This is a genomic window from Bradyrhizobium sp. AUGA SZCCT0105 (genome assembly GCF_018129565.1).
Lineage (GTDB): Bacteria > Pseudomonadota > Alphaproteobacteria > Rhizobiales > Xanthobacteraceae > Bradyrhizobium.
Map to the genome: position 1 here is coordinate 461374 of NZ_JAFCMK010000001.1, position 56496 is coordinate 517869.

Genomic DNA, 56496 nt, shown 5'->3' on the forward strand with positions numbered 1-56496 from the left:
GGTCGAGCGGCCGATCGAGTGCAGCAGCATGACGCCGTCATCGCTCAGCAGCTCGGCGCAGCGCTTGAAGAAGGTTTCGTAAAAGGTGACCCCGACATGCTCGAACATGCCGACCGACACGATGCGGTCGAACGGGCCGGGGATGTCGCGGTAGTCCTGCAGCAGGAAGCGCGCCGAATGCGCCAGATTCTTCTCCGCCGCCCGGGCGTTGGCGATCTGCAGCTGCTCGGTCGACAGCGTGACGCCGGTGACGTCGGCGCCGCTCATCTCGGCGAGATAGAGCCCCAGGCCGCCCCAGCCGGAACCGATGTCGAGGACGCGGTCGCCGGGCTTGATCAGGAGTTTTGCGGCGAGGTGGCGTTTCTTGGCGAGCTGGGCGTCGTCCAGCGTCGAGTCCGGCGCCTCGAAATAGGCGCAGCTGTATTGCTTGTCAGCGTCGAGGAAGAGGGAATAGAGGCGGCCGTCGAGGTCGTAATGGCGGGCGACATTGCTCCGGGACCGGCCGCGCACATTGAGCTGCTGGGCGCGCCGCCCGAGGAACCGAACCCAGGCCTGCATCCTGGCAAAGTTCGGCAACATGGCCGCCTGGCCCATCAGGACAGCCAGCACGTCGGCGATGCTGCCTTGCTCCACCACGAAGGTGCCGTCCATGAAGGCTTCGCCGAGGTAAAGCTCGGGATCGACCAGAACGCGCACTTCTGCGGCCCTGGTCATGAATCGTGCGGCGACGGGAATGCCCGTGCCGTCACCACAGGTGAATTTGGCGCCGCTCGCGGTCGTGAACGTGATCGAACCGCGGCGGATGAAGCGCCCCAAGAAAAATCGCAACAATCGGTCCATCGAAGCACCAACGGAACGGCAAGCTGCACACTGACACCACCGGAGTGATCACTCCAATGTGTCCCCGGCCCAAACATAGGCAGGGAATTGGATCGCGCTATTGCGTTGTGGTCAAAGCCGATATTCCAAAATGTGACAATTGCGTGGATGCGGCACGCGCGCGCTTCCATTCGCGCGATAATCGGCTAAAAGGTGACCGCCGCGGCCGAACCATGAGGCGCAGGCGGCGATTTTTCCGGAATCTGGAGAGTTAAGGAATGTTGAGCCGAGCCCTCAGTCTGGCGACGGTGACGCTTCTGATTGGCTGCCTGTCAGCCGTATCAGCGCAAGCGCAAAACCTCGAGGCCGGCAAAAGCCCCTCCCAGATCTTCGCCAACACCTGTACGGCCTGCCACAAGAGCCCGCGGGGTCTCTTGAAGACCGTGCCGGCCGGCTCGCTGCCGGGTTTCCTGCGCCAGCACTACACGACGTCGAGCGACATGGCCGGCGTGCTGGCGTCCTATCTGATTTCGAACGGTGCCAACGATCCGCGCTACCAGGCCAAGGATCAGCCCAAGGGGGCCAAGGGCCGGGACGGCCGCCAGGAGGCAAACCAGTCTCCGGAGCAGCCGGCCGAGCGCCCGTCCCGCCGGCAGCATCAGGGTGCCGCGCCGCAGGAAGGGGCCAAGGAAGGCGTCAGGGAAGCCGCGAAGCCCGACGCCGACGGTTTGAATCCCGAAGCACGTCCCGCCCACCGCGGCCGGCGCATGGCGCGTCCGAGCGAGACGCCTGACGGTGCCAAGCCGGACGACGGCCAGACCCCGCAGGCCGCGGGCGAAGGCAAACCGGCGCGCCGGAAGCACGGCCGCCGCGGCAAGCCGGTCGAGGAGCCGAAGTCCGACGAGGCGCCCAAGAGCGAGGCGGCGGGCGACGAGCCCAAATCCCAGACCGCCGTCAAGCGCGAAGACAAGGGTGAGGCCGAGAAGCCGGCGAAGCCTGCCGGTCAGCCCGACACGGCCAAGGTCGATGCGCCCAAGGGCAATGCAGGCAGCGAGCCGGCTGCCGTGCGATCGGACCCGGTTCCGCAGGTCACGCCCGCGGCTCCCGCCGCTTCCCCGGCGCCCGAGCCGGCCGCTGCCGCATCGCCAGCACCGGTGCCCGCCGCGCCGCCGGTAACCGCGGCCGCGCCGCCTCCGCCGCCCCCGACGACGCCGGGTTCCGGTCCGCCGGAAGCGCCGACCTCGAAGTAATCGCCAACGCCGGGCCGTGAGGTCCGGCGTTATCATTTGACTGCCACTAGAGCAAAACTCCAGAGTAATGGTCTAGTCAGGAAGGGAGCAGGGGTGAGTACGGCACGCGAAGATCTGCTGGCGGCGGGACTGGCGGTGTTCGACCGCGACGGGTTCGAGGGCGCGACGGTGGCCGAGATCCGCTCCCGCGCCCGCGCGTCCAACGGCAGCTTCTTCCATTTCTTCACCTCGAAGAAGCAGCTCGCCGGAACCCTGTTCCTGGAGATCCTGCAGGCCTACCACGCCGCGATCATCACCGCGGTCAACGACACGCACGGCGCCGGCGAGGGCGTTGCGCGGCTGATCCGCGCTCATCTCGATTGGGTCGTGACCAACAGGCGCGAGGCGCGCTTCCTGTTCGAGATTTCGCGCAGCGAGTGGAGCGAGGAGGTGCGCGGCGCGCAGCGCTCCGAGAACTCGCGGCTCACCGATGGCATCGAGCGCTGGCGCGTGCCGCTGCTCGCGCGCGGCGAGTTGCTGCCGATGAGCGCGACACTTTTCTTCAGCCAGATCATCGGGCCGGCGCAGATCTTTTGCCGCGCCTATCTGTCGGGCCGCCATCAGAGCGACCCGCGCGAACAGGTCGAGACGCTGATCGCCTGCGCGATCCGCGCGGTGGTGGCGCCGGGTGCGCCGGAGCGAGCAGGAGGGACGTCATGAAGGAGACCGATCCGGACTTTGCGCCGATCGCGACGCGGATTCGCGACAATGTCGGCCGTCAGGGCTTCATGGGACTCGTCGGTGCTGAGGTGGCCGAGCTGTCGCGCGGCGCGTGCACGCTCGCGGTCGACCGCCGGCCGGAGCTGCTGCAGCAGCACGGCCTGTTTCACGGCGGGGTGACGGCGTTCCTGGTCGACAACGCCACCACGATTGCAGCGGCGACGTCGCGTGGCCAGCCGGTGCTGACGGCCGAGTACAAGCTGAACCTGCTGTCGCCGGCATCGGGCGATCGCCTGATCTGCCGCGCGCGCGTGATCAAGCCGGGACGCCAGGTCGCCGTCGTCGCCGCCGACGTGTTCTGCGTCATCGACGGTAAGGAGAAGCATACCGCGACGGCGCTCGCGTCGATCGCGATGCTCGACGATCAGGCGGCGGCACGAATCCAAAGCCCGGCCTGATGGGGCCGGGCTTCAGTTGGTGGAGGGATGAAGAGACGCTTACTTCTCTTCCGCAGCCGGAGCCGGCGCGGCCTCGTCGTCGTGCTGCGCTTCCGGATCGAAGAATTCGCCGGCGGCGGCGAGCGCTTCGGCGGCAGCGTCCTGGTCTTCCTGACGGGTCGAGATGTCCTCGCCGCGCTTGATCCGGTCGGCCTCTTCGGCGGAACGGGCGACCGTCACGGTGACGCTGGTCTCGACCTCGGGGTGGACGGCGATGGTCACCTTCTGCGCGCCGATCACCTTGATCGGCGAGTCGAGCCAGACCTGCGGACGGGCAACCGTGATGCCATCGGCGGCCAGCGCAACGACGATGTCGCGCACCGTGACCGAGCCGAACAGCTGGCCGGACTCGGAGGCCTGGCGGATGATGATGATGTCGCGGCCGTCGATCTTCTCGGCGACCACGGTGGCTTCGCCCTTGGCCTTGATGTTGTTGGCCTCGAGCTCGGCCTTCATGCCGTCATACTTGGCGCGGTTCGCATCGGTGGCGCGCAGCGCCTTGCCGCGCTTCAGCAAGAAGTTGCGGGCGAACCCGTCCTTGACGCGCACGACTTCGCCCATCTGACCAAGCTTGGCAACGCGTTCCAGCAGAATGACTTCCATTTTCGTTCTCCTTTAGAGGCTAAGTATCGGGTTGAGTGGTGGATTGAATGTCAGGCCGCAGGCAAAGGCGGCGGTCTGGTTTGCAGATAGCGCTGGCGCAGGCCGAACACGGCGTCGGCGATGCCGAGCGCGAAGATTGCGACGATCGGCCAGCCGAACATGACGACGACGGCGTAGATGCCGCCGAGCCAGAAGCCGCGATTGCCGAGTGACAGCGTCAGGGTGTGCAGCACGGCGAAGCCGACCAGCGCATAGGCGATCACGAGTGCCGTGGTGACGATCTGCGCCAGCAGCGCGAGCATGCCGCCGACGAAGCTGGCGGCGACCGCCACCAGCAACGCGACCAGCGTCATGGCGGGGAGCGCGGTGGTGCGGAAATCGGGCCACGGTCGGTTCAACCGCCCCGAGGTTTGCGTGATCTTGCCGGCGAGCCACAGGTTCAGTGTCAGCGTGACCATCGCGAGGATCGTTGCGGCGAGGGGCGCGAGGATCACCAGCGCGTCGACCAATCGTTCGATCTCACCACTGGGCAGCCCTTCGCCGGCGCTCAGCACCTTGAGCAGGCCGCGCCGCAAGGCACCGGTGACCGTATCGGCATCCGAGCCGAGCGTGAGCAGCGCGGCGGTCGTGGTGAGGATGGCGAAGGCTGCGATCCAGAGCAGGAGACGGCCGACGGGATACCATTCGAGCGCAGGCGGCTGCTGCGTGGCGCTGTCACCGGCTGCACCTGCGATCGGCCGTCCGAGCAGCGCGAGGTGGCCGAGCCACCAGCCGGGCAGGGCGACGATCATGGCAAACGCGATGCCGTAGGGAATTCCGAAGAGCGTGCCGAGAACGGAGGCGGCAGCGACGCCGCCGATGGCCGCGGCAAGCGGTCCCCAGGCGAGTGCCGACACCATCAGCGGAAGCGGCGCGAGAAAGTACAGCAGCAACGAGACCAGCGCGCCCGAACTGATCGAGGCGAACATCAGCGCCGACGCGGCGCCGGCGGCAAGTGCAACAATGAGGATCGCGATCATCAGCTGTCCCGCTCCTTTCGAGCGGTTAGAGGCACTCTGTCGAGAACCCCAACCATCGGCGACCGGACGACCCGGAAGCCTTATGAGAATGAGCGGCCGGCGGCGCGTGCCGCCGGCCGGAAACGGTTAGCGAATAACGTAGGGCAGCAGGCCGAGGAAGCGCGCGCGCTTGATGGCGCGGGCGAGCTCACGCTGCTTCTTGGCGGACACGGCCGTGATGCGGCTCGGCACGATCTTGCCGCGCTCGGAGACGTAACGCATCAGCAGCTTGGAATCCTTGTAGTCGATCTTCGGCGCATTCGCACCCGTGAACGGGCAGGACTTGCGACGACGGAAAAACGGACGGCGGGCACCAGCATCAGCCATGATTCATTACTCCTCGGTCGCAGCTTCTTCTTCGCGCGGACGGCGCGGGCCACGATCGCCGCGGAAGCCGCCGCCATCGCGATCACCACGGAAGCCGCCTTCGCGGTCGCCGCGGAATCCACCGCCACGGTCATCGCGCTCGCGGTCACGGTCGGCCTTACGCATCATCGCAGACGGGCCTTCCTCGTGCTCTTCGACGCGCACGGTGAGATAGCGGATGACGTCTTCGCTGATCCGCTCCTGGCGCTCGATCTCGGTGACGACAGCCGACGGTGCGTCGATGTTCATCAGCACGAAATGCGCCTTGCGGTTCTTGTTCATGCGGTAGGTGAGGGAGCGCACGCCCCAGCTCTCGGTCTTGGTGACCTTGCCGCCGCCCTGTTCGACGATACCCGTCATCTGGGCCGTCAGTTCATCCACCTGCTGGGTGCTCGCATCCTGACGTGCGAGAAAAACATGCTCATAAAGAGGCATGATTGTCCTTTCCTGTGTTGGCGCGGGTTCCGGCGACAAGCCCTTCGAGACCTTCGGAAAGGACTCGAGCTGCTCAGAAGGCGGGAGCACGGGACGACGGGCCGACTGGCCCTGTCACATCAAAATCAACGGGTGAAATTGCTGAGACCGTCCGTTCAGCTCCCGGCCGGAGCCCACGAATGGGGCGCTTATACGGATTTTGGCCGCGAAGGCAAGGGTCCGCGGAGGGGTCTTGGTCCCCGGATTTGCGACGGGTCGTAGCCCTCCGGGCCGTTCGGCGCAACTTCGCGCTGTTTCGGGTTGATTTCTTTGTTTGTATGTCATACAAATATTTCAGGGAGGATGATCGATGGGTTCGGAGACCGCCAGCGGCATGCCTGCGCCCGATCCGAAGCACGCGGTCCGCGCGACGCGGTCGGCGGGGCGCAAGATGCGCTCGCTGTTGCTCGATGCCGCCAGCCGCCTGTTCAAGGAGCGCGGGCTCTCGGGCACGTCGATCTCCGACATTGCCGCAGCGGCGGACGCCTTTCCGAGCCAGATCACCTATTACTTCCGCACCAAGGAGGCGCTGTTCGTCGAAGCCGCCAGCCGCGACATGCTTTACCTGGCGCGTGCGACCGAGCAGGCCGCCCTGAACGCTCATACGCCACGCGATTACAGCCACGCTTTGGCCGAGACCGTGACCGCGACCGACACGGTCGCCTTCTTCGCCGAAGCCCTGACGCTGACACGGCGCCGGCAGGACCTCGCGCCTTTAGTCGAGCGCACCATCGAGCGTCTGCACAGCGAAGGCGCGCGCGCCTATGCGGACCAGGTCGAACGACACGGCTGGCGCTCGCTGCGGGCGCCCGAGGAGAGTTCGCGGCGCTTCTGGGCGATTGCGATCGGCGTGATCGTCGAAGGTTTTGCGATGGGCCGCGGCGCCGAGGAGATGTGCCGCGAATTGCTGCGCGCGCTCGGCGAGCAAGCGACCACAACATCGCTGTCGGCCAATGATGGATCGCGGCTGCGCCTGGTCGGCGATCGCGATCATTCACCCTCGACGGACGGGGAGACCAGCTCATGACCGCACTACGCATGCGTGCCCGCGATTTCCTCACCGAGGACGAACTGGTGGCTGTGCGGGAGCGCACGACGTGGAAGGGCGCAGCGCTGATCGTGCATGCCTGGGCGCTGATCCTGGGCGCGATCGCGCTGGTTGCGTGGTGGCCCAATCCACTGACCTATCTGCTGGCGGTTGCGATCATCGGCTCGCGCCAGCTCGGGCTCGCCATCCTGATGCATGACGGTGCGCATGGCTGTCTCTCCGCGAACGAGAAGACCAATCTGACGCTGAGCCAATGGTTCTGCGCCTATCCGATCTTCGCCGAAACCCGCGGCTATCGCCGCTATCATCTGCAGCACCATGCCCGGACGCAGCAGGAGGATGATCCGGATCTGGTGCTGTCGGCGCCGTTTCCGATCACGAAGATGAGCTACCGTCGGAAATTCCTCCGCGATATCACCGGGCAGACCGGCTACCAGCAGCGCAAGGCGCAATTGCTCAATGCGGTCGGGCCGAAAGAGTGGCCGCTATCGCAGCGCGCCGCCAATTTCTGGCAGAAGCTCGGGCCGCAATGCGTCACCAACGCGCTGCTGTTCGCAGGACTCGCCGCCGCGGGCGTGTGGTGGGCCTATCCGCTGTTGTGGCTGGTGCCGCTGCTGACCTGGATGATGGTGATCACGCGGATCCGCAACATCGCCGAACATGCCGTCGTGCCCGATAGCGCCGATCCCTTGCGCAACACCCGCACCACGCGGGCCAATGTCCTCGAGCGGCTGTTCATCGCGCCGTACTACGTGAACTATCACCTCGAGCATCATCTGCTGTTCTACGTGCCCTGCTACAACCTGCCGCGCGTCCACCGCATCCTGAGCGGAAGCCGCTACGCCGACCGGATGGAAGTCCAGCCGGGCTATGCCGCGGTGCTGCGGCTGGCGACCGCCAAGCCCAATCGGGAAGACCGCCCGGGCCAACTGGTCAACAGCGCCCGCCGGGCGCGTGCCGGCGCCGAGGTTAACGCCGACCAGAATGCCGGTGGATTCTAGGCGGAGCCGGCCCCGGCATCCCCAGGGTTCCGCGCGCGCGGCTTGACATCGCGCCCCCCATCAGTGTCTTACGGCCCGGTCCGAGGCCGGTTGCAAGGCAGGGTCCGGACCCGCTGTGGCGCGTTTCGCGCGACGGGATACCGTTTTCCCCTGCGGCAAGTGCGCAGCGCTTGCGCGGGGATCACGCTCAACAAGGTAGGGAGCGCCGATGACGGCAGCATTCACGTTTCCCGGGCAGGGCTCGCAGGCCGTTGGCATGGGCAAGGCCCTGGCCGACGCCTTTCCGGTCGCCAAGGCCGTGTTCGACGAGGTCGATTCCGCGCTGGGCGAGAAGCTGACCGCGATCATCTGGGATGGTCCGGGCGAGACATTGCAGCTGACGGAAAATGCCCAGCCGGCGCTGATGGCGGTCTCGATCGCCACGTTGCGCGTGCTCGAGAGCGAGGCCGGCTTCTCGGTCGGCCGCAACGCGGCCTTCGTTGCCGGGCACTCGCTCGGCGAGTATTCGGCGCTTGCCGCCGCCGGCAGCCTGACCGTCAGCGACACCGCGCGGCTGCTGCGGACCCGCGGGCTCGCGATGCAGAAGGCGGTGCCGGTCGGCGCCGGTGCGATGGCCGCGCTGCTCGGCCTCGATTACGAGGCGGCGGTCGCGGTCGCCAATGAGGCGGCGCAGGGCCAGGTCTGCCAGGCGGCCAACGACAATGGCGGCGGCCAGGTGGTGGTCTCCGGCGACAAGGCAGCCGTCGATCGCGCGGTGGAGATTGCGAAAACCAAAGGGGCAAAACGCGCCATGCTGCTGCCGGTGTCGGCGCCGTTCCACTGCAAGCTGATGCAGCCGGCGGCCGATGCGATGGCAGAGGCGCTGTCCGGCGTCACCATCAAGGCGCCCGCGGCGCCGCTGGTCTCCAACGTGCTGGCTTCGGCGATCACTGATCCCGACGAGATCCGCCGGCGCCTGGTCGAGCAGGTCACGGGGACGGTTCGCTGGCGCGAGTCGGTTGCCTATATGGCAGGCCAGGGCGTGACGCGGTTCTTCGAGATCGGCGCCGGCAAGGTGCTGAGCGGCCTCGTCAAGCGCATCGCCGATGGCGCGGTCGGCGTGTCCGTCGGCGGCCCGAACGATATCGCTGCAGCCAAGGACGCGCTGGCAGCTTCGGCCTAATGCAGCCGGAAGGAGAATTCGATGTTTGATCTGACTGGCAAGACGGCGCTCGTGACGGGCGCAACCGGCGGCATCGGCGGCGCGATCGCGCAGGCGCTGCACGCGCAGGGCGCGACGGTCGCGATTTCGGGGACACGGCGCGAGGTGCTGGACGGCTTCGCGGCCAAGCTCGGCGAGCGCGTTCATGTGCTGCCGTGCAATCTCTCGAGCAAGGATGACGTCGAGGCGCTGGTGCCGGCGGCGGAAGCTGCGATGGGGCAGGTCGACATCCTGATTGCCAATGCCGGCATCACCCGCGACAACCTGTTCGTGCAGTTGCGCGACGAGGATTGGGACGACGTGATTGCGGTCAACCTGACCGCGACATTCCGCCTGGCGCGCGCGGCGACCAAATTGATGATGCGCAAGCGCTTCGGCCGCATCATCGCGATCACCTCGATCGTCGGCGTCACCGGGAATCCGGGGCAGGGCAACTACACCGCGTCGAAGGCCGGCATCATCGGCCTGATCAAGACGTTGGGCGCCGAATACGCCAAGCGCGGCGTGACCGCGAACTGCATCGCGCCTGGCTTCATCAAGACGCCAATGACGGATGCGCTCAACGACAAGCAGCGCGAAACCATCCTGGCGAAGGTTCCTGCGGCGCGGCTCGGAACGCCCGAGGATATCGCTGCGGCGGCGGTCTATCTGGCCTCGAACGAGGCCGCCTACGTCACCGGACAGACGATTCACGTCAACGGCGGCATGGCTATGATTTGAGCTGGTTGCTGGCTCTCGCAATGCGGCGAAAAGCCGTTTTCGGGAGCCGGTTCAGGCGTGTAGTCAAGGCTTGGGAAGTATGATAGCTGAACCCCCCATGGATGGGCAAAGAACGCCATTGCAGGATTTTGAAACCCTGTATATTGGCGTGGCGACGCCTGCCGTTCGCCGGGGCTTTAGTCGGCTACGACCGGGCCGAATCAAGACTATGCGCGACTGAGTAATCGAGACGACCACGATGGCTCGTATCGTCTTGGGGTCGGGTCCAATGGAACAACGAGGTTGAACGATGAGTGAGATTGGCGAGCGGGTTAAGAAGATTGTGGTCGAGCACCTTGGTGTCGAACCCGAGAAGGTGGTCGATAGCGCGAGCTTCATCGATGACCTCGGCGCCGACAGCCTCGACACGGTCGAGCTCGTGATGGCTTTCGAAGAAGAATTCGGTTGCGAGATTCCCGACGACGCTGCGGAGACGATTCTGACCGTGGGCGACGCGACCAAGTTTCTTGAGAAGAACGCGAAGAGCTGACGCCGATCGCGAAGTTGACGGGGCCGGACGGACCGTGTTCGAGCGGTCCCCCGGCTTCTTATTATTAGCCGCGCATTGCCGGCCGGAGACGTGGAAATGAGACGAGTTGTCGTCACGGGGCTGGGCATGCTTACACCGCTCGGCTGCGGCGTTGACGCAACTTGGACGCGCATCCTCGCCGGAGAGAGCGGCGGCAAGAAGATCGACACCTTCGAAGTGTCCGACCTGCCGAGCCAGGTCGCCTGCTACATTCCGCGCGGCGACGGCTCCAACGGCACCTTCAATCCCGATCAGTGGATGGAGCCGAAAGACCAGCGCAAGGTCGACGACTTCATCCTCTACGCGATGTGCGCGGCCAGGCAGGCGCTCGACGACGCCAACTGGCATCCGAAGTCCGATGAGGACCAGTTCGCCACCGGCACGATGATCGGCTCCGGCATCGGCGGCCTCACCGGCATTGCCGAGACCGCGGTGCTGCTCAAGGAACGTGGACCGCGCAGGGTCTCTCCCTTCTTCATTCCGGGCCGCCTGATCAATCTGGCGTCCGGCTACGTCTCGATCGAGCACGGCCTGAAGGGCCCCAATCATTCGGTCGTCACGGCGTGCTCGACCGGCGCGCACGCGGTCGGCGATGCAGCGCGGCTGATCGCGCTCGGCGACGCCGACGTGATGCTCGCAGGTGGCGCCGAATCGCCGATCTCCCGCATCGGCATCGCCGGCTTCTGCGCGGCGCGTGCGCTGTCCACCGGCTTCAACGACACACCGGAAAAGGCATCGCGGCCCTACGACAAGGATCGCGACGGCTTCGTGATGGGCGAGGGTGCCGGCGTCCTCGTGCTCGAGGAATACGAGCACGCCAAACAGCGTGGTGCGAAGATCTATGCCGAGGTCACCGGCTACGGCCTGTCGGGCGATGCCTTCCACATCACCTCGCCGCCGCCGGACGGCAATGGCGGCTTCCGCAGCATGAGCATGGCGCTGAAGCGCGCCGGCCTCGTCGCATCCGATCTCGACTACATCAATGCGCACGGCACCTCGACGCAGGTCGGCGATGAGATCGAGCTCGGCGCGGTCGAGCGTCTGCTCGGCAATGCGGCTTCGAAGGTTTCGATGTCGTCGACCAAGTCGGCGACCGGACATCTGCTCGGCGCGGCCGGTGCGATCGAGGCGATCTTCGCGGTGCTGGCGATTCGCGATAATGTGGTGCCACCGACCATCAATCTCGACAATCCGTCGGTGCAAACGGCGATCGATCTTGTGCCGCACACGTCGCGCAAGCGTGACGTGAATGTGGCGCTGTCCAATTCCTTCGGTTTCGGTGGCACAAACGCCTCCGTGATCGTGCAGCGCGTGACCAATTAGTAGGTCGTTAGAGCGTTTTCGAGCGAAGTGGGTACCGGTTCGCGTGAAGAAAACGCGTCAAAATAAGAATCTAAAGTCCCGTTCCGATGCGATCGGAACGGGACTTTAGAACTAGTCCACCGTTTTGCCGTATTCCGCGGTGACTCCTAATAGCGGGCGCATGCTATTGGCCGGGCAGGGGTTTGTCCGGCCACGATTCAACCGGCAGGATATTGGTTTGCATCGATGAGTGAGAGGCCGCCCATTTCACCAAGGAGTCCACGTGCCGCGCTGGAGCCCGAACAGGTTCCGCCGCCGCCCAAGCGCTCGGATCGTGCCCGCAATCCCTTCGTGATCGTCGGCAATGCCATCTTCACCATCCTGATCATCCTGATGATCGGCGCCGGCGCCACCTATTACTACGGCAAGCAGACGCTGGAATCGCCGGGGCCGCTGCAGGAAGACAAGATCGTCAATATCCCCGCGCGTGCCGGCAAGCGTGACATCGCCGACGTGCTGTCGCGCGAGGGCGTCATCAACGTCAATCCGTGGGTCTTCATCGGCAGCGTGTTTGCGCTGAAGGCGAGCTCCGACCTCAAGCCCGGCGAATATTCGTTCCAGAAGAACGCCAGCCTGCGCGACGTCATCGCCACCATCGTCGACGGCAAGGTGGTGCAGCACGCCATCACGATCCCGGAAGGTCTGACCTCGGAGCAGATCGTGACGCGGCTCACCGACAACGACATCTTCACCGGCTCGGTGCGCGAGATTCCGCGCGAGGGCACGCTGTTGCCCGAGACCTACAAATTCCCACGCGGCACCACGCGCGACCAGGTGATCCAGCGCCTGCAGCAGGCGCAGAAGCGCGTGCTCGCCGAGATCTGGGAACGCCGCAACACCGATTCGCCGCTGAAATCGCCGGACCAGCTGGTGACGCTGGCCTCGATCGTCGAGAAGGAAACCGGCCGCGCCGACGAGCGCAGCCGCGTCGCCGCCGTGTTCGTCAACCGCCTGCGGCAGAGGATGAAGCTGCAGTCCGACCCGACCATCATCTACGGGCTGGTGGGCGGCAAGGGAACGCTGGGGCGTCCGATCAAGCGCAGCGAGATCACGCAGCCGTCGCCCTACAACACCTATGTGATCGACGGCCTGCCGCCGGGACCGATCGCCAATCCCGGCCGCGCCTCGCTGGAGGCGACCGCCAATCCGGCGCGCACCCGTGACCTGTTCTTCGTTGCCGACGGAACCGGCGGCCACGCCTTTACCGAAACCTACGACCAGCACGCCAAGAACGTCGCCAAGCTGCGCGCATCGGAAAAGCAGATCCAGAACGACACCGTCGAGCCCGCGGATGATCCGGCGCCGGCCGCCGCGGCGCCGGGCGCGGCCGATACCAATCCCACGGCGGCCACGCCGCCGAAGCCCACCAATCAGAAGAAACCGCCGCGCAGCGGTCGCCAGGGCGCAGCCCAGCAGACCACTTCGCCGCCTGTTGTGCAGCGCTAAAGCGCGATGCGATCATCGCGCTTTAGCTTCTTGTTCGAGCATAGTCTTTCGGAAATCCGCTTCACAGTTTTCCGGACCATGCCGTAGCTCTGCATTTCCCGAAGGTGGACGTAATTCCACTTTCACGGAATCCGTTTTAAGGTTGCACCGGCTGCCCGCGAGTCTCGTCGTCTCCGGGTCAGTCCCATATCCTTCTGTTGGAGAGTTCACGCGATGGCGCTATCGAGCATGACTGGCTTTGCCCGAAGCCATGGCGCGAGCGGTCCCTATACGTTCGAGTGGGAGCTGAAGTCGGTCAACGCCAAGGGCTTTGATCTGCGCTTGCGGCTGCCGCCGGGCTGGGACGAGCTGGAAGCCCTCGCCAAGAAGCGGGCCGGCGAGTTGCTGTCGCGCGGCACGGTCTACGCCAATCTCAGCGTCAAGCGCACCGATGCGGCGCAGACCATCCGGATCAATGAGGACGTGCTGGCCGCGGTCGTGAAGGTCGCAGGTGAGCTCGCGCAGCGGATCGACGCGGTGGCGCCGAGCATCGACGGATTGCTCGGCATCAAGGGCGTCATCGAGGTGGTCGAGCCTGACAGCAATGAGGACGAGGACAAGGCGGCGCGCGAGGCGGCGGCGAAGGCGTTCGAGCAGGCGCTGGGCAGCCTCGTCGAGATGCGCCGCCGCGAGGGCGATGCGCTGGGCCAGATCCTGATGCAGCGCATGGACGAGATCGAGCGACTCGCCAAGCGCGCCGAGACGGCTCCCGGCCGCAAGCCCGAGGCGATCAAGGCGCGGCTTGCCGAGCAGATCGCGGCACTGCTGGAGACCTCCGATCGCTTCGATGCCGACCGGCTGAGCCAGGAGGCGATCCTGATCGCCACCAAGGCCGATATCCGCGAGGAGCTCGACCGCATCGCCTCGCACATCGCCCAGGCGCGCGAGATGATCGGCAAGGGCGGCCCGGTCGGGCGCCGGCTCGACTTCCTCGCCCAGGAGTTCAATCGTGAGGTCAACACCTGCTGCTCGAAGTCGAACGACGTCGAGCTGACCAATACCGGGCTCGAAATGAAGAACGTGGTCGAGCAATTCCGCGAACAGGTCCAGAATCTGGAGTGAACGATGACGGCGCAGGGTTTTGATGGCGTTGAGCGGCGCGGACTGATGTTCGTCCTGTCGTCGCCCTCGGGCGCCGGCAAGACGACGCTGTCGCGCATGCTGATCGACCGCATGCCGGGGTTGAAAATGTCGGTGTCGGCGACCACGCGGCCGAAGCGGCCGGGCGAGGTCGAGGGGCGCGACTACTTCTTTGTCGACAAGACGAAGTTCGAGGCGATGGCCAAGCAAGGCGAACTGCTGGAATGGGCCACCGTGTTCGACAACCGCTACGGCACGCCGCGCGCGCCAGTCGAGGCGGCGCTGGCGGCCGGCGAGGACGTGCTGTTCGACATCGATTGGCAGGGTACCCAGCAGTTGCGCGAGAAGGCGCGCGCCGACGTCGTCAGCGTCTTCATCCTGCCGCCGTCGGCGGCCGATCTCGAGAAGCGGCTGCACACCCGTGCGCAGGATTCCGAAGAGGTCATCCGCGGGCGGATGAACCGCGCCACCCATGAGCTGAGCCACTGGGCGGAATACGACTATATCGTCGTCAACCAGAACGTCGACGACGCCTTTGCCGAGGTGCAGTCGATCCTGAAAGCCGAGCGGCTCAAGCGAGAGCGCCGCACCGGCCTTACCGAGTTCGTGCGCGGCCTGCAGCGTCAGCTCGAGAAGTAGCTTGCCGATGCGATCCGGGGATCGCATCATGTCTCATCTGCTTTCTTGAGCGCTCTCTAAAGCGCGATGAGATCAGGTTGAATCGTCATCGCGCTTTAGCTCCTTGTTTGAGCATGATCTTTTCGGAAAACCGCTTCGCACTTTTCCGGATCATGCTTTAGTTCGCCGCGCTGCGCGCCAGCCGCTGCAGCATCGCGGCGATCTGCTTGTTGTCCTGCTCGGTTTGATCCGCCTCGCGCGGCGTCTCGCGGCGAGCAGCCGGCGTCTCGGCGCGGCGCGGAACCGGTGTCTCCGACCGGCGCGGCGCAGCCTCCGACAGACGCAGCGGACGGTCGCGGCCGACCACGGCCATCGGCGGCGCCGGCTCGGTGTGGAGTGAATCCCAGGGCGCACGCCATTCATCGCTGATCTCATAGGGCGGCGTACGGGTGCGGGTCAGCCCGAACACCAGCGCGCTGACCAGGCCGGCCAGCGCCAGCGCGCCGACCATCACGATCAGCAGCATCTGCGTCGAGGAGGACGACTTCTCGGCGGACGCCTCGGCCGTCACGGGGGCGGCTGATACTGGCGCGGCTGCCTGTTGTGGCATCGGATCGGCCTGCGCGACCACGGTCGGCTGGTCTGCTGCGTGCCGGGTTCCGTTGGTTCCGGCCATGCTCGATGCATCGAGCCATCTGGCATTCACCTCCGATGACTGGCCGTTCGCGCCGCTGGGCGCGGCGGACGCCGTCGGGGCGGTCGTTGCCGCGGTCCCGGCCTGACCGGCATCTGCGCTCGGTACCGGCGCGGCCGCCGCCTGCTGCGGCGAGGGCCACTCGGCGTGCGCATCGGCGACGGACTTGCGCATGGCCGGCTGCGGCGCCGGCTGGCTCCGTGGCGGCGTTGCATCGGCGGTCGCGGTGTCCGGCGCGGCGGCCGCTGGCTGCTGCTGCGTCGCCGCGGTCCTGGCGACGGTCTTGGTCTTGGCGTCACCGAGATACCAGCACTGCTTCTTGGTGCTGCGGTCGAGGTGATAGAACCAGTGGCTCCCCGCAGGCGCAGTTCCCTTCGGCGCGGACTGACAGCTATCCGCGGTCTTCGCATTCGCCGTAGTGGTGCTCGCCGTGCCGGCGGCGGTCTGGGCCATGGCTGTGAAGTTGGCAGCGGCCAACATGCTGACGGCAAGCGCCGCAGCGAATTTCGCTGAACGATTTGACATACGCGTCCCCGGTATTCTTTTTTACGCAAACGCTGGTGCAGCCAATCTCGGTAAAGAGTTGGGTCGCAATGCGCCGCAAATCCGGAACGGGTAGGGCTTAATTGAGGCTCGTGGCGGACCGCAATTGCGGCGTGCCGGTGGCAGCGCGCATGCTGGCTCGCTCAGGGAGTGGACTACCGCTTTGACGCAGTCCAGTGGCCCTTGCATCCGTCAGATCGCACGAATGAGCCGGAACCGCTGCGGCCCGAGAAACGGCCCGAACTGGTCCAGCTCAAGCCGCCGGCGGATCCGCTTCCCGTCGTGGATCCGTTGGGGCTGACTTGCCCGGAGCTCAGCTCTCCCGAAATGCTGCCGCCGGAGATCACCAGTCGTTCAGTGCTGGAGCCGCAGGGCGAGCCCTCTGCGACAACCACCCACGCACCATCGAAATTGCCGCTGCCGCCACCGCCCTCGCTGCCGGTCTTCCGCGTGGCGCGGCGCGGCGCCTCCGAGCTCTTGCGTCGCGCCGGCGTTGACGGCGCGACGGCGCGCGGCGCTGTGCGGCTGCCGGACAGCGACTTCTCGTCATTGCCGATGCTACCGCCGCTGCTACCGGACTGCGCGAGCGCGGCCGTTGAACCCGCGAGGCAGAGCAGGGCAGAGAACAGGATCGTTCGGGCGTTCGGTTGAAACATCGTTTGCATGGTCGGGCGTGTCCAAATTCTTGGTTTGCAAATTCAGGGTCCGAGCGTCGCTATTGTTTTGTGGCGGTCCAGGTCCCGCTGCAGCCGTCGGAGCGGCGGAACGTTCCCGAGCCACTGCGGCCGGACAGACGGCCCGAACCGATCGAGGTCACGCCGTTCGAGCGCAACACGGACCGCGCCGCGCCACTCGGGCTGACGGATCCGGTGAGGCCCTCGCCGATGATCCTGCCGCTCGTGACCACGACCGCGCCGGAGGCGGTGCCACCGCAGCCCACCGAGGTAACCACCCAGGCCCCGTCGGTGCTGCCACCGCCACCACCACCGCCGCTCCTGCGCGCGGTGTGGCGAGGCTCCTCCGATTCCGGCTTGCCGCGCCGGGCCGGCCGATCGGATTCGACGGAGCGCGGCGCGGCGCGCGAGCCGGACAGTGATTTCTCGTCATTGCCGATGCTGCCGCCGCTGCTGCCGGACTGCGCAAATGCAGCCGTCGAGCCGGATACGAAAAGGAGCAGGGCGGAAAACACGACGGGGCCTGGCGTTGAGCGAAATACGCTTTTCATTTTCAGCTCGATCCAATGTGACCAATTCAGTGCCCGGAGCCGTCGGCGCAGACGGCATCGATAATGCGACAGGATTTCCCGGCCTTGCCGCATTCGTCAAGCGCGGCGGTCTTGGCGCGATCGAGCGTGTCGCGCTGGATCAGCGACCAGGACTTGGCTGATATCGCGAACGCGCCGCAGCGCGAGCCGTAGAAGGAAAGCTCGAGGGTGCATTTGGCGCCGCCACATTTGGTGCGCGCGTCGTCGACCGCGGCACGCCGTGACGCATGCTTCCAGGAGATGCCCCATTTATCGATGTCCGGGCCGTAGACGATCGACCCCCAGGGTTGCAGGTCCTCCATCTTGCGCAGCCGCGTCAGGAGGCCCTCGGTCGCTTCGCCGGTCGGCGTCATCGCGACCTTCTCCTGGAATTTGCTGATCGCCGCACGCATGCCGTTCCTGCTGTCGAGCGGCTCGGGATCGAAATTGTGCTCATAGAGCCGATCGCTCAATTCGCGCAGCAGCGCAACGTCCTTGATCGGGATGCGATCGGGATCGGGCCGCAACGTGCCGGGCAGTTGCGGCTCGGGCTGCGGCGCGACCGCAACCTTTTGCTCGGCCACCGGGGGCACGAAATAGAACGTTCCGTCGATCGGCGACGACGAGACCCAGGGCTGTTGCGAGCCGCCGGTCTCGCGCTTCACCGCAAGTCCGACCTGGTTGAAGGTCTGGAAGATGTCGAGGCCGGCGAGCTTGATCGTGGCGGCCAGTGCCTTGGTGTAGGGGCTGTGGCCGCCGGTGCCGTCCTGCGCGACGTTGCCGGGTTGCGTGGCGTAGGAGATCAGGGTGCCCTCCGGGGCGCGCATTTGCGCCAGGCCGCCGTCTGCGACGCGCAACCCGCGTCCACCGAACGGGTTGTTCCGGCAGGCATCGAGGATCACCATGTTGAGCCGTGTGCCGGAGCCTTGCATCTGCCTCAGCACCAGATTGACGTCGAGCATCTGGAAATCGACGTCGGCCTCGCGGGTGGCGTTGGCGCTGACCGGGACCAGGTAATTCGCGCCGGAGACCTGGACGCCATGGCCCGCATAATAGAACAGCGCGACGTCGGCGCCCTGCACCTGCCGGCCGAAGCTCTGGACGGCGATGTCCATCGCCGGCTTGTCGAGATCGAGCTGGGCGCGGCCGCCGACCAGGGTGAAGCCGAGGCCTGCCAGCGTCTCGGCCATCAGGGCGGCATCGTTGCGGGGATTGTCGAGCCGCGTCACGTTCTGGTAGGCGGAATTTCCGATCACCAGCGCGACGCGCTTTTCGGTGGCGGCCTGCGCCGCGCCGACAAGTGCTTGCCACAGCAGCGCCAGCAGCGCCGCGGCCGCCAGGCTCCTGCCTTGCACTGCTCCGTGCATGCCCCGTACCCTCTCAGCCTCGCCGGAAGATTACCAGCGCGCCCGGCAGGACAAAAGCAGCAGTCGGCTCCGCAAGGCGCGACCAAATGGGCTCATAAGGGGGATGTCCCGCCGGCGGTTGCGCGGCCGGCGGGACGTCTTCGTTAGTTCTTCAGGACGATGCGTCCCACGACCTTGCCGGCGCGCAATTCATCAATCCATTTCTGGACGTCGGCCATCGGCTCTTCCTTCATCGGCGTCGGCTTGATCTTGCCGGCCCGGGCGAGCGCCATCAGCTCCTGGCCTTCGGCCAGCGTGCCCACCATGAAGCCTTCGATGGTCATGCGCTTGTAGACCCATTGCACCATCGGCAGCGTGAACTGGCCGCCCATCAGGCCGGACACCACGATCTTGCCGCCGCGTGCGACCGTCGACACCGCGAACGCCATCGACTTCTCGTTGCCGGCAAAGTCGACCACGCCGTCGAAGCCGCCGTCGCTCTCCTTGAGCATGCGCTTGACGACATCGGGCTCCGCGGGATCGTAGGCCGCCGCCGCGCCATTCTTCAGGGCGGTCTCGCGCGCCGCCGGGCTGAGATCGGCAACCGTGATCGGCTGCTTGAACATCGCCTGCGCGAACGACAGGCCCATCATGCCGACGCCGCCAAGCCCGATCAGCAGCAGGTTGCGCTGCCGCGGACGATCGACCAGGCGCTTCAGCGCGCCGTAAGCCGTGACGCCGGAGCACATCAGCGTGGCGGCCTGATTGACCGGCAGCGGATCGTAATCGAGCAGGTATTTCGCGTCGGGCACCAGCACGTGGGTGGCGAAGCCGCCGTCGATCGAGACACCGAGGAAGCGCTGCTTGGCGCAGAGATTCTCGTCGCCGGCGAGACAGTCACGGCACTGGCCGCACCCGATCCAGGGAAACACCGCCTTCTTCGTTCCGACCAGATCCTTCGGCGCATCGGGACCGACCTCGTCGACGACGCCCGCGATCTCGTGGCCGAGCGTGAAGGGCAGCGTCATGCCGCGGGTGGTGTCGAGCTTCTTGCCGCCGCCGAGATCGGCGTAGCCGTCCTGGATGTGGAGATCGGAATGGCAGAGGCCGCAGCGCTCGATGCGCACCAGCACTTCGCGTCCCTGCGGCTTGGGCGTGTCGACGATGGTTTCGCACAGCGGTGCATCGAACTTGACGAGGGATTGGCGAACCATACGCGCCATTACGTTTTCTCCTGATGTTCTATTTTGTGGACCGTATATCGGCCAATTCCCTGGCCATGGCAACAAAGCCCGTGACCGGAATGGTTTCGGCGCGCCGCGTCGTGTCAATATCGGCTGCGGCAGCAAGCCGCGCCGGATCGACCGACAGCGACTTCAGGCTCTGGCGCAGCATCTTGCGGCGCTGGCCGAAGGCGGCGGCGGCCACCTGCTCGAGCATGCGGCGGTCGCACGGCTCCGGCGCGGGGCGCGGTATCAATCGTACCACCGAGGAGGTGACCTTCGGCTGCGGCACGAAGGCTGCGGGCGAAATGTCGAACAGGATCTTGGTTTCGGCGCGCCAGTTGGCGAGCACCGCGAGCCTGCCATAGGCTTCCTCGTCCTCATGGGCGACGATGCGCTCGGCGACCTCGCGCTGGAACATCAACACCATGGTGTCGTACCAGGGCGGCCACGGCTCGATCGACAGCCAGTCGACCAGGAGCTGGGTTGCGATGTTGTAGGGCAGGTTGGCGACGATCTTGGCCTTGCCGCCATCGAGCAGGGGACGCGGATCGAAGTGCTGCGCGTCGCCATGCACGATCTCGATGCGGCCGGGATAGCGCTTGACGATGTAGTCGAGCGCATCGATCGCGCGCTCGTCGCGCTCGATGGCGATGACGCGCTTGGCGCCCATCGCAAGCAGCGCGCGCGTCAGTCCGCCGGGGCCGGGTCCGACCTCGATCACGGTGGCCTCTTCCAGCGGGCCCGCGGCACGGGCAATGCGCGCGGTGAGATTGAGATCGAGCAGAAAGTTCTGGCCGAGCGATTTGCGCGCCGACAGCGAATGCTCGCGAATGATGTCGCGCAGCGGTGGCAGATCGTCGATCGCGCTCACTTAGCTTGATGCCGCGGCCATGCGCGCGGCGAGCCGGAGCGCGGCGATCAGGCTCGAGGGATTGGCCTTGCCGGTGCCGGCGATATCGAACGCGGTGCCGTGATCGGGCGACGTCCGGATGAAGGGCAGGCCCAGCGTGACGTTGACGGCGTCTTCGAACGCGACGGTCTTGATCGGGATCAGCGCCTGATCGTGATACATGCAGAGCGCGCAGTCATAGGTCTTGCGCGCGGCTGCGTGGAACATGGTGTCGGCCGGCAGCGGGCCGCGGGCGGCTATGCCGTCGCGGCGCAGGATCTCGACCGCGGGCGCGACGATCTCGATGTCTTCCATGCCGAGCGTGCCGTCTTCGCCGGCATGCGGGTTGAGGCCGGCGACCGCAAGCCGCGGCGAGGCGAGGCCAAACCGCGCCTTCATGTCGGCGACCAGTATCCGCGCGGTCGACACGATCAGGTCGGTCGACAATTGCGCCAGCGCCTCACGGACCGACACATGGATCGTCACGGGGACGACGGCGAGCGCCGGCGACCACAGCATCATCACCGGCTGCGGCGCGGGCCCGCCGCGGGCGGCAAGTTCGGCGAGGAATTCGGTGTGGCCGGGATGGCGGAAGCCGGCGCGGTACAGCACGTTCTTGGCGATCGGATTGGTGACGACGGCGCTGGCCTTGCCCGAGGCGACATCGGCGACGGCCTGACGGATCGACGCCAGCGCGGCATCGGCGCTCGTTCCGTCGGGCTTGCCCGGTCGCGCCGTCGCCGCCTTGCCGGTCGCAACGACGGGCAGGGCCCGTGCAAATGCCGCGGAAGCCTCCTCGGCGCTGACCTCGGCAAACTCGACGGCAAGCCCGAGCGTCCTGGCGCGCTCGGCCAGGGCCGCGCGGTCACCGAGCAGATAGAACGGCGGAAGATCGAGTTCGCGACGACGCAGCCACGCGGCGAGCGTGATGTCGGGGCCGATGCCTGCGGGCTCGCCGGATGTCAGTGCGAGAGGTTGAGCCATGCGTCAACGATAGTCGATCATCGCCCGCCTGGATATTCGATCATCGCGGCTTTCCGGACTTCCTGCAGATAGGCCTTCGACTTCGCCTCGTACTTCTGCACGTACATCTTGTCCCGCATCTCACGCTTCTTCGGCGTGTCCACGGTAGTTGCCTTCCGGCCGCAGAGGGCGACCATTTCGACGCCCTGCTTGGTGAGTTCGGGAGGGGTGAGGTGGCCGACCGGGGTCTTGTCCAGGATGTCGCGCAGCGACTGCGGCAGGTCGGCCGACGTCTTGACGACGATCTCGCGGATCGCGGCGTTGCGCATCGACTTGAAAAAGGTGTTGGCTTCCTCGCAGGAGGTCACGCGCTCGCGCAGGGTGTCGGCCTCCTTGCGGCGGTTCTCGAACTCGGATTGCGGAGAGCCGCGCGGCACGATCAGAACGACCGGCTGCATCCGGTATTCGAACGCTTCGGCGTCGGGCGCGTCGCCGGTCTCCTTGACCGCAGTGGCGACGTCCTTTTCGCCGACCTGCAGGCTTTCCTTGAAGCGGCCGCGGACCAAGCTGGTCCAGACCATGTCGGCCCTGATGCGTTGCTTGAGCGTATCGGGGCGGATGCCCTTGCTCTCGAGGACCTTGGTCAGCTGGTCGTTGTTCAGCCGCATCCGTTGCGCCATGCCGCCATAGGATTGCTCGATATCGTTGGCGGTGGGATCGACGCCGAATTTCTTGGCTTCCTTGATCTTCAGCTTCTCGTCGATCAGGTCGTCGAGGATGGCCTTTCGATCGGGATTCTTGCCGCCGGTCAGGCCGTTCAGCTTGGCGCGCTGCTCGATGTCGAAATTGGTGATGGGTTCGCCATTGACCATCACGGCGATGGTCTGGGCATGCAGTCGCGCAGCGCCCCCAAACAGGAGGAAAAGAGCCAGCAGGGAACTCAACACCAGCGAATGGCAGCGCGTTGGGAGGCTAGCGGTCGTCATTGTGGTCATGTCAGCCGTTTAAACCAGTTCAAGCCGGGGCCACAGGCCCACGGGCAATACAAGCCCCCAATTCAAGCCCCTAATACAACCGCCTTGGCAGGCCCCTCGCTCGCTACTGCATGCCAGCCGAACTGCTGGTCGTGGAGGTCTGGGCGATGGTCCGCAGCCCGATCTGGAACATGAATGCGTGGCTGAGGACGGGCGGCTGCGAGCCGGCCTGATAGGTATAGGACGTGATGTAGTTGGCAGCCAGCACGAAGCAGTCGTCCACATAGCCCGCGCCGACGGCATACTGGTTGATCTTGTTCGCTTCAAGGTCCCAGCGCGCCGCACCCTGAACCACCCAGTTCGACGCAACCTTGACCGATCCGCTGGTGAGGATGCCCTCGCGGCGCGTCAGGTAGCCGAGTTCCGGCTGCGCTGCATAATCGCCGTAGGTCACGGCAACCGACCAGCGGTCGAAATTCGCGCTCGCCGTGGCCTCGAAGCGGTTGATGTTCCAGGTCGCTTCATCCATCCGCGAGCGGACGCTGAAGGTGTAGGTACGGTTGGGCGAATAGGCGAGGCTCGCGACATAGTCCGAGCGCGGGTTCTGCAGGCCGGAATCGATGCCGGTGTTGGTGACGTCGGCGACCGCGAACGAGTTCATCCCGAACATCTGGTAGGACTGTCCGAACATCCCCTTGATGCTGCCGCCGCGGTCGAACTGCGTGGTGGCCTGCACGCCGACATTGGCGCGGCTGCCGCCTTCGACGCGGTCGTAGCCGGAGAACTTGTCGACCGCGAACAGGTTGCTGGTGTCGAACACCAGGCTCTGCGCGTCCTCGTTCGGAAGCTTGCCGGCATTGGGTTCGTTGGGCCGGATGATGACCTGCGCAATCGGCTCGACGGTGGTCGTGCCCCACGGCTGCACGTTGATGAAGGGGTAGCGGTATTCGAGGCCGACGGTCGGCATGAAGCGGACCGTCTGGGTATCGCCGACCGGCAGGAAGTTGGAAACGCCCGGCTGATTCGAGATGTCGGCGTTGATCGCATCGGCGCGGACGCTGGCGAACGGCGTCCAGATCTGGCCGAGCGGGTCGGTGTAGGACTTGCGCCACTGCGCCTCGGCCGTCAGCCTTGTGTAGGTGCCTGGCATGCCGCGCAACAGGCACTGCGACGGCAACCGCGCCATCGGATCGGCGGAGGCGGTCGTGCACAGGCTGTTGGTGTTGGCGGTCGTCGTGATCGGATCGAACACCGCGGTTTCGCGGGTCAGGTTGACGAAGTTCATCTTGTAGCTGAACTCGCCGCCCAGGACGTTGTTGTTGATCACGTTGTTGTAGTCGATGACGGGCGCGACCACCGGGACCTGGTTCTGGTTGCCCGAGTAGCTGAGGTAGTAGATCGCGCGCGCGTCAAAGAAGCTGCGATTGCCGACACCGGTCAGATAGAGCTGCGAGATCGCTTCGGTCGGCAGCGACAGGAACGAACCGAACGGATCCTTGTACTGGGCGAGCCGGTAGTCGGACATGAAGAAGTAGTCGGACAGCACGACGCCGTCCCAGCCCCAGACCCATTTGTCGTTCAGCGCGAACTGGCCCTTGGTGTCGACGCCCCAGCGGAACTGGCGGTCACCAGGCTGGCCCTTGAAGGCGTCCTGATCGATCTGGTCGATGCCGTAAAGCCGGATCTGATAGGAGCCGTCCGCGAAGCGCTGGCGGAATTCGGTCTGCAGCAGCACACCCTGCTTCGAGGTGATGCGCGGACTGAAAGTCGCGTCCATGTCGGGCGCGATCGCCCAATAATACGGGATTTCGACGCCGTAGCCGAACGCCGTGTAGCTGGTGAAGCCCGGCATCAGGAAGCCGCTCTTGCGCTTCACGGTCGGATCGGGCGTCGAGAAGTAGGGCAGATACGCCATCGGAACGCCGAAGAATTCGAGCTGGGCGTTCTCGAAATACAGCATCTTCTCGGTCTGATTATGGATGATGCGCGCGCCCTTGACCTGCCAGAGCGGCGGCTTCTTCGGATCATCCTTACAGGGCGCGCAGGCGGTATAAACGCCGTTGTCGAACACCGTGTAATTGCCGCTGGACCGATCGGCGCGGGTCGCCGCCATGCGGGTCTGGTCTTCGGTGTCGACGCGCAGCGAATCGACGAACCCGTCGCGGTAGTCGTCGCTGAGATCCAGGATGTTGGCGTAGGTGATCTTGCCTTCCGCATCGGTCATGCGGATGTTGCCTTCGGCATGAAGACGCTTGGTCTTCTGGTCGTAGATGACCTTGTCGGCCTCGACGCTGGTGCCGTTGTAGAACATCTGGACGTTGCCGACGGCCGAGATGCGGCTGTTGTTGTAGTCGTAATCGACCTCGGTCGCCTGAACGAGCATCTGCCCGTCATTCTTGGCCGGCGGGCGGACCGGCTTCGGCGGACGTGGATTGTAGGTGAATGCCTGCGCTGCAGCCGGCGTCGACGCGACGACGTCGATCGCGCTGACCACGACGAACGCGGCAAGAAGAGCAGAAATCGAAACGCCAAACGCGGCCATGCGGCTCCGTTGACGGCGCAGGGCACTGCGCCGCCCGGATACAGGCGACCTCAACTGGCGGGCGGCGACGGTAGCCACTACCCGTCCTCCTGGTACAGCAAGGCTAAGAAACCGGTGAGGCTACCCACAACGACAGGCAACCACGCCGCAGCGATGGGATGCATCAACTCAGCCTTGCTCAAATCTTCAGTTACTTTCGACAGGACGTAGAGCAGAAAGCCTGCGCCCACGCCACTCAAAACCATCTTCTGCACGCCGCCCATCCGGAAGAAGCGGAGGCTCACAGAAGCCGCCAACATCACCATCGCAGCCAGCAAAAACGGCTGCGCGATAAGCTTGTGATACTGCAAGCGATAGCCAGCCGTCGCGAACCCTGAGCTCTCCGACGAACGGATGTAGTTCGGCAGTTGCCAAAAGGACACAGTTTCAGGGGTGGAGAAACTGTTGCGCACCTGCGCAGGGGTCAAGGTGGTGGTCAGGTAGAAGGTGTCCTGATCTACCGGAGCCTTGTCGAGGGTGTATCGGCGTACTCCCGTGAACGCCCAGCGGCCTTCTTCGAGCGTCGCTTCGCGGGCCTCGATTCGTTCCTTGAACTGCAGCGCCGTATCGAATCGGAACACGGTGAGGCCGGTCAGCCGGATGCCCTGCTGCTCGCTGCGGGCCGCATTGATGATCGCCTGACCTTCGTCGTTGATCTGGTTGAGCCAGAAACCGGACGCGTCCTGGATGCCGCCGCCCGGCGCCGAGCCGAACAGCTCGGCCTCCATCCGTTTGGAGAGCTCGCGCAGATTGGCCGACACCGGATTGTAGGCGGTGGTCGCGAAGATGCCGAGCACGATCGCACTGACCAGCGCCGGCGAGATGAATTGCCAGGCCGAAACGCCGGCGGCGCGTGCCACGACGAGCTCCAGCCGCCGCGACAGTGCGAGATAGCAGGTCATCGCGCCGATCAGCACGCAGAACGGCATCAGTTTCTCGAGCAACTGCGGCACACGGAACAGCGAGGTTTCGGCGACCGTGATTGCGGAGGCCCCGACGAGGCTCGACGTCTTGCGTACCATCTCGATGTAGTCGACCAGCACGAGCAGCACGAAGATGCCCGCAAACACGCCCACCGCCGCGACGACGAAGCGGCCGGCGAAATAACGCCCGAGCGTATTTGTGACCATGCTCATGCGGTGGCGGGCCTCCGGAAGAGGCGCGCAATGCGCTCGTTGTTCCTGTTGATGACTTCCATCAGTGCTGCCGGCGGTTCGACGACCACGCCGCCGACGATCATCCAGATCCCGACACCGATGCCGGCGAATAGCATCAGGTATTGCACCAGGGCCGCCAGCGGCGTCTTCACCGCCATGACGGAGCAGGCGAATCCGACCATGCGCAGGCCGAACACCGCGAAGACCGAGCCGCCGATCGAGAAATTGCGGCTTTGGCGCGTGGTGCGCGGCGCGCCGAGGAAGGCAAAGGTGAGGGCCGCGAACGCGAACGGATAGATCGGCGCCATGAAGCGATCATGCAGCTCGGCGAAGAACTGGCCCGACAGCTGCTGATAGGTCTGGTCGTTCTCGTCCGGCCACATCAGTTCCCAGAGGTAGCGCTCGCGAATTCCGAGCGTGACGTCGCGGCCCTGCGAGAATTTCGACATGTCGAACGCGTAGCGCTGAAACACCACCAGCGTCGGATCGCGCTTGCCGACTTCGAATCGCTCGAGATTGCCGTCCTCCAGCACGAGGTATGAGCCGCTCTCGTTCTTCAGCACGGTGCCGTGGTCGGCCACGATGGTGACGCGCTGCTGCGGATCGCGCCGATCGTCGACGAAAACGCCGCCGAGCACGCCGCCGGGCAAGCGCTCGCGGATCCGAATCGTCAGGTTCTGATCGAGCTGGGCGAAGCGACCGGGCTGCAGGATGTTGGTCAGAACGTCGGCGGTGATCTCGGCATCCCACTGCTTGATTCGGCGCATGCCGTCGGGGGCGAGATAGGCGCCGATGAAGGCGACCAGCGCCGCCACCACGCAGGTGGCGAAGAAGAACGGCCGGAACAGCCGGAACGGCGAGAAGCCCGCCGCATTCATGACGATGATCTCGGAATCGGTCGCCAGCTTGTTCAGCGTGTGCGAGATCGCGATCATCAGCGCGATCGGGGCGATGATCAGGACCAGGGCAGGAATCACGAGGCCGGTGATGCCGAGGAAGGTGACGATGGTCTGACCCTGGCTGGTCATCAGGTCGATGCCGCGCAACGCCTGGGTAATCCAGATCACGCCGGTAAGGCTGACCAGGACAAGCGCAAACGACGCCAGCGTCGTTTTGAAGATGTACTTGTCGATCGACCCCATCGCTACCGCACGGCCCCCTTGGCGCAACCAAACGCACGGCTTTCGACCAATCCCGTCAACCCGGGTTCCCCTATGGTCGAGCCGCGGACTCGTCCGGCTCACTCTCTGTTCACAATCTCACTACCATCCCTTTGATCCGTCAACAAAATGGCCGGGCCAAGGCACGCTTAATTTATGGTTAATTAATCGCTTTTGTGGCCTTCCGGCCACTCCGGCGCTTGGCAGCGGCGCAGCCGGCAGGTCATAGTGTGCCACAAGCCCGGTCCGGGTCGCTCCGGACCGCCATCGCAATGCTCACCCCCGCGTGCCGGAAGGGCCGCCTTAGGCCCGAGCAACACCCTGAGTTCTGGAGGATTTTCCTATGTCCGACGCCGTCAAGGTCGGCTTCGTCCCGTTCTCCGCGTCCGCCCGCGGCATTCTGGTCGCCTTTTGCGACGAGCAATTGAAGCTGGGAGCCGCCACCCGGAAGGCGCTGGGAGCTGCCGCCGAGACCGTCAAGCGGGCTGCGGCCGCCAACCAGTTCAAGGGCAAGAGCGGGGCGGCGCTGGACATCCTGGCGCCGGAGGGAATCAAGGTCGACCGGCTGATCGTGATCGGCACCGGCAAGGTCGCCGACCTCAAGGAGAAGGATCTGCTCAAATTCGGCGGCGTGGTGGCCGGCAAGCTCAACGCCGGCAGCGGTGCGATGACCGTCCTCGCGGAACTGCCCGATGCCGCGATGACCGCCGGTCAGGCGGCGACGATCGCCACCGGCATCCGCCTGCGCGCCTACAAGTTCGACCGCTACAAGACCAAGAAGAAGGACGGCGAGGACGGCGCCGTGCGCGCCGACGTCTCGATCGCGGTCGACGATGTTGCTTCTGCCAGGAAGGCGTTTGCGCCCGAATCGTCCATCGTCGACGGCGTGAACCTGGCGCGTGAGCTCGTCAACGAGCCGCCGAACGTGCTGTACCCGGAAGAGTTCGCGCGCCGCGCCAGCCAGCTGCGCAAGCTCGGCGTCACCGTCGAGGTCCTCGACGTCAAGGCGATGACCAAGCTCGGCATGGGCGCGCTGCTCGGCGTCGGGCAGGGCTCGGTGCGGCCCAGCCGCACCGTGATCATGCGCTGGAACGGCGGCAAGAAGAGCGAAGCGCCGGTCGCATTCGTCGGCAAGGGCGTCTGCTTCGACACCGGCGGTATCTCCATCAAGTCGGCCGGCGGCATGGAGGATATGAAGGGTGACATGGGCGGTGCAGCCTGCGTGGTCGGGCTGATGCACGCGCTCGCGGCGCGCAAGGCCCGCGTCAACGCGGTCGGCGCCATCGGCCTTGTCGAGAACATGCCCGACGGCAACGCGCAGCGTCCGGGCGACATCGTCACCTCGATGTCCGGCCAGACCATCGAAATCATCAACACCGACGCCGAGGGGCGCCTCGTGCTCGCCGACGTGCTCTGGTACGTCGCCAAGAAGTGCAAGCCGAAATTCATGGTCGATCTCGCAACGTTGACCGGCGCGATCATGGTCGCGCTCGGCACCGATCACGCCGGCCTGTTCTCCAACAATGACGAACTCGCCGAACGCCTCGCCAAGGTCGGCCTTCAGACCGGCGAGAAGGTGTGGCGCATGCCGCTCGGTCCCGAATACGACAAGCAGATCGACTCGCAATTCGCCGACATGAAGAACACCGGCGGGCGCAATGGCGGCTCGATCACGGCCGCGCAATTCCTGCAGCGTTTCGTCGACGGCACGCCCTGGGCGCATCTCGACATCGCCGGCACCGCGATGGGCGCGCCGAAGACCGAGATCAATCAGAGCTGGGGCTCCGGTTACGGCGTCCGGCTGCTCGAGCGGCTCGTCTCCGAATATTATGAAGCCAAGAAATAATAGAGTGTCGGCCGGCGCATGACCGAGGTTCTGTTCTACCATCTGCAGAACATGACGCTGGAAAGCGTGCTGCCGCCGCTGCTCGAGAAGTCGCTCGAGCGCGGCTGGCGGGTGGTCGTGCAATCGACGTCGCAGGAGCGCGCCGAGACGCTCGACGCGCTCCTGTGGACCTACAGCGACGATTCATTCCTGCCGCATGCGAACTCGCGCGTTGCCGACGCACAGGACCAGCCGATCATCCTGTCGATCGAGGAGGGCAATCCGAATCGGGCCAATGTCCGGTTCCTGGTCGACAACGCGGCGCTTCCGGCCGACTGCGACACCTACGAGCGCCTGGTCCTCGTGTTCAACGGCGACGACCCCGACGCGGTGGCTTCGGCGCGGGAGAGCTGGACCGCCTGCAAGGCGCGCGGCTTCGAGGTCACCTATTGGCAGACCGACGAGCGGGGACGCTGGCAGCGGCGCCAATAGCGATATCGATGAATTAATGATAATTCGACGTTTCCTCGGGCGGGTCACGGTCATGCCGCAAAGTGATGTTCGGACAAGCCCTTAGCTAGAGGGGTTAGGAGCCTTGTCGATCGTGCGTGATGGAACATTCAGTCGGAAGTCGCTGCTGGCGTTGCTGGTACTTGCGCCGGGCCTTGCCGGCTGCTCGGGCGCGTCCGACATCTTTTCGCGTGACGCGGATTGGTTCTCGCGCCCTGGACGGGTGTTCATCCGCAACATCTCGATTGAATCGCCGCCGCTGACGCCGGACAAACCGGTGACCAACGACGATCTCGTTAGTGCCGACGGAAGCTGTCCCGGCATGGCGCCGCCCGCGGGTGCCACTGACGCGAACGCGCAGGCTGGCGGTGCGCCGCAGCCGACCGGCGGCAGTGTCGCACTCGGCCACACCGAATGCGACGTCGTGCGCGGCATCGGCGCCCCCGACAGCGTCAACCTGTCCAGCGGGCCGGGCGGCGAGCGCGTTGCGGTCGTGACCTGGTCGCGCGGCGCGCGCGCCGGCATCTATACGTTCTCCTCAGGACGCCTGACGTCGGTCGAGCGCGGCCCGGATGCTGCGCCGGAGCCGAAGCCCGCGAAGCCGAAGAAGAAAAAGTCCTCGCACGGTTAGGGCATTTTCGCCGCAGCGACAGCTCGATGCCTGCACGCGCGGGCATGACACCGCAAAGAATGAGAGCCCAGGCTCCCTCCACACGTCGTCCCTGCGAAAGCAGGGACCTATAAACACAGATGGTTATTGTTGCGCGATCGTCGAACGACGAGTTCCCTTGACCACATCCGCCGCGGAGTATGGGTCCCTGCTTTCGCTGGGACGACACCGCATCTGTGGCTGCGCCCGGCGGATCAAATCTAGTTCGCGGCTTCGTCGAGTTCGGCGCTGGCTTCCAGCCATTCTTCCTCGGCGCGTTGCAGCGCGCTCTCCGCGCCGGCGCGCGCCTTGGTCAGCTGTGCGGCCTGCTTGGGATCGCGCGCGAAAATGTCGGGCAGCGCCAGCGCGGTATCGATCTTCGCGATGATGCCGTTGATGCGCTCGATCTCGCTCTCCGCCTGCGCGACCCGCTGCCTCGGTGAAGCGCGCTTCTCATTGCGGTTGCGTTCCGGCTTTGCCGGCTCCTTGACGCGCTCGCGCGCGGCCGTCCGTCCGTCATTGGCCGACAGGATCATGCGACGATACTCGTCGAGATCGCCGTCATATGAAGTCACGGTCTGGTTCGCCACGACCCACAGACGATCGGCGCAGGCCTCGATCAGATAACGATCGTGCGAGACCATCATGATGGCGCCGGGGAATTCGTTGATTGCCTCCGCCAGCGCCGCGCGACTGTCGATGTCGAGATGGTTGGTCGGCTCGTCGAGGATGATCATGTTGGGGGCGTAGAACGTCGCAAGCCCAAGCAGCAGCCGCGCCTTCTCGCCGCCCGACAGGCTCTTCACCAGCGTGTCGCCGGCCTTGCCGGAGAAGCCGATCGCGCCGACGCGGCCGCGCACCTTGCTCTCCGGCGCCTCGGGCATCAGCTTGCGGATGTGATCATAGGGCGAGCCGTCGAGGTTGAGCTCGTCGACCTGATGCTGGGCGAAATAGCCGACCGACAGCTTGTCCGCCCGCGTGATCCTGCCCGCGAACGGCGCGAGCTTGCCTGCCAGCAGCTTGACCAGCGTCGACTTGCCGTTGCCGTTGGCCCCGAGCAGCGCGATGCGGTCGTCGGTATCGATGCGCAGCGTCACGCGATTGAGCACGGGCTTGCCCGGCTCGTAGCCGACCGAGACGTCATCGACCGCGATGATCGGCGGCGACAGCAGCTTCTCCGGTGCCGGAAAGGAGATCTCGCGAACGTCCTGGGTCACCAGCGCGGTGATCGGCTTCATCCGCTCCAGCATCTTGACGCGCGACTGCGCCTGCCGCGCCTTGGAGGCCTTGGCCTTGAAGCGGTCGACGAAGTCCTGCAGGCGCTTGCGCTCATCGGCCTGCCGCTTGGCGTGCTTGGCGTCGAGCAATTCGCGCGCGGCGCGCTGTTCCTCGAACGAGGAATAGGTGCCCTTGTAGAGCGTGAGCTTGCCGCGATCGAGGTGCAGGATCTGATCGACCGAGGTGTCGAGGAGATCGCGGTCGTGGCTGATCACGATCACCGTGCGCGGATAGTTGGCGAGGTGGTTCTCGAGCCACAGCGTGCCCTCGAGATCGAGATAGTTGGTCGGCTCGTCCAGCAGCAGGAGATCGGGCGCGGAGAACAGCGTCGCCGCCAGCGCGACGCGCATGCGCCAGCCGCCGGAGAATTCCGCGCACGGCCGTGCCTGGTCTGATGTCGAGAAGCCGAGGCCGGAGAGGATCGCCGCAGCGCGGGCCGGGGCGGAGTGGGCGTCGATGTCGACCAGCCGGGTCTGGATCTCGGCAATCCGATGCGGGTCGTGCGCAGTCTCGGCCTCGCGCAGCAGCGCGTCGCGCTCGAGGTCGGCCTTCAGCACGACATTGATCAGGCTTTCGGGCCCGTCGGGCGCTTCCTGCGCGAGGCTGCCGATCCGCCAGCGCGGCGGAAGCGCGATGCTGCCGCTCTCGGTCGGGAGCTCGCCCCGGATGGCATGAAACAGCGTCGACTTGCCGACACCGTTGCGGCCGACAAATCCGACGCGTGCGCCGGGCACGATTTGCACAGAACTGTGATCAATCAACAGCCGCCCGGCGATCCGGACTGAAATGTCAGTGATGGAGAGCATGCAGCGTTGTCACCGGACCCGCTGCCAAACGCAACCCGTCTGTCTGTAAAATCTCTCCTGAATTGGGCCGCTGGAGAGCCCGTAGTATCTAATGGCGCCCGGTTTCCTGGCGTTGCATTTCGTCGAGGAGCTGCTGCAGGCGGGACGAAAGGGCGGGTTCTGGCCGCATGCTTTGCTGGAGCCGTTCACCCACGGCATCGCAGATGTAACGGCAGGTCTTGCGATCAATCCGATCGGGATCGTTGTCGGTCTGGGTCATCGTCATGGCTCTGACACTTCTCTTGGCGAGTTCCACCTCGCGTGTTTCGTCAATCCTTGCCAGGACAAGTCGCGACCCCCGACTTTGGTTTCCGTTCCGCCTTACTCTCGCCTTGAGGTAGCGAGGCGCATCATGCGGCCGGGTTCCCCGGCGGGCATAAAAAAGCCCCGGCGCAAGGCCGGGGCGAAAGCAAGTCAGGGGAGCAGTCGACAGAACAGAGGGATCAGTAGCAGCGGTTGACCAGGCGCCAGCGGGGACCCCACGGGGTCGGCACGACGCGGCGCACGTAGCAACCGCCACCGTAGCCGTATCCATAGCCGCCGTAGTAGGCCGGCCCTCCGACGATGACGCGCGGGCCGCCCCACCAACCGTGGTGCCATCCGCCGTGCCAGCCGCCATGCCAACCACCCCAGGCAGAGGCGGAGGTCGGGGCGAGCGCGGCGGCACCGAGCGAAATTGCGGCAACGGCAGCGAGCGATAATTTGCGTAACATGATCGTCTCCTCGAGGTATGGGCGCGCATGACGCGCCCGCGGTGACATCGTTTCCCGAGACGTCCTGTGAGGCTTGCGGATGGGGGGCCAGCAAGGCGTCCGATCGGTGCTGAGCCTAGGCGGCTGCAGCTGAACGGCAGCGACACGGCGCTGTCAGAATGGGTTCACCTAAGTGAAATCGCGGTAAGTTGGCCGCGCCTGTCTCTGTCCGGAGACCGCCCGGATGACGGCTTTTGTCGTGAAAATCCATCAAAACTAAAGGCTAACGCGTCACAGGGTCGCTTGCCGTTACCCCATCGCGCCGATATAAGCCCCGGCAACTCCCAGCCACCGTTTACAAGGACGAAATCATGGCGATTGAACGCACCTTTTCGATCATCAAGCCCGATGCCACCGAGCGCAACCTGACCGGCGCGGTCAACGCGGTGATCGAGAAGGCGGGCCTGCGGGTCGTGGCGCAGAAGCGCATCCAGATGACCCGCGGCCAGGCCGAAACCTTCTATGCCGTCCACAAGGCGCGCCCGTTCTTCGGCGAGCTGGTCGACTTCATGACCTCCGGCCCCGTGGTGGTCCAGGTGCTGGAAGGCGAGGGCGCCATCCTGAAGTATCGCGACGTGATGGGCGCGACCGATCCGTCGAAGGCCGCCGAAGGCACCATCCGCAAGCTCTATGCGAAGTCGATCGGCGAGAATTCGGTGCACGGTTCGGATGCGCCGGAGACGGCGGTGATCGAGATCGCGCAGTTCTTCGCCGGCAACGAGATCGTCGGCTAGCGCCGAACAACAGAAAGTGACGCGGTCTCCTGGGGAGGCCGTGTCGACATGAACTGGGAGCGGCGGACCACCGCCGCCAGGGGCGGCCGCAAGGCCGAATAGGACTCGCTGTGGACTGGCTGTGGCAGATCTTTGATCCGGCGTACATCGGCGCGTTCTTCACCGAGTTCAAGAACGAGATGGCGACCCCGACCTTCTGGGTCGCCGTCGGCAAGATCATCTGGATCAACGTCCTGCTGTCGGGCGACAACGCGCTCGTGATCGCGCTGGCCTGCCGCGGGCTCGCGCCGCGCCAGCGGCTGTGGGGCATGATTCTCGGCGCCGCCGCGGCGGTGCTGCTGCGCGTCATCTTCACCGGCATCGTCGCCAGCCTCATGGCGCTTCCCTATCTGAAGCTGGTCGGCGGACTGGCGCTGATCGTGATCGCCGCCAAGCTCCTGGTGCCGGAGCAGGAGGACGAGGACAGCGTGAATACGGCCTCGCATCTGTGGGCCGCGGTTCAGATCGTCGTCGTCGCCGACATCGTGATGAGCCTCGACAATGTGATCGCGGTCGCCGCTGCCGCCAATGGCAGCGTGCCGCTGCTGGTGCTCGGCCTTGCGATCAGCGTTCCCCTGATCGTTGCCGGTGCGGCGCTGATCATGGCGCTGCTCACCAAGCTGCCGGTCCTGGTCTGGGCCGGCGCCGCGCTGCTCGGCTGGATCGCGGGCGACGTCATCGCGACCGATCCGGCCGTGCATCCCAGGCTGGATGCGCTGTTCGCCGGACCGCTCGGTGCCAGGCTCGATTCCTGGCTGACCTCGGTCGGCATGTCGCCGCAATTCGCCCATGGCGGCAACGGCGGCGAGATCACGCTCGCAGTGCTCGGCATCGTCGTGGTGCTGGTCATCGGATCGATCTGGCGTCGTCACGCACTGCGCAAGGCCAAGCACGCCGCCAAGGCGGCGTGAGGTCCCATAGCATTTTCGAGCGAAGTGGACGCCGGTTCGCGTGAAGAAAACGCTTCAAAGCGAGAGAGCTGGACGTCGTCGGTTCTGACTGAAATCAGAACCGACGACGTCTAACGCCGGACGATCGAGCCGGCGCGCCCGAGCAGCCGCGCCAATTGCTTGAAGCGGCTGCCGACGCGATCGGCGACCAGATCCACCATCCGATGCTCGAACACCAGCATCAGCTTGCGGCCCTGGGTACGGAAATGCGTCGCCGGCAGCACGCCTGTGCGCGCCGCCGTGATCAGATGTGCGACACGGAACGCAGCGCCGAGCACACGCGCCCGCTCGTCCATCGCCGGCGTCACCAGCGCGCGGATCTGCGGCGGCGGTTCGTTCTCCTCGCTGAGGCCGGCGTAGCGATAGAACACCGACAGTGCGGCGAAGGCGCGGCCCTGATGCGTGATCGAGCCGAAATTGCCGTTCATGATCAGGCTGAGGGTTTCCTCGCCGCGATGATCGGGATGCACACGCCAGCCGATATCGGAGAGCAGGCACGCGACGTGACGCAGCCTGCGGTCTTCCTCGGTCTCGCGCAGCCTGACGACGCGCACCAGCCGGTCGGTCCAGGCGGTCAGCTCCTGGGCGTGTCGCGCCGAGCGCGACAGCAATTGGTTGAGGTTCTGCGCGGCGCAGACCAAGCCGTCCTTGGCGCGCTCGGCCTGCGGCAGCATCTCGTAGAGCAGGCCCTCGCGCACGCCGAAGGTCGAGAACACGATGGTCTTCGGCTGGGCGACGCGGATGATGTATTCGAGCACGAGCGCGGCATAGGCCAATAGCGGCCGCCGCGCATCTGCGACGGATTCGATATTGGCCAGCATGTTGGTGGCCGCCAGCCGCCGCAGCCGCTGCGCGAAGTCGAGGGCGTCCGCCGCCGGGATGGAATAGCCGTGCATCACCTTGAGCGGGTAGCCGCTCTGGATGATGTGGATGCGCGCCAGCGCGCGCCAGGTGCCGCCGACCGCGTAGAAGGTACGGCCGCGGCCGGTCTTGAGCTGAGCGACCCCGAGCAGCTCGTTCTTGACGATGCGTTCGGCTCGCTTGAGCGATTTGTTCGAGAGGTCCTGCAGCGCAAGGCTGCCGAGCGGCAGCGTCACGCCGCTGCGCACGCGGTTGCCCCTGACGTCGATCAGTTCGAGCGAGCCGCCGCCGAGATCGCCGACGATGCCGTTTGGATTGTGCACGCCCGATACGACGCCGAGCGCAGACAGCTTCGCTTCACGCGGTCCGGTCAGAATCTCGATCGTGGCGCCGCAGATGCGCTCGGCCTTGGCGATGAAGTCTGGACCGTTCTTGGCGTCGCGGCAGGCCGCGGTCGCGATCGCGTAGACGCGGCCGACCTGCTGGATCCGGCACAGCGCGCGAAAGCGGCGCAGTGCGGTGAGCGCCTTGTTGACGGCATCGGTTGCGAGCAGGCCGGTGCTCTGCACCTCGCGCCCGAGCCCGCACAGCGCCTTCTCGTTGAAGATGGTGATGAGGCTGCGCGCCATCGCCTCGTAAACCACGAGACGAACCGAGTTCGAGCCGATATCGATCACAGCGACGCTGGAAGCGCGCTTCCGCGGCCGCTTCACCGTAAGACCCCCTTAAGACGATGGCTGCTGACGCTCGTTGCGACGCGTGAGACGGCGCGGTGAAGATTCCTTGAGAGACTTACCACGGCCGGACAGACTCGGATTTGTCATGAAATAGTCATGTAGATTGAACGGCTCTTCGCCTTTCGCGGCCTTCATACGCGTTGAGGACCCATCCGGCAACAATTGCCAGCTCTGCTCGGTGTCCTTCAGGTTCGCCACCATGATCTGTTCGAGAACCTGCTGATGCACCGTGGGATTTTGCAGCGGACAGAGCACTTCGACGCGGCGGTCGAGGTTCCGCGGCATCATGTCGGCGGACGAGATATACACAGCAGCTTTTGCGCTCGGCAGGCCCTGGCCCATGCCGAAGCAATAGATTCGGCCGTGTTCCAGGAACCGGCCGATCACCGATTTGACGCGGATGTTCTCCGACAATCCGGGCAGTCCGGGCCGCAGGCAGCAGATGCCGCGCACCACGAGCTCGATCGAGACGCCGGCCTGCGAGGCCTCATACAGCGCGTCGATGATATCAGGGTCGACGAGCGCGTTCATCTTCATCCAGATCGCGCCGGGCCGGCCATGCTTGACGTGAGCGATCTCGCCGTGGATGTGCTCGATGATCCGCTTGCGCAATGTCAGCGGCGACACCGCCATCTTCTCGATGTCGCTCGGCTCGGCATAGCCGGTGATGTAGTTGAACACCCGCGCGACGTCGCGGCCGATGATCGGGTCCGACGTGAAGTAGGAGACGTCGGTGTAGATGCGGGCGGTGACCGGATGGTAGTTGCCGGTGCCGGTGTGCACATAGGTCGTGAGATTGCCGCCCTCGCGGCGCACCACCATCGACAGCTTGGCGTGGGTCTTCAGCTCGATGAAGCCGTAGACGACCTGCACGCCGGCGCGTTCGAGGTCGCGTGCCCAGCGGATATTGGCCTCCTCGTCGAAGCGCGCCTTCAATTCGATCAGCGCGGTCACCGACTTGCCGGCTTCGGCGGCATCCGCCAGCGCGCGCACGATCGGCGAGTTGTTCGAGGTGCGATAGAGCGTCTGCTTGATCGCGACCACGTCGGGATCGCGCGCCGCCTGCTGCAGGAACTGCACGACGACGTCGAAGGATTCGTAGGGGTGATGGACCACGAGATCCTTCTGGCGGATCGCGGCGAAGATATCGCCGCCATGGTCGCGCACGCGTTCGGGGTGGCGCGGCACGTAGGGCGGGAATTCGAGGTCGGGGCGATTGAGGCGCGTGAGCTGCGACAGTTCGTTCATCGCGAGCACGCCGTCGACCAGGATCACTTCATCGTCCGCGGCCGACAATGCGTGCTGCACGAAGACGCGCAGTTCTTCGGGCATCGTGGCCTCGATCTCGAGCCGGATCACCGATCCGCGCCGGCGGCGCTTGAGTGCGGTCTCGAACAGGCGGACGAGGTCTTCGGCCTCTTCCTCGATTTCGAGTTCGGAGTCCCTGATGATGCGGAATGCGCCCTGACCCTTGACGGTGTAGCCGGGGAACAGGCGGCCGATGAACAGGCCGGTGGCCTGCTCGAGCGTGATCAGGCGGGCCGGCGCGCCTTCCTTGGTCGAGGGAATGCGGATGAAACGGTCGATCTTGCCGGGCATGCGGATCAGCGCGTTCATCGCCTTGCCGTCGGCGATCCGCGACAATTGCAGCGCGACCGTGAAGCCAAGGTTCGGGATGAACGGGAACGGATGTGCCGGGTCGATCGCGAGCGGGGTCAGCAGCGGGAAGATGTTGTGGAGGAAGTGATCCTCGATCCAGGTGCGTTCCGATTTGGTGACGTCGCGCCCGTCGACCAGCTGGATGCCGACCTTGGACAGGAGCTCGCGCAGGTCGCTCCAGATCGCCTGCTGATCGGAGGCGAGCTGCGACACGGTCTTGTTGATCATCACGAGCTGCTCGGCCGGCAGCAGGCCGTCCGGGCTGCGCTCGGCAATGCCCTCGCGGACTTGGGCCTTGATGCCGGCGACGCGGACCATGAAGAACTCGTCGAGGTTATTCGCCGAAATCGACAGGAAGCGGACCCGCTCCAGCAGGGGATGGCCGAGATTGACCGCTTCCTCGAGCACCCGGCGGTTGAAGTGCAGCCAGGACAGCTCTCGGTTGATGAATCTCTCGGGGCTGGTCGCGACCGCGGGGACGGACGGAAGCTCCGCCTCTTTCTCTTTGATTTCAGGTGCTTGTGCCGAGTCCATCAAGTGCTGGTCCAATTCGGGGCAGGGGGCCGGAGCGGTCGAGGGCCGCACAGAACATGTGATATTGCGATGACGTTTCGATGACATTGATGTTCCGTTGGCCTGCAACGTCAAGCCGCGGGTCGGTCAGGCATCACGCAACAGCTCCGCCGCCAGCGCCCGGGTCACCGGCCGGCCCAACCGCAGCGCCTCGGTGTCGAGCAGCTCGACCGCCTGGCGGACCGCGGTATAGGACCGCTCGATCCGGTTGGTCAGGTAGCTGACGAGCGGTTCGTCCACGCTCATCTGGCGGTCGGCGCAGAACTTCACGATCAAGCCGCGGAACAGCTGGTCGTCGGGTGGCAGCAGCGTCACCGTCGGCACCGCGCGAAGCCGCGAGCGCAGATCGCGCAGCTCGATCTCGAACGCCGATGGCGGCACCCGCGCCGTGACCAGCACGAAGGCATCGTCCTGGCGGGCGAGATTCATCAGATGGAACATCGCGCGCTCGTCGAAATCCGACGGCCTCAGGTCCTCGACCACCAGTGCGCCGGTCGCAAGCGCCGTCGGCACCGTGTCGGCAGTCAGCGCATGCGCCGCGGTCGAGCGCGCGCCGGCGATCTCGGCCCAGATCGCGGCGAGGTGGCTCTTGCCGGAGCCTTCGGGCCCCACCAGCAGCATGATTCGGTTCGGCCAGTCGGGCCAGCCGTCGATCAGCGCCAGCGCCGCCTCATTGGCGGGCCCCTCGAGGAAATCGTCGCGGGTCAGTTTCTCCTCGTGCGGCAGGGCCAAGGCCAATTGACGAGGTTGAACGCTACCGGCCACGCAAGTCTCCAAACCACTTCATTTTAGCATGCGCCAACGCTTCGCGTTTGTCGCTGGAAAACCGGTTTCCACTTTTCGGGATCGTGCGCTACCGAGCCTCGATCGTGCTCATGTGCCGCACCCACTCCACGAGATAGAGGGACACCGAACCCAAAGTAAAGATCGTGACCAGGCCCATCAGGATCAGGTCGTAGGGGTGCGGCTGAAAGCCGAAGCCGAGCGAGGCCAGCACCAGAGCCGCGAACGCGACCTGTGCCACGGTGTTCAGCTTCGACACCATCAACGGCTTCATCTCGACCGGCTTGTCGAACAACCATGACACAATCACGGCGGAGACGATCATGATGTCGCGCGACACCACGAGAATCACGATCCAGCGCGGCACCGCGCCCCAGATTCCGAGCGCGACATAGATCGACACCAGCAGCGCCTTGTCGGCGAGCGGATCGAGCAGGGCGCCGAGCTCGCTCGCCATGTTGAAGCGCTTGGCGAGGAAACCGTCGACCGCATCCGAGACGCCGGCGATCACGAAGATCGCAAACGCGATCTCCATCTGGCTCGAGACGATGGCCCAGACGATCACCGGCACCAGGATGATGCGGCCGAGGGTGATGATATTCGGTATGCTCAACTTGAATCGCTTCCCGGCTAGAAGCCTGATTTTACTCGATATCCGGCTCTTTTGCGCGGCGGCCGGGTGTTATCTACATAGTATCGCGGCCGCATCGCCGCGAGCCATTGCGCGGGGGCGGAATTCCTCGTAACCAGCCCCTTATCATCTGGAATTGGGCATGACCGAGCGCAAAAACGGGCTCACTTACGCGGATTCGGGTGTCGATATCGACGCCGGCAATCGTCTGGTCGATCTGATCAAGCCGATGGTGCGGGCCACCGCACGGCCCGGCGCGGACGCCGAGATCGGCGGATTCGGCGGGCTGTTCGACCTCAAGGCCGCCGGCTTCAAGGATCCGGTCCTGGTGGCCGCGACCGATGGCGTCGGCACCAAGCTGAAGATCGCGATCGAGACTGGCATCCACAACGGCATCGGCATCGACCTGGTCGCGATGTCGGTCAACGACCTTGTCGTGCAGGGCGCGGAACCGCTGTTCTTCCTCGACTATTTCGCCTGCGGCAAGCTCCACCCGGAGGCCACCGCGCAGATCGTCGCGGGGATTGCCGAGGGCTGCCGCGAATCCGGCTGCGCGCTGATCGGCGGCGAGACCGCCGAGATGCCCGGCCTCTACAAGGACGGCGACTACGACCTCGGCGGCTTTGCGGTCGGCGCGGCCGAGCGCGGCACCCTGCTGCCGACGGGGGATATCGCGGCGGGCGACGCCGTGATCGGCCTGGCGTCCTCCGGCGTGCACTCCAACGGCTATTCGCTGGTGCGCAAGATCGTCGAGCAATCCGGCGTTGGCTATGATGCGCCGGCGCCGTTCGCACCGGTCATGACGCTCGGCGCGGCGCTGCTGACGCCGACCAGGCTCTATGTGAAGTCCTGCCTGCGCGCGATCCGCGAGACCGGCGCGGTGAAGGGGCTCGCCCACATCACCGGCGGCGGATTCACCGACAACATTCCGCGCGTACTGCCAAAGCATCTCGGCGTCGGCATCGATCTGGCGCGGCTGCCGGTGCTGCCGGTGTTCAAATGGCTGGCCGAGCAGGGCGGCATCGCCGAGCTTGAGCTGCTGCGCACCTTCAACTGCGGCATCGGCATGATCGCGATCGTCAAGGCCGATGCGGTCGATGCGGTGACCGAGGCCTTCACCGCCGGCGGCGAAACCGTGACGCTGCTGGGCGAAGTGATCGAGGCCAAGGACGAGCACCGCGTGGTCTATCACGGTCATCTCGATCTCTCGCGATGAAGCGCCGGGTTGCCATCCTGATTTCCGGCCGCGGCTCCAACATGGCCGCGCTGATCGAGGCTGCCAAGGCTGCGGATTTTCCGGCCGAGATCGTCGCCGTGATCTCCAACCGCGCCAACGCTCCCGGGCTCGAGAAGGCGGCCGCGAGCGGCATTCCGACCGTTGTCATCGAGAGCAAGCCGTTCGGCAAGGACCGCGCCGGCTTCGAGGCGGTGCTGCAACGGGCGCTCGACGACAAGCAGGTCGAGCTGATCTGCCTCGGCGGCTTCATGCGGCTGTTCACCGCCGAGTTTGTCCGGCGCTGGTACGGGCGGATGCTCAACATCCATCCCTCGCTGCTGCCCTGCTTTCCCGGTCTCGATCCGCACGGCCAGGCGTTGCGAGCCGGGGTCAAGCTGTCTGGCGCGACGGTGCATTTCGTGATCCCGGAGACCGACGCCGGGCCGATCGTGATGCAGGGTGCGGTCACCGTGGCTGACGACGACACGCCGGAGACGCTCGCTGCACGCGTGATCACCATCGAGCATCGCATCTATCCGGAGGCGCTTCGGCTTCTGGCGAGCGGTCGACTCAAGCTCGAAGGCGACGTCTGCAGGACGCAAGGCAGCGCGGCAACCGACAGCACGCTGATCGCGCCGGCGCCTTAGCGCGCGATTGCACGAGAGATCACCGAGAACAATCCCCCGGGTGATGCGGCCGGGGGAGGCGTCCGGATGAATTCCGCTAGCCGCGGCGTTCAGTGAACCTTGAGGTTCTCTGCCGACGCCTTGCCGCGGTTCTCCACCAGCTCGTACTCGACGGTCTGGTTCTCGTTCAATGTGCTGAGACCTGCGCGTTCGACCGCCGAGATGTGGACGAACACGTCCTTGTCGCCGACGGCCGGCTTGATGAACCCGTAACCTTTGGTCGGGTTGAACCATTTGACGGTACCCTTCGGCATCGTCTCTCTCCCAGTCTAGACATAAAAAAGACGCGGCCACGTTCTCCACGTGCCACGCCACAAGCGGGCTTTCCGCTGTCTGTTCAATTCCCGGGTCTCTATATCCAAGGTCTTCAAGTCCGAAGTTTCGCCTCTCGAAGCCTTGGCTATCAACGTCGTGAAACGCACAGTCGAACGGCCGCAATCCGATTGTGAAGGGATTGCAACACGAAATCTGCGCCTTAGCAAGCGCGCTCGTTTCGCGTGACGCAACCTCAGCCTGTGCCGGCCGAACTCCGGCGCGGCGCGTTCAGCCAGTGGCCGACGGCCGGACATACCGGAACTTCGTTTATTAGCCCCGATCCACCCGCACCACGCGGCCCTTGTCGATCGCGAGCGCTAGCTGGCCGTGCTTGAGCTTGAGCGCCGCCTCGCCGAACAATTCGCGCCGCCAGCCGTGCAGGGCGCCGACCTCGGCCTCATCGCTGGCCGCGATCTGCTCGAGGTCGTCGACGGTAGCGATCACCTTGCTGGCGACGCCGTGACGCTCCGAGGTCATGCGCAGCAGCACCTTCAACAGCTCGACGGTCGCCGCACCGTTGGAATTGTTTCTCGGTTTTTCCAGCTTGGGGAGCGTCGCCTGGTCGCGGGCCAGCCCGCGCTGCACCGCGGCGATGATGTCGGCACCCCATTTCGAACGCTCGAAACCCTTCGGCAGCGAACGCAGATTGCCGAGCTTCTCCAGCGACGTCGGTGCATGGGTGGCGATGTCGCCGACCGCGTCGTCCTTGAGCACGCGTGAGCGCGGCACGTCGCGGCTCTGCGCCTCCTGCTCGCGCCAGGCGGCAACCTCGATCAGCACAGCGAGCTCGCGCGGCTTGCGCACGCGGGTCTTGAGCCGCTCCCAGGCGCGTTCGGGATGGAAGTCGTAGGTTTTCGGCGAGGTCAGGATCTCCATCTCCTCGCTGACCCAGTCGCTGCGGTCGCGCTTCCTCAAGTCGGCGTCGAGCGCCGCGAACACTTCGCGCAGATGGGTGACGTCGGAGACGGCGTAATGCAGCTGCTCCTCGCTCAGCGGGCGGCGCGACCAGTCGGTGAAGCGGTGGGTCTTGTCGGGTCGGTGGCCGGTGACGCGATCGACGAGCTGGTCATAGGCGATGCTGTCGCCATAGCCGAGCACCATGGCCGCGACCTGGGTGTCGAAGATCGGATGCGGGATCGTGCCGGAGAGGTGCCAGACGATTTCGATGTCCTGCCGCGCGGCATGAAACACCTTCAGCACGGCCTCGTTCGACATCAGATCGAAGAACGGCTTGAGGTCGATGCCGGGCGCCAGCGCGTCGACCACGACGGCTTCATCCGCGCTGGCCATCTGCACGACGCAGAGCAGGGGATAGTAGGTCGTCTCCCGCAGAAACTCGGTGTCGACGGTGATGACCTTGTGTTTGGCGAGCCGGTCGCAGGCGGCGGCGAGGTCGGGGGTCGTGCTAATCAGATCCATGAACAGTCCATGACGGCTTGACACCACGCGTTCTGCCGAAAGGGCAGCTATGTCAAGGGTCTTGCAGGGATTTTGGCCCCTGCGCGGGGTGAGGGACAGGGCATTTTTGAATTGACTGGCTGCGATTCGCGGGCGTTTTCGGCCCGATTGCACCACGAATCCATCGTCGTCCTGGCCTAGTGCGCAATTGCGCACTAGGCCAGGACGACGATGTTGATGTTTGCGCGATGCAACGCGCCGTCATTGGCGACCCCATCGGTGTCATCGCCCGGCTTGACCGGGCGATCCAGTATTCCAGAGGCAGGGACGCTTGAACCGAGAGGCCGCGGCGTACTGGATCGCCCGGTCAAGCCGGGCGATGACAGTTGTAGTGGGGACGCAGCTTCGCATTCTCGCGACATGCGTTGCCCGAGCTTTGCTCTTCGTTTCGCCCTCTCTTGAGCAGAGGGCGCAGGGAAAGCCGGGTGCCGATCGCACCCATGGGCCCCGAGCAAAAGATATAAGGGGGTAGGACCACAGGTGTAACCGGAGCATTCCGGCTTTCCCTGCGCGATGGGTTACGGCTCATTTCGCGCTCTCCCCGGCGAGACTGGGCTTGCTTGTCACCGCCTTCACAAGACGCGTCAGCGCTTTGTGAAAAGACACCTGCCGCTAGGGCGTCAGGACCACACGATGCGGCTCACCCGACAAGCGTCAAGCATGCGGGTGCGGCACTTGGACGGTGATGTCACGCGGGAGTATAAGGATGTCTATGATCTTCGCCTGTCGATCCGGATTTGCCGTCGGCTAACGCATTCCAGCCCGACACGAATCAAGACTCCGACCGGTGCAGCTATCGCGATCTCAGAAGCAGCCGAGTGAGGATCGTCCCGATGGAGCTCCACCACGCGCACCAGATCGAGGAAACGATCGAACGCGATGTTCGGCTCGACCTGTTCAGAGGGCTCGGGTTGTGGATGATATTTCTGGATCACATCCCCAATGATGGAGCCATCGGCTGGATTACGCTGCGCAACTACGGCTTCAGCGACGCTGCGGAGTTCTTCGTTTTCATCTCGGGTTACCTTGCCGGTTTCATCTACGGCCCGATCATCGCTTCAGGTTTCTTGCTGTCCGCAGCGAAGCGGCTGTGGACGCGGGCCGCGCATATCTATGTGGCGCATATCATGCTGTTCCTGATCTTCACGGCCCAGGTCGCGAGAACCTCCCGACGGCTCGACAATCCGATGTATGAAAACGAATTCAACGTTTTCAATTTTCTGCAGCATCCGGATATCCTGATCGGGCAGGCACTCACCCTGCGATACAAGCCCGTGGATCTCGACGTGCTGCCGCTGTTCATTGTCTTGCTGCTCGCGTCCCCACTGGTCATTTGGGCCTTGGTGCGTCGTCCCAATCTCACCTTATTGGCTTCGATCGTTCTCTACGTGCTGGCGAGATGGTTCGATTGGAACATCGCCTCCTATCCACCGGGCACAACGTGGTACTTCAATCCATTTTGTTGGCAGTTGCTCTTTGTCTTCGGCCAGTGGTGTGGGGTGGGCGCATTGTCTCAGATCGCCAGAATCATCCAGTCGCGGATCGTCGCAGCGGTAGCGATTGCCTGGCTGATCTTTGCGTTCCTGATCGTGATGACGTGGCATTTTCATGCGCTGGAGATGTTCATACCGGGATGGATGATAAAGTTCATCTATCCGATCGACAAAACGGATCTGGATATGTTGCGCTTGACCCACTTCCTCGCGCTTGCGGTCGTTGTCCATGGCCTGATTCCGCGGGACTGGCCGCCGCTGAAATCCCGATCATTGCGTCCGCTGACCTTGTGCGGCGAGCATTCGCTTCCGATCTTTTGCCTCGGGGTCTTGCTTTCGTTCTCCGCCCATTGGGTCTTGACCCAATACAGCGGCGCGGTCATCGCACAGCTCGTGGTGAGCGCGGCCGGAATCTCGATCATGATCGCCGCGGCGTGGCTGTTGCACCGCGCCGACGACATCCCGAATTTGTTCGTCGATGTGACAAATGCAGAGCTTCGACGGAAGATTGGGCGACCGAACTAGATTGATGTTCCTGGACGAGGCGTTCCCGCGCCTGTGGGGGCTTGCGCCGCCGGGCACATCAGTGATTGGCAATCCGCCCGGCTTCGACCGGTGCGGCGATGTGGCCCGGATCGATCCGCCCTTCGCCCGCGCTACTCCGCGACGGCCATCCGTGGCGTGAGGCCAGCATCGTGAGCCTGTCCCTGACGAGATAATGCGCGGGGCTTTCGAGGAAGCGCCAGACGAACCATGCCAGCGCCACCATGCTTGCCACCACGAGCGCGGTCGATAGCGCGTCTGGCACTGGCGTCATCAGGAGCAGGATCACGTAGCCGAGCTGCAGATGCAGCAAATAGAGCGGATAGGTGATGCCGCCCACGGCCCTGACCAGGCTGTCCGGCAGCGGCACCGACTTGATCCGCGTGGCGGCGAACACGATGCTGAGTGACACGATGCAGATCACGGTGACGACGCGCGGATCGAAGCTGCCATGGGTGTGGACGCCGAGCCGCTCCAGCTTGTGCACGGCCTGGAACGTCGCGGTGCCCATCGCCAGCGTCAGCAGGCTGTAGAGCCTGGTGTCGCGGCGTCCGCGGTAGTGTTCATAGATCAGGAGCCCGACGGCGAAGAAGCCGCTGTCGTCGGCCATGAACAGTTTCTCGAACAGCGGAACGTCCAGCGTCAGCTCGTTGGCGAAGGTGATGGCGATCCACGCCAGGATGATCGTGTCGATCTTCCGCGGGAAAATGCCCCAGGCCAGAAACAGCGCGACCCAGACGTAGAACACAACCTCGATCACCAGCGACCAGTAGGCGTCGTCCATATAGGGCTGACCGAGCATCGGCGCCGCGATGAACAGGTTTGCGAGCCATTGCCCCCACGTCACGTGGAAGTAGGTGTGGCCCAGCAGCAGCGTGGTGAGGAAGGTCAGCGTCATGCAGATGACGAAGGCCGGATAGATCCGGCTGAAGCGCGCGATCGCGAAACCGACCGGCGTGCGGCCTTCGGCTGAATAGGCGATGACGAAGCCGCTGATGGCGAAGAACACGGGGACGCCGAGGAAGCCGTATTGGGCGACCGGCGCAAGATACGGCATCGCCACCTTTTGAACGCCGTGCGATGCGGTGCCCCAGAAGCCGTAATGGTACAGGATCACGGCCCCGACAGCGGCGAGCCGCAGCAGGTCCAGCACGGGAACCCGGGTCGGATCCGGTTGTTTGGCTACGCTCGGCATACGCCCCGATCATGGCGGCGAGGCATGAAGGCGTTGTTAATCCGGCCGGCCGAGCGCCTGGGCGGCTGTTCACGATTGCAGGAGGCCGGTGGCGATGCCGGCCGCCGCGCTGAGGACGACCACCACGAGCGGCGGGGCGCGCCATGCCGTGAGCAGGACGAAGCCTGATAGCGCGATGCCGAAATCGAGCGGACGGTGCACGCTGCTGGTCCACACCGGATCGTAAAGCGCGGCGCCGAGGATGCCGACCACGGCGGCATTGACGCCGCGCATCATCGCCTGCGCCGCCGGCCGTTTGCGGAAGCCATCCCAGAACGGCAGTGCTGCGAGCAGGATGAGAAGTCCCGGCAAGAAGATGCCGAGGAGGCCTGTGATCGCGCCCGGCACGCCGCCGATCACGGCGCCGAGATAGGCGGCGAAGGTGAACAGCGGGCCCGGTACGGCCTGCGCGGCGCCGTAGCCGGTCAGGAACGCGTCGTCGCCGATCCAGCCCGGCGTCACCACCGCTTCGCGCAGCAGCGGCAGCACGACATGGCCGCCGCCGAACACCAGCGCGCCGGAGCGGTAGAAGGCTTCGAACAGGCCGAGGCCGGGCCATGCGCGGGCGAGCAGCGGCAACCCGACCAGCAGGGCAAGGAACAGGATCAGTGCGCAGAGGCCAACGCGGCGCGACACCGGCATCGCGATGTGCGTGACGCCGTCGGCTGCTTGCGCCGCCTGGCAGAACCACAGCCCGGCGATGGCGCCGAGCACGATGGCGCCGATCTGCGCGATCGACGAGGAGCTCGCGAGGATGACGAGTGCCGCGACCGTTGCAATGGAAGCGCGCGCGCGGTCCGGACAAAGCGAGCGCGCCATGCCCCAGACAGCCTGCGCTACGATCGCAACCGCCACCAGCTTGAGGCCATGCACGAGCCCTGCACCGGCCGGGCCGCTCAATCCGCCAGCGCCGAAGGCAAACAGCACCAGCGCAATCGCCGAGGGCAGCGTGAAGCCGGTCCAGGCCGCCAGTGCGCCGAGATAGCCAGCACGCATCAGGCCAAGCGAAAAGCCGACCTGGCTGCTCGCAGGCCCTGGCAGGAATTGGCAGAGCGCGACCAGATCCGCATAGGCCTGTTCGTCAAGCCAGCGCCGGCGGGTGACGAACTCGTCGCGGAAATAGCCGATGTGCGCGATGGGACCGCCGAAGCAGGTCACGCCGAGCCTGAGGAAAATGAACAGCACTTCCAGCGGCGAGTGTGCTGGCCGCGCGGTCGACGCGTTGGCGTGCTGGACGTCAGTATCGTTCAAGCGTCGTCAATTCCTTTGGCTTGCGTCCCGCGTCAGGACTCATCGGGCGAAGCATATCGCCATTCGATGACGCCCAGGCGCAATACTTCCGGTGGCGACCGTCAGCCGATCCAGCCGAGCAGCCGGAACCAGACGAGATAGAGCGGCGCCAGCACGACGAAGGAGATCGCGCCGACGACGAGGCACATCTTGACCGCCGCGCTGGTCGGCACGCGCGCCATGCCGGCGGCAACGACGATCGGCGCGGCTTGATACGGCAACAGCGGCGTCGCATAGGCGAACACCTGCGACATCAGCACGGTCGGCAGCGTGAGGCCCGTGTGCGCGGCGAGCGCGAGCGCGGCGCGGCCCGGCGATCCCTCCGCCAAACCGGCGCGATCGGCCAGCGCCAGGATGATCGGCATCAAGAGCGCGATGCGCCAGCGCATAGGTCAGCGCGATCACGCCGGCCACCATCCGAAACCAGGAGCCATTGAGATGGTCTGCGAGCAGCCGCGCGATCCGGTCGGCCAGTCCCACCTTGCGGATCGCCGTGCCGATCACGAAGCCGCCGAGCACCAGCCAGAACGCTTCCGATTGAAAGCCGGAGAACAGCACGTCCGGCGGCGCCGCGCGGAATACCGCCACCGCGGCGGAGAACAGCAGCGCGGTGAGAAATTCCGGCAGCAGGCTGGTGGCCCAGAGCAGGATGGCGATCGCGGCAAACCAGCCGGGATGGATCAGCGACGAGGCGGTCTCGGTCATAACGGGGAATCAGTGGAATGAGGGCTGGGCGTTGCGACCATAGCACCGCGCAACCCGGCTGCGTGGCCGTGATCGGGCAAGGCTGACGTGTCGGGATGGCGGGACGACCGGCGCGCAGCGCGAAGTCCGCGTCGCGCGTGATGCGGCGTTTACGCGAAGCGCCGATGGCAGACGGCTTCGATACGGTTGCCGTCGGGGTCGCGCAGAAAAGCGCCGTAGTAGTGGGGATGATATTCGGGACGCAGACCCGGCGCGCCGTCGTCCGATCCTCCTGCCGAAAGCCCGGCACGCCAGAAAGCGTCAACCTGGTCGCGGAATTGCGCCTTGAAGCACCAATGCCGCCCGTATGCTGCTTCGGGCACCGGTCCGGGGCGGATCAGCAAATAGGTCAGGTCAGGATGATCGGCGTCGCAGCGCTCGCCGTAGCTGATCCACGTCTCGCCGCTGCTCATCTTGGTGACGGCAAGCGCGGCCATCACGGCGTCGTAGAAGGGCTCGGCGTCGAGTATGTTGGATACGGTGATGGAGACGTGGTCCAACATGAACGATCTCCTGCGTTGACGACGACGGCCCTAGCGGGGCGTCTGTCTACCACACACCGATGCGCACGGCGCGCGCCGCGTCGGGCGTGTCACTCGTAGCGCATGTTCTTCGACGGCCGCCGTGCCGCAGGCATTGCCAGCACGACGAGACACAGCGCGATCATCGCCAGTCCCATGAATTCGAATGCAAATGCGTCCACGGGCCATTCTCCCCCATTAGAAACAGTTAGACTTGTTGGGGGAGCGTTGACGCGCTGTTAAGCCTTATGGTTACCGCCGCGAGCCTCCCGGCATGGTGGAGGGTGAGTTAACGCTCACGACGGGCGTCATGTGTGCTGTGCAGCGGATTCCGTAGGATGGGTGGAGCGAAGCGAAACCCATCATTCCGTCCGCGTGTGAGATCGATGGGTTTCGCTGCGCTCTACCCATCCTACGGGAGCTGTGCGCGCAGCGCTACGCCACGAGCTTCGGCAGCGCGGCTGCGAGCGCGTCCACCGCAAGCCGAACCTTCAGCGGCAGTCGCGGCGTCGGCAGCCACAGCGCATGGCAATCGTAGGGAAGCTCACCCTCGTTGCCGAGAACGCGGACCAGTGCGCCGCGCTCGAGGCGTTCGCGCACCAGCCAGGAGGGCAGCCACGCCAGCCCCATGCCGCGTGCCGCGGCGTCGGCGATGGCTTCGAGATCGTCGAGCCTGAGCCGCCCGGCCGGCCACACCTCGCGTGGCGGCTGGCCGTCGCGCGGGAACAGCCACGGGCGCGCGCGGCCGAGGCGGCGATAGACGATCGCCTGGTGCTGGCCGAGCTCATCGAGCGTGCGCGGCTTGCCGTGCGCCTTCAGATACGCGCGCGAGCCGCACACCACCATGCGCTGGCGCGCGATGCGCCGCGCGATCACGCCGGATTGCTCGTCGAGATCGCCGGTCCTGATCGCAAAATCGTAGCCGCCCTCCATCAGATCGGCGACCGGATCGCCGAACGAGAGATCGAGCTCCAGGGCAGGATATTTCTGCGCCAGTCTGAGCAGCAGCGGCGTCACGCAGTGCCGGCCCAACAGCGCCGGCATCGTCACCTTGAGCCGTCCGCGCGGCTCGGACAGTTGATCGGAAGCGAGCGCGTCGGCCGCTTCCGCTTCGGCGAGCACCGCGCGGCAGCGCTCGTAATAGGCCTGGCCAAACTCGGTCAGGCTCTGACGCCGCGTGGTGCGGTGGATCAGGCGGACGCCGAGCCGCTCTTCGAGGAACCGGACATGCTTGCCGACCATCGGGCCGGACATCTCGAGCGCCTCGGCGGCGGCCGCGAAGGAGCCGAGATCGACCGCCCTGAGAAACACGGCCATGCTGGTCAGGCGGTCCATCATTCGAAACCCTCAGTTTTGACTGTTCAGTCTGCGGGATGATTTATCCTCAGAACTGACCTTGGCATAGCTCATTCAATTGAACTGTTTTGCAATTCAACTGCTTTGGAGTGTTGCCGATGGCTCGCGTGGTTCGTTTTCATCAACATGGTGGTCCCGAGGTGCTGCGGATCGAGGATGTGGCGATCGCGCCGCTGGCGCGCGGCGAGATCCGGATCCGGATCAAGGCGCTCGGACTGAACCGCGCCGAGGCCCTGATGCGCAGGGGGACCTATATCGAGACGCCGGCGCTGCCGTCCGGCCTCGGCCTCGAGGCCGCCGGGCTTGTCGAAGCGATCGGCGAGGGGGTCGGCGGCTTCGCGCTTGGGGATGCCGTCAGCATCGTGCCGCCGATCTCGATGGCGCGCTGGCCGGCCTATGGCGAGCTCGCAACGTTCCCGGCCGCGCTCGTCGTCAAGCATCCGCCGGTGCTGGGTTTTCAGGAGGCCGCCGCGGTGTGGATGCAATACCTCACGGCCTATGGCGCCTTGATCGATATTGCCAAGCTTGCCCGCGCGGAGTTCGTCGTCATCACGGCAGCATCGAGCAGCGTCGGGCTCGCTGCGATCCAGATCGCCAATCGTATCGGTGCGATTCCGATCGCGGTGACGCGCACCTCAGCCAAGGCGCAGGCCCTGCGCGAGGCCGGCGCGGCGCATGTGATCGCGTCCGCGGAGGAAGACCTGCAATCGAGGCTGGAGCAGATCGCAGGGCCAAACGGCGTTCGCGTGGTGCTCGATCCGGTCGGCGGCCCCGTCTTCATGCCGCTGACATCAGCGATGGCGCATGGCGGCATCCTGATCGAGTATGGCGGGCTCAGCGAGGCGCTGACGCCGTTTCCGCTGTTCACCGTGCTGAGCAAGAGCCTGATCCTGCGCGGCTACCGGGTGCACGAGATCGTTCAGGATCCGTCGCGGCTCGAGGCGGCGAAGGCGTTCATCCTCGACGGGCTTGCAGACGGCGCGCTGACGCCGATCATCGCGCGGACGTTTGCCTTCGAGGAGATCGTCGCGGCGCACCGGTATCTGGAGTCGAACGTGCAGTTCGGGAAGATCGTCGTGACGGTGTGAGAGTAGGATGGGTAGAGCGCAGCGAAACCCATCATCGGTTCCGCTGGCGAGATTGATGGGTTTCGCTGCGCTCTACTCATCCTACAAATCTTGGGCTCACGTCCCGCAGAACGTCTGCGTCACCATCTGCTCGGGCAGCGGCGGATCGGCATAGGCCGCGAACTGCGGCTGATCCTCGAACGGCCTGGCCAGCACCGTCAGCAACTCCTCGAACGGGGCATAGTCGTCGCTATTGACGGCGGCCGCAATCACCGCCTCGATGCGGTGGTTGCGCGGGATGAAGGCCGGATTGACGGCACCCATCGCGGCCTTGCGCTCGGCCGGCGTTTGCTGTTCCAGCGCGAGGCGGGCGCGCCAGCGGCCGGCCCATTCGTCGAAGGCTGCAGGATCGGTGAACTGCGCGCGGGCGTCGGCGGCGTCGCCGCTCGCTGCCTCGCCGAGATGGCGGAAGGTCAGCGTGAAGTCGGCCGCGTTCCTGGCCATCGCGTCGAGCAGATCCTGGATCAAGGCCTCGTCGCCGTCGCGCGCAGTGAACAGGCCGACCTTGGCGCGCAGCCCGGCCTGATAGGTCGTGGTGAACTTCTCCGGAAATTCGCCGAGGATCACTTGCGCCTGCTCGATGGCCTTCTCCTGCTCGCTGTCGAACAGCGGCAGCAGGCATTCGGCGAGCCGGGTCAGATTCCACAGCGCGATGCGCGGCTGGTTGGCATAGGCGTAGCGGCCCATCTCGTCGATCGAGGAGAACACCTGCGCCGGGTTGTAGGCGTCGAGGAAGGCGCAGGGGCCGTAGTCGATGGTCTCGCCCGAGATCGAGCTGTTGTCGGTGTTCATCACGCCATGGATGAAGCCGACCAGCAGCCAGCGCGCGACGAGGCTTGCCTGCCGCGCCACGACGCCGGCGAGCAGCGCGTGATAGGGCTGGGCGGCATCCTTCAGCTCGGGATAGTGCCTGGCGATGACATGGTCGGCCAGCGCACGCACGCCGTCGGTGTCGCCGCGGGCGGCGAAGAACTGGAAGGTGCCGACGCGGATGTGGCTCGCGGCGACGCGGGTCAGCACCGCACCCGGCAGCGCGGTCTCGCGCATCACGGGTTCGCCGGTGACGACAGCGGCGAGCGAACGCGTGGTCGGGATGCCCAGCGCGAACATCGCCTCGCTGACGATGTATTCGCGCAGCACCGGACCGAGCGCGGCGCGGCCGTCGCCGCGGCGGGAGAACGGAGTGGGGCCACTGCCCTTGAGCTGGATGTCGCGGCGGACGCCATCCTTGTCGATGACCTCACCGAGCAGGATGGCGCGGCCGTCGCCGAGCTGGGGCACAAAGTGCCCGAACTGGTGGCCGGCATAGGCCATCGCGATCGGGTCCGCCCCGTCGGGCAGCCGCTTGCCGGCGAGGATTTCGGCACCCTCCGCCGTCGAGAGCAGGTCCGGATCCAGCCCGAGCTGGACCGCGAGCGGCCGGTTCAGCTTGATCAGCCGAGGGGCGGCCACCGGGGTCGGCGCGACGCGGGCGAAAAAGTTCGCCGGCAGCGCCGAATAGGTGTTCTGGAAGGGGAAATGGATGGTCATGTCCAGAAAGATAGGCCGAAGGTGAGAATAGGCAAACGGTCGGCGCCGGAGGACCCAAAATGTGCGTTTTCGAGCTAAAACTTGTCCTTCCGTTGGTTGCCGCCCCGGGCGGGCTCGGGTAAACCCAGCGCCTTCGAATAGGATAATTCCTATTGCGATTCCTCTCCGACCATCAGTTTTGGAACGAATATGCATCGCTACCGGTCACACACATGCGGCGCGCTCCGAGAGAGCGATATCGACCAGACGGCCCGGCTGTCAGGCTGGGTCCACCGTGTCCGGGACCATGGCGGCGTGCTGTTCGTCGATCTGCGCGACCATTACGGCATCACCCAGTGCGTGGCCGACCCGGACTCGCCGGCGTTCGCCGAGGTCGAGAAGTTCCGCTCGGAGTGGGTGGTCCGGATCGACGGCAAGGTGCGCCGCCGTCCCGCCGGCACCGACAATCCCGAACTGCCGACCGGCCTGATCGAAATCTACATCAAGGAGATCGAGGTGCTTGGCCCGGCGGCCGAGCTGCCGCTGCCGGTGTTCGGCGAGCAGGAATATCCCGAGGACATCAGGCTCAAATACCGCTTCCTCGACCTGCGTCGCGAGAAGCTGCACCAGAACATCATGACCCGCGGCGCGGTGGTCGATTCCATGCGCAAGCGGATGAAGGAGCAGGGCTTCTTCGAATTCCAGACCCCGATCCTGACGGCGTCGTCGCCGGAAGGCGCGCGCGACTTCCTGGTGCCGTCGCGGATCCATCCCGGCAAGTTCTACGCGCTGCCGCAGGCGCCACAGCAGTACAAGCAGCTGCTGATGATGTCGGGCTTCGACCGCTACTTCCAGATCGCGCCGTGCTTCCGCGACGAGGACCCGCGCGCCGACCGCCTGCCGGGCGAGTTCTATCAGCTCGACGTCGAGATGAGTTTTGTTACCCAGGACGACGTGTTCGCGGCGATGGAGCCGGTGATAACAGGCGTGTTCGAGGACTTTGCCAAGGGCAAGCCGGTCACGAAGAACTGGCCGCGAATTCCGTTCGCGGAAGCGGTGCGCAAATACGGCTCCGACAAGCCTGATTTGCGCAACAAGATCGTGATGCAGGAAGTCTCCGAGCATTTCCGCGGCTCCGGCTTCAAGGTGTTCGCGCGGATGCTGGAAGACCCGAAGAACCAGGTCTGGGCGATCCCCGGCACCGGTGGCGGCTCGCGCGCCTTCTGCGACCGCATGAACTCGTGGGCGCAGGGCGAGGGACAGCCGGGCCTCGGCTACATCATGTGGCGCGAGGGCGGCGAGGGCGCCGGTCCGCTTGCGAACAACATCGGCCCCGAACGGACCGCTGCGATCCGCGACCAGCTCGGCCTGAAGGAGGGCGATGCCGCGTTCTTCGTCGCCGGCGATCCAGAGAAGTTCTGGAAGTTCGCAGGTCTCGCGCGCACCAAGCTCGGCGAGGAATTGAATCTGATCGACAAGGACCGGTTCGAGCTCGCCTGGATCGTCGACTTCCCGATGTACGAGTATGACGAGGAGAACAAGAAGGTCGACTTCTCGCACAACCCGTTCTCGATGCCGCAGGGCGGTCTCGACGCGCTGAAGTCGCAGGATCCGCTGACCATCAAGGCGTTCCAGTACGACATCGCCTGCAACGGCTACGAGATCGCCTCCGGCGGCATCCGCAACCACAAGCCGGAAGCGATGGTGAAGGCGTTCGAGATCGCAGGCTATGGCGAGCAGGAGGTCATCGACCGCTTCGGCGGCATGTACCGCGCGTTCCAGTACGGCGCCCCGCCGCATGGCGGCATGGCGGCCGGCCTCGACCGCATCGTGATGCTGCTCTGCGGCACCAACAATCTGCGCGAGATCTCACTGTTCCCGATGAACCAGCAGGCCATGGACCTGTTGATGGGCGCGCCGTCGGAAGCCTCGCCGAAGCAGCTCAAGGAGCTGCACATCCGGACCAACCTGCCGGCGAAGAGCTGACGGCGGAGAGATTACCTAGCTCCGCTCTTGTCGAGTACGTAGCCCGGATGGAGCGAAGCGAAATCCGGGGCGGTCTCTCCTGCGGCGACATCTTTCCCGGATTGCGCTTCGCTCCATCCGGGCTACGGGATGGAGCGACCGCGTCACAGCCCCGTCGAGGCCTCGATCCGGAATTGCGCCAGCGCCGACTGTGGATCGGTCTTGAGCAGCTGCATCAGCTGAAGCGCCGGCGCTTTCGCGCGTGGGGTCAGCTTGATGACGAGCGTCTGTCCCGGCGTCTCGATGAACTGGCTGATCGCGGTGATGAGGGCCGTGGCATCCGGATTGGCGCCACCGATCGCTTCGCCCTGCGCCTTGATGCTGGTGAGAACGGCGTTGCGCGCCTCGTCGCGGCTGACGTTCTGGGTGCGCGCGTATTGGGCGATGGCGAGATCGATGACGCCGAGGTCGTGGACGGCAAGTTCGATCGTGCCGGCCTCGATCTGCGCGGCAGCGCCCATGGCTTCCGCGGCGCTGGTCGAGAATGCCTCGCGCGGCACGTTGGCGAGCGAGACCTTCGCCGACGCA

At 65.3% G+C, this 56496-nt stretch carries 54 protein-coding genes and 1 pseudogene (2 of these 55 cut by a window edge); 22 read left to right on the forward strand and 33 right to left on the reverse strand.

Annotated elements, in window-relative coordinates; all coding sequences use genetic code 11:
• A protein-coding gene (locus JQ573_RS02095) for a cyclopropane-fatty-acyl-phospholipid synthase family protein (protein ID WP_212317749.1) crosses the window boundary here: on the reverse strand, positions 1–840 show its 5' portion. Its footprint begins 414 nt before the window's first position; the window shows 840 of its 1254 coding nt (coding positions 1–840); its start codon is at positions 838–840; its stop codon lies beyond the left edge, outside the window.
• 257 nt (positions 841–1097) lie between these two features.
• Between JQ573_RS02095 and JQ573_RS02100 the strand changes: the two genes are divergently transcribed.
• The 3 genes from JQ573_RS02100 to JQ573_RS02110 all read left to right on the forward strand — a co-directional run bounded on the left by JQ573_RS02100 (position 1098) and on the right by JQ573_RS02110 (position 3226).
• Positions 1098–2069 carry a hypothetical protein gene (locus JQ573_RS02100; RefSeq protein ID WP_212317747.1) on the forward strand — a complete coding sequence of 324 codons (972 nt, stop codon included), beginning with the start codon at positions 1098–1100 and terminating at the stop codon, positions 2067–2069.
• A gap of 93 nt (positions 2070–2162) precedes the next feature.
• Positions 2163–2768, forward strand: coding sequence for a TetR/AcrR family transcriptional regulator (locus tag JQ573_RS02105; protein WP_212317746.1), 606 nt, complete (start codon positions 2163–2165; stop codon positions 2766–2768).
• Positions 2765–3226 (forward strand): PaaI family thioesterase, encoded by a 462-nt coding sequence (locus JQ573_RS02110; protein WP_212317744.1) that lies wholly within the window; start codon positions 2765–2767, stop codon positions 3224–3226. The genes JQ573_RS02105 and JQ573_RS02110 overlap by 4 nt, the downstream gene beginning before the upstream one ends.
• 39 nt (positions 3227–3265) lie before the next feature.
• Here JQ573_RS02110 and rplI read toward each other — a convergent pair whose 3' ends face one another.
• The 4 genes from rplI to rpsF form a co-directional block, all read right to left on the reverse strand.
• Positions 3266–3868, reverse strand: a complete 603-nt coding sequence (gene rplI / locus JQ573_RS02115; protein WP_092113426.1) for a 50S ribosomal protein L9 — start codon at positions 3866–3868, stop codon at positions 3266–3268.
• 50 nt (positions 3869–3918) lie between these two features.
• Entirely contained in the window at positions 3919–4887 is a 969-nt protein-coding gene (locus JQ573_RS02120) for a DUF2232 domain-containing protein (protein ID WP_212317742.1), read from the reverse strand.
• A gap of 126 nt (positions 4888–5013) precedes the next feature.
• Entirely contained in the window at positions 5014–5253 is a 240-nt protein-coding gene (rpsR, locus tag JQ573_RS02125; protein ID WP_016844287.1) for a 30S ribosomal protein S18, read from the reverse strand.
• 6 nt (positions 5254–5259) lie between these two features.
• Positions 5260–5727 carry a 30S ribosomal protein S6 gene (gene rpsF / locus JQ573_RS02130; protein WP_092113431.1) on the reverse strand — a complete coding sequence of 156 codons (468 nt, stop codon included), beginning with the start codon at positions 5725–5727 and terminating at the stop codon, positions 5260–5262.
• 349 nt (positions 5728–6076) lie between these two features.
• Here rpsF and JQ573_RS02135 point away from each other — a divergent pair, with 349 nt between their 5' ends.
• The 9 genes from JQ573_RS02135 (at position 6077) to gmk (ending at position 14870) form a co-directional block, all read left to right on the forward strand.
• Entirely contained in the window at positions 6077–6793 is a 717-nt protein-coding gene (locus JQ573_RS02135; protein WP_212317740.1) for a TetR/AcrR family transcriptional regulator C-terminal domain-containing protein, read from the forward strand.
• A complete protein-coding gene (locus JQ573_RS02140; RefSeq protein WP_212317738.1) occupies positions 6790–7815 on the forward strand; it encodes a fatty acid desaturase family protein in 1026 nt (341 codons plus the stop codon). The genes JQ573_RS02135 and JQ573_RS02140 overlap by 4 nt, the downstream gene beginning before the upstream one ends.
• Positions 7816–8023: 208 nt before the next feature.
• The gene (gene fabD / locus JQ573_RS02145; protein ID WP_212317736.1) at positions 8024–8977 is read left to right on the forward strand and encodes an ACP S-malonyltransferase; all 954 of its coding nucleotides are present in this window, start codon (positions 8024–8026) and stop codon (positions 8975–8977) included.
• Positions 8978–8998: 21 nt separating this feature from the next.
• Entirely contained in the window at positions 8999–9736 is a 738-nt protein-coding gene (fabG, locus tag JQ573_RS02150) for a 3-oxoacyl-[acyl-carrier-protein] reductase (RefSeq protein WP_024581467.1), read from the forward strand.
• A 289-nt stretch (positions 9737–10025) separates the two neighbouring features.
• Positions 10026–10265, forward strand: coding sequence for an acyl carrier protein (locus tag JQ573_RS02155; protein WP_002716125.1), 240 nt, complete (start codon positions 10026–10028; stop codon positions 10263–10265).
• A 96-nt stretch (positions 10266–10361) separates the two neighbouring features.
• Positions 10362–11627, forward strand: a complete 1266-nt coding sequence (gene fabF / locus JQ573_RS02160) for a beta-ketoacyl-ACP synthase II (RefSeq protein WP_092113439.1) — start codon at positions 10362–10364, stop codon at positions 11625–11627.
• Positions 11628–11852: 225 nt separating this feature from the next.
• Positions 11853–13112 (forward strand): endolytic transglycosylase MltG, encoded by a 1260-nt coding sequence (mltG, locus tag JQ573_RS02165; RefSeq protein ID WP_207838903.1) that lies wholly within the window; start codon positions 11853–11855, stop codon positions 13110–13112.
• A gap of 213 nt (positions 13113–13325) precedes the next feature.
• The gene (locus JQ573_RS02170; protein WP_092113443.1) at positions 13326–14213 is read left to right on the forward strand and encodes a YicC/YloC family endoribonuclease; all 888 of its coding nucleotides are present in this window, start codon (positions 13326–13328) and stop codon (positions 14211–14213) included.
• A gap of 3 nt (positions 14214–14216) precedes the next feature.
• Positions 14217–14870, forward strand: coding sequence for a guanylate kinase (gmk, locus tag JQ573_RS02175; RefSeq protein ID WP_212317734.1), 654 nt, complete (start codon positions 14217–14219; stop codon positions 14868–14870).
• A 157-nt stretch (positions 14871–15027) separates the two neighbouring features.
• Here the strand turns inward: gmk and JQ573_RS02180 are convergent, their stop codons facing one another.
• The 11 genes from JQ573_RS02180 to lptF all read right to left on the reverse strand — a co-directional run bounded on the left by JQ573_RS02180 (position 15028) and on the right by lptF (position 27607).
• Positions 15028–16068 carry a hypothetical protein gene (locus tag JQ573_RS02180; protein WP_212317733.1) on the reverse strand — a complete coding sequence of 347 codons (1041 nt, stop codon included), beginning with the start codon at positions 16066–16068 and terminating at the stop codon, positions 15028–15030.
• A gap of 173 nt (positions 16069–16241) precedes the next feature.
• A complete protein-coding gene (locus tag JQ573_RS02185) occupies positions 16242–16751 on the reverse strand; it encodes a hypothetical protein (RefSeq protein ID WP_249131186.1) in 510 nt (169 codons plus the stop codon).
• A 50-nt stretch (positions 16752–16801) separates the two neighbouring features.
• Entirely contained in the window at positions 16802–17311 is a 510-nt protein-coding gene (locus tag JQ573_RS02190) for a hypothetical protein (protein WP_212317731.1), read from the reverse strand.
• Between the two features lie 26 nt (positions 17312–17337).
• Positions 17338–18696: a caspase family protein gene (locus tag JQ573_RS02195; protein WP_212317729.1), complete on the reverse strand. Its 1359-nt coding sequence runs from the start codon at positions 18694–18696 to the stop codon at positions 17338–17340.
• A gap of 143 nt (positions 18697–18839) precedes the next feature.
• Complete coding sequence (locus tag JQ573_RS02200; protein WP_095734264.1) at positions 18840–19898, reverse strand: alcohol dehydrogenase; 1059 nt, start codon at positions 19896–19898, stop codon at positions 18840–18842.
• 19 nt (positions 19899–19917) lie between these two features.
• The gene (gene rsmA / locus JQ573_RS02205; protein ID WP_212317727.1) at positions 19918–20772 is read right to left on the reverse strand and encodes a 16S rRNA (adenine(1518)-N(6)/adenine(1519)-N(6))-dimethyltransferase RsmA; all 855 of its coding nucleotides are present in this window, start codon (positions 20770–20772) and stop codon (positions 19918–19920) included.
• On the reverse strand, positions 20773–21774 hold the full coding sequence (gene pdxA, locus JQ573_RS02210) for a 4-hydroxythreonine-4-phosphate dehydrogenase PdxA (protein ID WP_212317725.1): 1002 nt from the start codon (positions 21772–21774) through the stop codon (positions 20773–20775). It abuts the gene before it with no gap.
• A gap of 17 nt (positions 21775–21791) precedes the next feature.
• Positions 21792–22739, reverse strand: a complete 948-nt coding sequence (locus tag JQ573_RS02215; protein ID WP_212317723.1) for a SurA N-terminal domain-containing protein — start codon at positions 22737–22739, stop codon at positions 21792–21794.
• 112 nt (positions 22740–22851) lie between these two features.
• Positions 22852–25269: an LPS-assembly protein LptD gene (locus JQ573_RS02220; protein WP_212317721.1), complete on the reverse strand. Its 2418-nt coding sequence runs from the start codon at positions 25267–25269 to the stop codon at positions 22852–22854.
• Between the two features lie 77 nt (positions 25270–25346).
• Positions 25347–26444, reverse strand: a complete 1098-nt coding sequence (lptG, locus tag JQ573_RS02225; protein WP_092113464.1) for an LPS export ABC transporter permease LptG — start codon at positions 26442–26444, stop codon at positions 25347–25349.
• Positions 26441–27607 carry an LPS export ABC transporter permease LptF gene (lptF, locus tag JQ573_RS02230; RefSeq protein WP_212317719.1) on the reverse strand — a complete coding sequence of 389 codons (1167 nt, stop codon included), beginning with the start codon at positions 27605–27607 and terminating at the stop codon, positions 26441–26443. The genes lptG and lptF overlap by 4 nt, the downstream gene beginning before the upstream one ends.
• Positions 27608–27968: 361 nt before the next feature.
• On the opposite strand from lptF, the gene JQ573_RS02235 reads away from it, so the two are divergent.
• The 3 genes from JQ573_RS02235 (at position 27969) to JQ573_RS02245 (ending at position 30591) form a co-directional block, all read left to right on the forward strand.
• Positions 27969–29471, forward strand: a complete 1503-nt coding sequence (locus JQ573_RS02235; RefSeq protein ID WP_212317718.1) for a leucyl aminopeptidase — start codon at positions 27969–27971, stop codon at positions 29469–29471.
• 18 nt (positions 29472–29489) lie between these two features.
• On the forward strand, positions 29490–29942 hold the full coding sequence (locus tag JQ573_RS02240) for a DNA polymerase III subunit chi (RefSeq protein ID WP_212317716.1): 453 nt from the start codon (positions 29490–29492) through the stop codon (positions 29940–29942).
• Between the two features lie 103 nt (positions 29943–30045).
• Positions 30046–30591 (forward strand): hypothetical protein, encoded by a 546-nt coding sequence (locus JQ573_RS02245; RefSeq protein WP_212317714.1) that lies wholly within the window; start codon positions 30046–30048, stop codon positions 30589–30591.
• 239 nt (positions 30592–30830) lie between these two features.
• Here the strand turns inward: JQ573_RS02245 and JQ573_RS02250 are convergent, their stop codons facing one another.
• The 3 genes from JQ573_RS02250 to JQ573_RS02260 all read right to left on the reverse strand — a co-directional run bounded on the left by JQ573_RS02250 (position 30831) and on the right by JQ573_RS02260 (position 33445).
• Positions 30831–32693 carry an ABC-F family ATP-binding cassette domain-containing protein gene (locus JQ573_RS02250; RefSeq protein WP_212317712.1) on the reverse strand — a complete coding sequence of 621 codons (1863 nt, stop codon included), beginning with the start codon at positions 32691–32693 and terminating at the stop codon, positions 30831–30833.
• 88 nt (positions 32694–32781) lie between these two features.
• Positions 32782–32952 carry a hypothetical protein gene (locus JQ573_RS02255; RefSeq protein ID WP_212317710.1) on the reverse strand — a complete coding sequence of 57 codons (171 nt, stop codon included), beginning with the start codon at positions 32950–32952 and terminating at the stop codon, positions 32782–32784.
• Positions 32953–33175: 223 nt separating this feature from the next.
• A complete protein-coding gene (locus JQ573_RS02260; protein WP_173643210.1) occupies positions 33176–33445 on the reverse strand; it encodes a sulfur globule protein precursor in 270 nt (89 codons plus the stop codon).
• Between the two features lie 350 nt (positions 33446–33795).
• On the opposite strand from JQ573_RS02260, the gene ndk reads away from it, so the two are divergent.
• Together ndk and JQ573_RS02270 are read left to right on the forward strand one after the other, a co-directional pair.
• Positions 33796–34218, forward strand: coding sequence for a nucleoside-diphosphate kinase (gene ndk, locus JQ573_RS02265; protein WP_050425938.1), 423 nt, complete (start codon positions 33796–33798; stop codon positions 34216–34218).
• 110 nt (positions 34219–34328) lie between these two features.
• On the forward strand, positions 34329–35168 hold the full coding sequence (locus JQ573_RS02270) for a TerC family protein (protein WP_212317708.1): 840 nt from the start codon (positions 34329–34331) through the stop codon (positions 35166–35168).
• Between the two features lie 110 nt (positions 35169–35278).
• On the opposite strand, the gene ppx is transcribed toward JQ573_RS02270, so the two are convergent.
• The 4 genes from ppx to JQ573_RS02290 form a co-directional block, all read right to left on the reverse strand.
• A complete protein-coding gene (ppx, locus tag JQ573_RS02275) occupies positions 35279–36781 on the reverse strand; it encodes an exopolyphosphatase (RefSeq protein ID WP_212317706.1) in 1503 nt (500 codons plus the stop codon).
• Positions 36782–36793: 12 nt separating this feature from the next.
• Positions 36794–38998: an RNA degradosome polyphosphate kinase gene (locus JQ573_RS02280; protein ID WP_212317704.1), complete on the reverse strand. Its 2205-nt coding sequence runs from the start codon at positions 38996–38998 to the stop codon at positions 36794–36796.
• Positions 38999–39124: 126 nt separating this feature from the next.
• Positions 39125–39802 (reverse strand): DnaA/Hda family protein, encoded by a 678-nt coding sequence (locus JQ573_RS02285; protein WP_212317702.1) that lies wholly within the window; start codon positions 39800–39802, stop codon positions 39125–39127.
• An 88-nt stretch (positions 39803–39890) separates the two neighbouring features.
• Entirely contained in the window at positions 39891–40433 is a 543-nt protein-coding gene (locus JQ573_RS02290) for a CDP-alcohol phosphatidyltransferase family protein (RefSeq protein ID WP_092113493.1), read from the reverse strand.
• A gap of 160 nt (positions 40434–40593) precedes the next feature.
• On the opposite strand from JQ573_RS02290, the gene purM reads away from it, so the two are divergent.
• Together purM and purN are read left to right on the forward strand one after the other, a co-directional pair.
• Complete coding sequence (purM, locus tag JQ573_RS02295) at positions 40594–41667, forward strand: phosphoribosylformylglycinamidine cyclo-ligase (protein WP_212317700.1); 1074 nt, start codon at positions 40594–40596, stop codon at positions 41665–41667.
• The gene (purN, locus tag JQ573_RS02300) at positions 41664–42314 is read left to right on the forward strand and encodes a phosphoribosylglycinamide formyltransferase (RefSeq protein WP_212317698.1); all 651 of its coding nucleotides are present in this window, start codon (positions 41664–41666) and stop codon (positions 42312–42314) included. The genes purM and purN overlap by 4 nt, the downstream gene beginning before the upstream one ends.
• A gap of 89 nt (positions 42315–42403) precedes the next feature.
• Here purN and JQ573_RS02305 read toward each other — a convergent pair whose 3' ends face one another.
• Complete coding sequence (locus tag JQ573_RS02305) at positions 42404–42607, reverse strand: cold-shock protein (protein WP_021079877.1); 204 nt, start codon at positions 42605–42607, stop codon at positions 42404–42406.
• A gap of 331 nt (positions 42608–42938) precedes the next feature.
• On the reverse strand, positions 42939–44087 hold the full coding sequence (gene rnd / locus JQ573_RS02310) for a ribonuclease D (RefSeq protein ID WP_212317696.1): 1149 nt from the start codon (positions 44085–44087) through the stop codon (positions 42939–42941).
• A gap of 872 nt (positions 44088–44959) precedes the next feature.
• On the opposite strand from rnd, the gene JQ573_RS02315 reads away from it, so the two are divergent.
• Positions 44960–46144, forward strand: a complete 1185-nt coding sequence (locus JQ573_RS02315) for an OpgC domain-containing protein (protein ID WP_212317694.1) — start codon at positions 44960–44962, stop codon at positions 46142–46144.
• Between the two features lie 58 nt (positions 46145–46202).
• Here JQ573_RS02315 and JQ573_RS02320 read toward each other — a convergent pair whose 3' ends face one another.
• From JQ573_RS02320 to JQ573_RS02340, 6 genes and pseudogenes are all read right to left on the reverse strand, one after another.
• The gene (locus tag JQ573_RS02320) at positions 46203–47357 is read right to left on the reverse strand and encodes an acyltransferase (protein WP_212317692.1); all 1155 of its coding nucleotides are present in this window, start codon (positions 47355–47357) and stop codon (positions 46203–46205) included.
• 69 nt (positions 47358–47426) lie between these two features.
• Positions 47427–48647, reverse strand: a complete 1221-nt coding sequence (chrA, locus tag JQ573_RS02325; RefSeq protein ID WP_212317690.1) for a chromate efflux transporter — start codon at positions 48645–48647, stop codon at positions 47427–47429.
• Between the two features lie 101 nt (positions 48648–48748).
• Positions 48749–49051 carry a hypothetical protein gene (locus JQ573_RS40030; RefSeq protein ID WP_249131506.1) on the reverse strand — a complete coding sequence of 101 codons (303 nt, stop codon included), beginning with the start codon at positions 49049–49051 and terminating at the stop codon, positions 48749–48751.
• 73 nt (positions 49052–49124) lie between these two features.
• A pseudogene (locus JQ573_RS40035) lies at positions 49125–49391 on the reverse strand (SLC13 family permease); the annotation flags it as partial.
• A gap of 149 nt (positions 49392–49540) precedes the next feature.
• The gene (locus tag JQ573_RS02335; protein WP_212317688.1) at positions 49541–49933 is read right to left on the reverse strand and encodes a VOC family protein; all 393 of its coding nucleotides are present in this window, start codon (positions 49931–49933) and stop codon (positions 49541–49543) included.
• A 453-nt stretch (positions 49934–50386) separates the two neighbouring features.
• Positions 50387–51286: a LysR family transcriptional regulator gene (locus tag JQ573_RS02340; RefSeq protein ID WP_212318042.1), complete on the reverse strand. Its 900-nt coding sequence runs from the start codon at positions 51284–51286 to the stop codon at positions 50387–50389.
• 119 nt (positions 51287–51405) lie between these two features.
• Here JQ573_RS02340 and JQ573_RS02345 point away from each other — a divergent pair, with 119 nt between their 5' ends.
• A complete protein-coding gene (locus tag JQ573_RS02345; protein WP_212317686.1) occupies positions 51406–52395 on the forward strand; it encodes a zinc-dependent alcohol dehydrogenase family protein in 990 nt (329 codons plus the stop codon).
• Positions 52396–52491: 96 nt separating this feature from the next.
• Here JQ573_RS02345 and JQ573_RS02350 read toward each other — a convergent pair whose 3' ends face one another.
• Positions 52492–53964: a YdiU family protein gene (locus JQ573_RS02350; protein ID WP_212317684.1), complete on the reverse strand. Its 1473-nt coding sequence runs from the start codon at positions 53962–53964 to the stop codon at positions 52492–52494.
• A gap of 189 nt (positions 53965–54153) precedes the next feature.
• Between JQ573_RS02350 and aspS the strand changes: the two genes are divergently transcribed.
• Positions 54154–55929, forward strand: coding sequence for an aspartate--tRNA ligase (gene aspS, locus JQ573_RS02355; RefSeq protein WP_212317682.1), 1776 nt, complete (start codon positions 54154–54156; stop codon positions 55927–55929).
• Positions 55930–56072: 143 nt separating this feature from the next.
• Here aspS and JQ573_RS02360 read toward each other — a convergent pair whose 3' ends face one another.
• Positions 56073–56496, reverse strand: partial view of a hypothetical protein gene (locus tag JQ573_RS02360; RefSeq protein WP_212317680.1) — the 3' end only. It continues 1574 nt past the right edge of the window; only the last 424 of its 1998 coding nucleotides appear in the window; its start codon lies off the right edge, out of view; its stop codon occupies positions 56073–56075.

Bases quoted from the DNA above. Each gene is read 5' to 3' on its own strand.
- JQ573_RS02100 (WP_212317747.1), top strand. From the start codon at position 1,098: ATGTTGAGCCGAGCCCTCAGTCTGGCGACGGTGACGCTTCTGATTGGC.
- JQ573_RS02110 (WP_212317744.1), top strand. From the start codon at position 2,765: ATGAAGGAGACCGATCCGGACTTTGCGCCGATCGCGACGCGGATTCGC.
- rplI (WP_092113426.1), bottom strand. From the start codon at position 3,868: ATGGAAGTCATTCTGCTGGAACGCGTTGCCAAGCTTGGTCAGATGGGC.
- JQ573_RS02120 (WP_212317742.1), bottom strand. From the start codon at position 4,887: ATGATCGCGATCCTCATTGTTGCACTTGCCGCCGGCGCCGCGTCGGCG.
- rpsR (WP_016844287.1), bottom strand. From the start codon at position 5,253: ATGGCTGATGCTGGTGCCCGCCGTCCGTTTTTCCGTCGTCGCAAGTCC.
- rpsF (WP_092113431.1), bottom strand. From the start codon at position 5,727: ATGCCTCTTTATGAGCATGTTTTTCTCGCACGTCAGGATGCGAGCACC.
- JQ573_RS02135 (WP_212317740.1), top strand. From the start codon at position 6,077: ATGGGTTCGGAGACCGCCAGCGGCATGCCTGCGCCCGATCCGAAGCAC.
- JQ573_RS02140 (WP_212317738.1), top strand. From the start codon at position 6,790: ATGACCGCACTACGCATGCGTGCCCGCGATTTCCTCACCGAGGACGAA.
- fabD (WP_212317736.1), top strand. From the start codon at position 8,024: ATGACGGCAGCATTCACGTTTCCCGGGCAGGGCTCGCAGGCCGTTGGC.
- fabG (WP_024581467.1), top strand. From the start codon at position 8,999: ATGTTTGATCTGACTGGCAAGACGGCGCTCGTGACGGGCGCAACCGGC.
- JQ573_RS02155 (WP_002716125.1), top strand. From the start codon at position 10,026: ATGAGTGAGATTGGCGAGCGGGTTAAGAAGATTGTGGTCGAGCACCTT.
- fabF (WP_092113439.1), top strand. From the start codon at position 10,362: ATGAGACGAGTTGTCGTCACGGGGCTGGGCATGCTTACACCGCTCGGC.
- mltG (WP_207838903.1), top strand. From the start codon at position 11,853: ATGAGTGAGAGGCCGCCCATTTCACCAAGGAGTCCACGTGCCGCGCTG.
- JQ573_RS02170 (WP_092113443.1), top strand. From the start codon at position 13,326: ATGGCGCTATCGAGCATGACTGGCTTTGCCCGAAGCCATGGCGCGAGC.
- gmk (WP_212317734.1), top strand. From the start codon at position 14,217: ATGACGGCGCAGGGTTTTGATGGCGTTGAGCGGCGCGGACTGATGTTC.
- JQ573_RS02180 (WP_212317733.1), bottom strand. From the start codon at position 16,068: ATGTCAAATCGTTCAGCGAAATTCGCTGCGGCGCTTGCCGTCAGCATG.
- JQ573_RS02185 (WP_249131186.1), bottom strand. From the start codon at position 16,751: ATGCAAACGATGTTTCAACCGAACGCCCGAACGATCCTGTTCTCTGCC.
- JQ573_RS02190 (WP_212317731.1), bottom strand. From the start codon at position 17,311: ATGAAAAGCGTATTTCGCTCAACGCCAGGCCCCGTCGTGTTTTCCGCC.
- JQ573_RS02195 (WP_212317729.1), bottom strand. From the start codon at position 18,696: ATGCACGGAGCAGTGCAAGGCAGGAGCCTGGCGGCCGCGGCGCTGCTG.
- JQ573_RS02200 (WP_095734264.1), bottom strand. From the start codon at position 19,898: ATGGCGCGTATGGTTCGCCAATCCCTCGTCAAGTTCGATGCACCGCTG.
- pdxA (WP_212317725.1), bottom strand. From the start codon at position 21,774: ATGGCTCAACCTCTCGCACTGACATCCGGCGAGCCCGCAGGCATCGGC.
- JQ573_RS02215 (WP_212317723.1), bottom strand. From the start codon at position 22,739: ATGACGACCGCTAGCCTCCCAACGCGCTGCCATTCGCTGGTGTTGAGT.
- JQ573_RS02220 (WP_212317721.1), bottom strand. From the start codon at position 25,269: ATGGCCGCGTTTGGCGTTTCGATTTCTGCTCTTCTTGCCGCGTTCGTC.
- lptG (WP_092113464.1), bottom strand. From the start codon at position 26,444: ATGAGCATGGTCACAAATACGCTCGGGCGTTATTTCGCCGGCCGCTTC.
- lptF (WP_212317719.1), bottom strand. From the start codon at position 27,607: ATGGGGTCGATCGACAAGTACATCTTCAAAACGACGCTGGCGTCGTTT.
- JQ573_RS02235 (WP_212317718.1), top strand. From the start codon at position 27,969: ATGTCCGACGCCGTCAAGGTCGGCTTCGTCCCGTTCTCCGCGTCCGCC.
- JQ573_RS02240 (WP_212317716.1), top strand. From the start codon at position 29,490: ATGACCGAGGTTCTGTTCTACCATCTGCAGAACATGACGCTGGAAAGC.
- JQ573_RS02250 (WP_212317712.1), bottom strand. From the start codon at position 32,693: ATGCTCTCCATCACTGACATTTCAGTCCGGATCGCCGGGCGGCTGTTG.
- JQ573_RS02255 (WP_212317710.1), bottom strand. From the start codon at position 32,952: ATGACCCAGACCGACAACGATCCCGATCGGATTGATCGCAAGACCTGC.
- JQ573_RS02260 (WP_173643210.1), bottom strand. From the start codon at position 33,445: ATGTTACGCAAATTATCGCTCGCTGCCGTTGCCGCAATTTCGCTCGGT.
- ndk (WP_050425938.1), top strand. From the start codon at position 33,796: ATGGCGATTGAACGCACCTTTTCGATCATCAAGCCCGATGCCACCGAG.
- JQ573_RS02280 (WP_212317704.1), bottom strand. From the start codon at position 38,998: ATGGACTCGGCACAAGCACCTGAAATCAAAGAGAAAGAGGCGGAGCTT.
- purM (WP_212317700.1), top strand. From the start codon at position 40,594: ATGACCGAGCGCAAAAACGGGCTCACTTACGCGGATTCGGGTGTCGAT.
- purN (WP_212317698.1), top strand. From the start codon at position 41,664: ATGAAGCGCCGGGTTGCCATCCTGATTTCCGGCCGCGGCTCCAACATG.
- JQ573_RS02305 (WP_021079877.1), bottom strand. From the start codon at position 42,607: ATGCCGAAGGGTACCGTCAAATGGTTCAACCCGACCAAAGGTTACGGG.
- rnd (WP_212317696.1), bottom strand. From the start codon at position 44,087: ATGGATCTGATTAGCACGACCCCCGACCTCGCCGCCGCCTGCGACCGG.
- JQ573_RS02315 (WP_212317694.1), top strand. From the start codon at position 44,960: ATGGAGCTCCACCACGCGCACCAGATCGAGGAAACGATCGAACGCGAT.
- JQ573_RS02320 (WP_212317692.1), bottom strand. From the start codon at position 47,357: ATGCCGAGCGTAGCCAAACAACCGGATCCGACCCGGGTTCCCGTGCTG.
- JQ573_RS40030 (WP_249131506.1), bottom strand. From the start codon at position 49,051: ATGCCGATCATCCTGGCGCTGGCCGATCGCGCCGGTTTGGCGGAGGGA.
- JQ573_RS02335 (WP_212317688.1), bottom strand. From the start codon at position 49,933: ATGTTGGACCACGTCTCCATCACCGTATCCAACATACTCGACGCCGAG.
- JQ573_RS02340 (WP_212318042.1), bottom strand. From the start codon at position 51,286: ATGGACCGCCTGACCAGCATGGCCGTGTTTCTCAGGGCGGTCGATCTC.
- JQ573_RS02345 (WP_212317686.1), top strand. From the start codon at position 51,406: ATGGCTCGCGTGGTTCGTTTTCATCAACATGGTGGTCCCGAGGTGCTG.
- JQ573_RS02350 (WP_212317684.1), bottom strand. From the start codon at position 53,964: ATGACCATCCATTTCCCCTTCCAGAACACCTATTCGGCGCTGCCGGCG.
- aspS (WP_212317682.1), top strand. From the start codon at position 54,154: ATGCATCGCTACCGGTCACACACATGCGGCGCGCTCCGAGAGAGCGAT.